The 57671-nt window shown below is 32.3% G+C and carries 60 protein-coding genes (2 of these 60 only partly in view); 30 read left to right on the forward strand and 30 right to left on the reverse strand.

The window, feature by feature from the left end; genetic code table 11:
• On the reverse strand, positions 1-332 hold the 5' portion of the coding sequence (locus ABEB18_RS07345; protein WP_348798567.1) for a NanQ anomerase/TabA/YiaL family protein. 235 nt of this gene lie to the left of the window's left edge; 332 of the gene's 567 nt are visible here — the first part of the coding sequence; it begins with the start codon at positions 330-332; its stop codon lies beyond the left edge, outside the window.
• A 3-nt stretch (positions 333-335) separates the two neighbouring features.
• On the opposite strand from ABEB18_RS07345, the gene ABEB18_RS07350 reads away from it, so the two are divergent.
• From ABEB18_RS07350 to ABEB18_RS07360, 3 genes are all read left to right on the forward strand, one after another.
• Complete coding sequence (locus ABEB18_RS07350; protein WP_348798568.1) at positions 336-917, forward strand: non-canonical purine NTP diphosphatase; 582 nt, start codon at positions 336-338, stop codon at positions 915-917.
• Positions 918-1019: 102 nt separating this feature from the next.
• Positions 1020-1976, forward strand: a complete 957-nt coding sequence (locus ABEB18_RS07355) for a transporter (protein WP_348798569.1) — start codon at positions 1020-1022, stop codon at positions 1974-1976.
• Between the two features lie 16 nt (positions 1977-1992).
• Positions 1993-3111, forward strand: coding sequence for a GTP cyclohydrolase (locus tag ABEB18_RS07360; protein WP_348798570.1), 1119 nt, complete (start codon positions 1993-1995; stop codon positions 3109-3111).
• Between the two features lie 88 nt (positions 3112-3199).
• On the opposite strand, the gene ABEB18_RS07365 is transcribed toward ABEB18_RS07360, so the two are convergent.
• Both ABEB18_RS07365 and ABEB18_RS07370 read right to left on the reverse strand, forming a co-directional pair.
• Positions 3200-3580: a PUR family DNA/RNA-binding protein gene (locus ABEB18_RS07365; RefSeq protein WP_348798571.1), complete on the reverse strand. Its 381-nt coding sequence runs from the start codon at positions 3578-3580 to the stop codon at positions 3200-3202.
• A 67-nt stretch (positions 3581-3647) separates the two neighbouring features.
• A complete protein-coding gene (locus ABEB18_RS07370; protein WP_348798572.1) occupies positions 3648-5408 on the reverse strand; it encodes an ABC transporter ATP-binding protein in 1761 nt (586 codons plus the stop codon).
• 203 nt (positions 5409-5611) lie between these two features.
• Between ABEB18_RS07370 and ABEB18_RS07375 the strand changes: the two genes are divergently transcribed.
• The 3 genes from ABEB18_RS07375 (at position 5612) to yajC (ending at position 8195) form a co-directional block, all read left to right on the forward strand.
• Positions 5612-6718: a Glu/Leu/Phe/Val family dehydrogenase gene (locus tag ABEB18_RS07375; protein WP_348798573.1), complete on the forward strand. Its 1107-nt coding sequence runs from the start codon at positions 5612-5614 to the stop codon at positions 6716-6718.
• 218 nt (positions 6719-6936) lie between these two features.
• Entirely contained in the window at positions 6937-7848 is a 912-nt protein-coding gene (gene nusB, locus ABEB18_RS07380; RefSeq protein ID WP_348798726.1) for a transcription antitermination factor NusB, read from the forward strand.
• A gap of 71 nt (positions 7849-7919) precedes the next feature.
• Positions 7920-8195 (forward strand): preprotein translocase subunit YajC, encoded by a 276-nt coding sequence (yajC, locus tag ABEB18_RS07385; RefSeq protein ID WP_348798574.1) that lies wholly within the window; start codon positions 7920-7922, stop codon positions 8193-8195.
• Between the two features lie 73 nt (positions 8196-8268).
• On the opposite strand, the gene ABEB18_RS07390 is transcribed toward yajC, so the two are convergent.
• The 7 genes from ABEB18_RS07390 to ABEB18_RS07420 all read right to left on the reverse strand — a co-directional run bounded on the left by ABEB18_RS07390 (position 8269) and on the right by ABEB18_RS07420 (position 13644).
• Positions 8269-8550, reverse strand: a complete 282-nt coding sequence (locus ABEB18_RS07390) for a hypothetical protein (RefSeq protein WP_348798575.1) — start codon at positions 8548-8550, stop codon at positions 8269-8271.
• The gene (locus ABEB18_RS07395) at positions 8519-8803 is read right to left on the reverse strand and encodes a hypothetical protein (RefSeq protein ID WP_348798576.1); all 285 of its coding nucleotides are present in this window, start codon (positions 8801-8803) and stop codon (positions 8519-8521) included. Before ABEB18_RS07395 ends, ABEB18_RS07390 begins: the two co-directional genes overlap by 32 nt.
• A 236-nt stretch (positions 8804-9039) precedes the next feature.
• Positions 9040-9606 carry a YdeI/OmpD-associated family protein gene (locus ABEB18_RS07400; RefSeq protein WP_348798577.1) on the reverse strand — a complete coding sequence of 189 codons (567 nt, stop codon included), beginning with the start codon at positions 9604-9606 and terminating at the stop codon, positions 9040-9042.
• A 10-nt stretch (positions 9607-9616) separates the two neighbouring features.
• A complete protein-coding gene (gene pepT, locus ABEB18_RS07405; RefSeq protein WP_348798579.1) occupies positions 9617-10891 on the reverse strand; it encodes a peptidase T in 1275 nt (424 codons plus the stop codon).
• 165 nt (positions 10892-11056) lie between these two features.
• Complete coding sequence (locus tag ABEB18_RS07410) at positions 11057-11803, reverse strand: hypothetical protein (protein ID WP_348798580.1); 747 nt, start codon at positions 11801-11803, stop codon at positions 11057-11059.
• A 220-nt stretch (positions 11804-12023) separates the two neighbouring features.
• Positions 12024-12716, reverse strand: a complete 693-nt coding sequence (locus ABEB18_RS07415; protein WP_348798581.1) for a sterol desaturase family protein — start codon at positions 12714-12716, stop codon at positions 12024-12026.
• A gap of 241 nt (positions 12717-12957) precedes the next feature.
• A complete protein-coding gene (locus ABEB18_RS07420) occupies positions 12958-13644 on the reverse strand; it encodes an SIR2 family NAD-dependent protein deacylase (protein WP_348798582.1) in 687 nt (228 codons plus the stop codon).
• A 136-nt stretch (positions 13645-13780) separates the two neighbouring features.
• On the opposite strand from ABEB18_RS07420, the gene ABEB18_RS07425 reads away from it, so the two are divergent.
• The gene (locus ABEB18_RS07425) at positions 13781-14443 is read left to right on the forward strand and encodes a TrmH family RNA methyltransferase (protein WP_348798583.1); all 663 of its coding nucleotides are present in this window, start codon (positions 13781-13783) and stop codon (positions 14441-14443) included.
• Positions 14444-14592: 149 nt separating this feature from the next.
• On the opposite strand, the gene ABEB18_RS07430 is transcribed toward ABEB18_RS07425, so the two are convergent.
• Together ABEB18_RS07430 and ABEB18_RS07435 are read right to left on the reverse strand one after the other, a co-directional pair.
• Entirely contained in the window at positions 14593-15360 is a 768-nt protein-coding gene (locus tag ABEB18_RS07430) for a carboxypeptidase-like regulatory domain-containing protein (protein ID WP_348798584.1), read from the reverse strand.
• A 201-nt stretch (positions 15361-15561) separates the two neighbouring features.
• The gene (locus tag ABEB18_RS07435; protein ID WP_348798585.1) at positions 15562-17427 is read right to left on the reverse strand and encodes a DEAD/DEAH box helicase; all 1866 of its coding nucleotides are present in this window, start codon (positions 17425-17427) and stop codon (positions 15562-15564) included.
• Between the two features lie 389 nt (positions 17428-17816).
• Between ABEB18_RS07435 and ABEB18_RS07440 the strand changes: the two genes are divergently transcribed.
• The 6 genes from ABEB18_RS07440 (at position 17817) to ABEB18_RS07465 (ending at position 25948) form a co-directional block, all read left to right on the forward strand.
• Complete coding sequence (locus ABEB18_RS07440) at positions 17817-18101, forward strand: DUF4834 family protein (protein WP_348798727.1); 285 nt, start codon at positions 17817-17819, stop codon at positions 18099-18101.
• A 172-nt stretch (positions 18102-18273) separates the two neighbouring features.
• Complete coding sequence (locus ABEB18_RS07445) at positions 18274-20712, forward strand: YfhO family protein (protein WP_348798586.1); 2439 nt, start codon at positions 18274-18276, stop codon at positions 20710-20712.
• A gap of 45 nt (positions 20713-20757) precedes the next feature.
• Complete coding sequence (locus ABEB18_RS07450) at positions 20758-22056, forward strand: glycosyltransferase family 4 protein (protein ID WP_348798587.1); 1299 nt, start codon at positions 20758-20760, stop codon at positions 22054-22056.
• A 50-nt stretch (positions 22057-22106) separates the two neighbouring features.
• Positions 22107-23576, forward strand: a complete 1470-nt coding sequence (locus ABEB18_RS07455; RefSeq protein WP_348798588.1) for an oligosaccharide flippase family protein — start codon at positions 22107-22109, stop codon at positions 23574-23576.
• 131 nt (positions 23577-23707) lie between these two features.
• A complete protein-coding gene (locus ABEB18_RS07460) occupies positions 23708-25390 on the forward strand; it encodes a mechanosensitive ion channel family protein (protein ID WP_348798590.1) in 1683 nt (560 codons plus the stop codon).
• Positions 25391-25651: 261 nt separating this feature from the next.
• Positions 25652-25948 carry a hypothetical protein gene (locus ABEB18_RS07465; protein ID WP_348798591.1) on the forward strand — a complete coding sequence of 99 codons (297 nt, stop codon included), beginning with the start codon at positions 25652-25654 and terminating at the stop codon, positions 25946-25948.
• Positions 25949-26127: 179 nt separating this feature from the next.
• Here the strand turns inward: ABEB18_RS07465 and uvrA are convergent, their stop codons facing one another.
• Positions 26128-28923: an excinuclease ABC subunit UvrA gene (uvrA, locus tag ABEB18_RS07470; protein WP_348798729.1), complete on the reverse strand. Its 2796-nt coding sequence runs from the start codon at positions 28921-28923 to the stop codon at positions 26128-26130.
• Positions 28924-29392: 469 nt separating this feature from the next.
• Here uvrA and ABEB18_RS07475 point away from each other — a divergent pair, with 469 nt between their 5' ends.
• Together ABEB18_RS07475 and ABEB18_RS07480 are read left to right on the forward strand one after the other, a co-directional pair.
• Entirely contained in the window at positions 29393-29977 is a 585-nt protein-coding gene (locus ABEB18_RS07475; RefSeq protein WP_348798592.1) for an RNA polymerase sigma factor, read from the forward strand.
• A 51-nt stretch (positions 29978-30028) separates the two neighbouring features.
• On the forward strand, positions 30029-30172 hold the full coding sequence (locus tag ABEB18_RS07480) for a hypothetical protein (protein ID WP_348798593.1): 144 nt from the start codon (positions 30029-30031) through the stop codon (positions 30170-30172).
• 93 nt (positions 30173-30265) lie between these two features.
• Here the strand turns inward: ABEB18_RS07480 and ABEB18_RS07485 are convergent, their stop codons facing one another.
• Positions 30266-30913 (reverse strand): endonuclease III domain-containing protein, encoded by a 648-nt coding sequence (locus ABEB18_RS07485; protein ID WP_348798594.1) that lies wholly within the window; start codon positions 30911-30913, stop codon positions 30266-30268.
• A gap of 177 nt (positions 30914-31090) precedes the next feature.
• Between ABEB18_RS07485 and ABEB18_RS07490 the strand changes: the two genes are divergently transcribed.
• From ABEB18_RS07490 to bcp, 4 genes are all read left to right on the forward strand, one after another.
• The gene (locus ABEB18_RS07490) at positions 31091-31498 is read left to right on the forward strand and encodes a Crp/Fnr family transcriptional regulator (protein ID WP_348798595.1); all 408 of its coding nucleotides are present in this window, start codon (positions 31091-31093) and stop codon (positions 31496-31498) included.
• Between the two features lie 152 nt (positions 31499-31650).
• Positions 31651-32193 (forward strand): MBL fold metallo-hydrolase, encoded by a 543-nt coding sequence (locus ABEB18_RS07495; protein ID WP_348798596.1) that lies wholly within the window; start codon positions 31651-31653, stop codon positions 32191-32193.
• A 122-nt stretch (positions 32194-32315) separates the two neighbouring features.
• Entirely contained in the window at positions 32316-32588 is a 273-nt protein-coding gene (locus ABEB18_RS07500) for an MBL fold metallo-hydrolase (protein WP_348798597.1), read from the forward strand.
• Between the two features lie 139 nt (positions 32589-32727).
• Positions 32728-33180, forward strand: a complete 453-nt coding sequence (gene bcp / locus ABEB18_RS07505; RefSeq protein ID WP_348798599.1) for a thioredoxin-dependent thiol peroxidase — start codon at positions 32728-32730, stop codon at positions 33178-33180.
• Between the two features lie 81 nt (positions 33181-33261).
• Here the strand turns inward: bcp and ABEB18_RS07510 are convergent, their stop codons facing one another.
• Positions 33262-34725 carry a TonB-dependent receptor gene (locus ABEB18_RS07510; protein WP_348798600.1) on the reverse strand — a complete coding sequence of 488 codons (1464 nt, stop codon included), beginning with the start codon at positions 34723-34725 and terminating at the stop codon, positions 33262-33264.
• 97 nt (positions 34726-34822) lie between these two features.
• On the opposite strand from ABEB18_RS07510, the gene ABEB18_RS07515 reads away from it, so the two are divergent.
• Entirely contained in the window at positions 34823-35587 is a 765-nt protein-coding gene (locus tag ABEB18_RS07515) for an MBL fold metallo-hydrolase (protein ID WP_348798601.1), read from the forward strand.
• A 64-nt stretch (positions 35588-35651) separates the two neighbouring features.
• Positions 35652-36152, forward strand: a complete 501-nt coding sequence (locus ABEB18_RS07520; RefSeq protein WP_348798603.1) for a hypothetical protein — start codon at positions 35652-35654, stop codon at positions 36150-36152.
• A 90-nt stretch (positions 36153-36242) separates the two neighbouring features.
• On the opposite strand, the gene ABEB18_RS07525 is transcribed toward ABEB18_RS07520, so the two are convergent.
• The 4 genes from ABEB18_RS07525 to ABEB18_RS07540 all read right to left on the reverse strand — a co-directional run bounded on the left by ABEB18_RS07525 (position 36243) and on the right by ABEB18_RS07540 (position 40514).
• The gene (locus ABEB18_RS07525) at positions 36243-36890 is read right to left on the reverse strand and encodes an alpha/beta hydrolase (RefSeq protein ID WP_348798604.1); all 648 of its coding nucleotides are present in this window, start codon (positions 36888-36890) and stop codon (positions 36243-36245) included.
• Positions 36891-36961: 71 nt separating this feature from the next.
• Positions 36962-37291, reverse strand: coding sequence for a hypothetical protein (locus ABEB18_RS07530; protein ID WP_348798605.1), 330 nt, complete (start codon positions 37289-37291; stop codon positions 36962-36964).
• 13 nt (positions 37292-37304) lie between these two features.
• Entirely contained in the window at positions 37305-38555 is a 1251-nt protein-coding gene (locus ABEB18_RS07535; protein WP_348798606.1) for a dihydroorotase, read from the reverse strand.
• Between the two features lie 30 nt (positions 38556-38585).
• Positions 38586-40514, reverse strand: coding sequence for a BatA domain-containing protein (locus ABEB18_RS07540; protein WP_348798607.1), 1929 nt, complete (start codon positions 40512-40514; stop codon positions 38586-38588).
• Positions 40515-40692: 178 nt separating this feature from the next.
• On the opposite strand from ABEB18_RS07540, the gene ABEB18_RS07545 reads away from it, so the two are divergent.
• Positions 40693-41817 (forward strand): lactonase family protein, encoded by a 1125-nt coding sequence (locus ABEB18_RS07545; protein ID WP_348798608.1) that lies wholly within the window; start codon positions 40693-40695, stop codon positions 41815-41817.
• A 144-nt stretch (positions 41818-41961) separates the two neighbouring features.
• Here ABEB18_RS07545 and ABEB18_RS07550 read toward each other — a convergent pair whose 3' ends face one another.
• The 4 genes from ABEB18_RS07550 to ABEB18_RS07565 form a co-directional block, all read right to left on the reverse strand.
• The gene (locus ABEB18_RS07550; protein ID WP_348798610.1) at positions 41962-43311 is read right to left on the reverse strand and encodes a DEAD/DEAH box helicase; all 1350 of its coding nucleotides are present in this window, start codon (positions 43309-43311) and stop codon (positions 41962-41964) included.
• Between the two features lie 113 nt (positions 43312-43424).
• A complete protein-coding gene (locus tag ABEB18_RS07555; RefSeq protein ID WP_348798611.1) occupies positions 43425-43649 on the reverse strand; it encodes a uroporphyrinogen decarboxylase in 225 nt (74 codons plus the stop codon).
• Between the two features lie 97 nt (positions 43650-43746).
• A complete protein-coding gene (locus tag ABEB18_RS07560) occupies positions 43747-44511 on the reverse strand; it encodes a TIGR02757 family protein (RefSeq protein WP_348798612.1) in 765 nt (254 codons plus the stop codon).
• 5 nt (positions 44512-44516) lie between these two features.
• The gene (locus tag ABEB18_RS07565) at positions 44517-45200 is read right to left on the reverse strand and encodes an ABC transporter ATP-binding protein (RefSeq protein WP_348798614.1); all 684 of its coding nucleotides are present in this window, start codon (positions 45198-45200) and stop codon (positions 44517-44519) included.
• 107 nt (positions 45201-45307) lie between these two features.
• Between ABEB18_RS07565 and ABEB18_RS07570 the strand changes: the two genes are divergently transcribed.
• Positions 45308-45613 carry a hypothetical protein gene (locus ABEB18_RS07570; RefSeq protein WP_348798615.1) on the forward strand — a complete coding sequence of 102 codons (306 nt, stop codon included), beginning with the start codon at positions 45308-45310 and terminating at the stop codon, positions 45611-45613.
• A gap of 9 nt (positions 45614-45622) precedes the next feature.
• On the opposite strand, the gene ABEB18_RS07575 is transcribed toward ABEB18_RS07570, so the two are convergent.
• The 6 genes from ABEB18_RS07575 to ABEB18_RS07600 all read right to left on the reverse strand — a co-directional run bounded on the left by ABEB18_RS07575 (position 45623) and on the right by ABEB18_RS07600 (position 50593).
• A complete protein-coding gene (locus ABEB18_RS07575; protein ID WP_348798616.1) occupies positions 45623-45925 on the reverse strand; it encodes a DUF6787 family protein in 303 nt (100 codons plus the stop codon).
• A 104-nt stretch (positions 45926-46029) separates the two neighbouring features.
• Positions 46030-46461, reverse strand: a complete 432-nt coding sequence (locus ABEB18_RS07580; protein ID WP_438861440.1) for a DUF6146 family protein — start codon at positions 46459-46461, stop codon at positions 46030-46032.
• A 143-nt stretch (positions 46462-46604) separates the two neighbouring features.
• Complete coding sequence (locus ABEB18_RS07585) at positions 46605-47165, reverse strand: DUF937 domain-containing protein (RefSeq protein ID WP_348798618.1); 561 nt, start codon at positions 47163-47165, stop codon at positions 46605-46607.
• Between the two features lie 102 nt (positions 47166-47267).
• Positions 47268-48218, reverse strand: coding sequence for a D-2-hydroxyacid dehydrogenase (locus tag ABEB18_RS07590; protein WP_348798619.1), 951 nt, complete (start codon positions 48216-48218; stop codon positions 47268-47270).
• A gap of 100 nt (positions 48219-48318) precedes the next feature.
• Complete coding sequence (gene serC / locus ABEB18_RS07595; RefSeq protein ID WP_348798620.1) at positions 48319-49389, reverse strand: 3-phosphoserine/phosphohydroxythreonine transaminase; 1071 nt, start codon at positions 49387-49389, stop codon at positions 48319-48321.
• Positions 49390-49534: 145 nt separating this feature from the next.
• A complete protein-coding gene (locus ABEB18_RS07600) occupies positions 49535-50593 on the reverse strand; it encodes an acyl-CoA reductase (RefSeq protein ID WP_348798621.1) in 1059 nt (352 codons plus the stop codon).
• Positions 50594-50738: 145 nt separating this feature from the next.
• Here ABEB18_RS07600 and ABEB18_RS07605 point away from each other — a divergent pair, with 145 nt between their 5' ends.
• From ABEB18_RS07605 to ABEB18_RS07615, 3 genes are all read left to right on the forward strand, one after another.
• Positions 50739-51089, forward strand: coding sequence for a 4Fe-4S dicluster domain-containing protein (locus tag ABEB18_RS07605; RefSeq protein ID WP_348798622.1), 351 nt, complete (start codon positions 50739-50741; stop codon positions 51087-51089).
• Positions 51090-51343: 254 nt separating this feature from the next.
• Positions 51344-52507, forward strand: a complete 1164-nt coding sequence (locus tag ABEB18_RS07610; RefSeq protein ID WP_348798623.1) for a hypothetical protein — start codon at positions 51344-51346, stop codon at positions 52505-52507.
• 90 nt (positions 52508-52597) lie between these two features.
• Entirely contained in the window at positions 52598-52912 is a 315-nt protein-coding gene (locus tag ABEB18_RS07615) for a DMT family transporter (protein ID WP_348798730.1), read from the forward strand.
• Here ABEB18_RS07615 and ABEB18_RS07620 read toward each other — a convergent pair.
• A complete protein-coding gene (locus tag ABEB18_RS07620) occupies positions 52909-53658 on the reverse strand; it encodes a class I SAM-dependent DNA methyltransferase (protein WP_348798624.1) in 750 nt (249 codons plus the stop codon). The genes ABEB18_RS07615 and ABEB18_RS07620 overlap by 4 nt on opposite strands.
• Positions 53659-54005: 347 nt before the next feature.
• Between ABEB18_RS07620 and ychF the strand changes: the two genes are divergently transcribed.
• From ychF to ABEB18_RS07640, 4 genes are all read left to right on the forward strand, one after another.
• The gene (gene ychF / locus ABEB18_RS07625) at positions 54006-55100 is read left to right on the forward strand and encodes a redox-regulated ATPase YchF (protein WP_348798625.1); all 1095 of its coding nucleotides are present in this window, start codon (positions 54006-54008) and stop codon (positions 55098-55100) included.
• A gap of 309 nt (positions 55101-55409) precedes the next feature.
• On the forward strand, positions 55410-56576 hold the full coding sequence (pncB, locus tag ABEB18_RS07630) for a nicotinate phosphoribosyltransferase (RefSeq protein ID WP_348798626.1): 1167 nt from the start codon (positions 55410-55412) through the stop codon (positions 56574-56576).
• Positions 56577-56599: 23 nt separating this feature from the next.
• A complete protein-coding gene (locus ABEB18_RS07635) occupies positions 56600-57121 on the forward strand; it encodes an NADPH-dependent FMN reductase (protein ID WP_348798628.1) in 522 nt (173 codons plus the stop codon).
• 181 nt (positions 57122-57302) lie between these two features.
• A protein-coding gene (locus ABEB18_RS07640; RefSeq protein WP_348798629.1) for a DNA topoisomerase IV subunit B crosses the window boundary here: on the forward strand, positions 57303-57671 show its beginning. The gene runs 1494 nt beyond the window's last position; 369 of the gene's 1863 nt are visible here — the first part of the coding sequence; the start codon lies at positions 57303-57305; the stop codon falls past the right edge of the window.

Raw genomic sequence — 57671 nt, forward strand, 5'->3', positions numbered from 1 at the left:
TCAATGTTTTTGTCATGGCATTCAAATGTTTCAAGGCTTTTTTCTTTGGTTTTCCCTTCTCCTTTGTAAGCAAACATTTTAACTCCAGCTTTTTCATCAACCAAACCATCTAAAGCCTCTTTGTTGGATTGTTTTAAATAATCAAAAGCAGTTTTAAATGATGGATGTAAGGTTTCGTATCGAGCCGAATTTTCTATAAAATCTATAATCATAATTGGTGTTGAATTGAATTGTTTGAATCGTAAAAGTAGTATGAAAATACGGATTTGAAACTTATTTTTATAGTAATCGGTAGTAAAAATGTATTTTTGGCTTCTAAATTTAATGTCCACAAGATGAAGATTGTATTTGCAACCAACAACAATAACAAAATCAAAGAAATTCAGAGTATGTTGCCTGCTAGTATCGAAATTGTTAATTTGGAAAGTATTAATTGCTTTGAAGATATTCCTGAAACTGCTGATACAATAGAAGGAAATGCGATTATGAAAGCTAATTATGTTACTCAAAAATATGGTTACGATTGTTTTGCAGATGATACGGGTTTAGAAGTTGATGCTTTAAATGGTGAACCTGGAGTTTTTTCGGCTCGTTATGCTGGCGAACAAAAATTGGCTGAGGATAATATGGATAAATTGCTTCAGAATTTAAAAGAGGCTCGTAACCGAGAGGCACAATTTAAAACCGTAATTGCTTTAAATTTAAACGGGGAGCAATATCTTTTTACGGGAATCGCACGAGGAGAAATCACATTGCAAAAAGTTGGCGACAAAGGTTTTGGATATGATCCTATTTTTAGACCAGAAGGCTATACAGAGACATTTGCTCAACTTTCATTAGAGACTAAAAACAGTATAAGTCACAGAGGCAAAGCTACACAGGAATTGATTGCTTTTTTAGGTAATAATCCTACATAGTTTTAGGGTTTAAATGCGTGAAGATTTTTTAACAAAATGTTAGTTACAATAAAATATAGTACATTTGAAATACGTTATTGTTTTTCACCCAAATCATTCAATATGTTTACTGTAAAAAAAATATTTTTAGCTCTTTTATTAGTGCTTCCAGGCATACATTATGCACAGCATACGGACGAGATTAACTCCAACAGACCAGGGGAATCCATGTCGGCATTTGCCGTTGGTAAAACGGTTTTTCAACTCGAAACGGGAGTTTTTGGTATTCAAGAAGAACACAATTTATCCAGATACAATGCTAATGGTTTTGGTATTGATCTAGAATTGCGTTATGGTGCATTTTTAGAAAATTTAGAATTTATTGCAGATGTTCAATATTTGAACGAAACGTTTAATTATCCTGTTTATGTTGATGATAGAGCCGATTTTAAACAAGCTGTCCTAGGAGCAAAATATTTAATTTATGATCCAAACAAAGGCTACAAAAAAGAAGTAGATATTTATAGTTGGAAAGCGAATCATAAATTTAATTGGCATCAATTAATTCCTGCTGTAGCGGTTTTTGGAGGAGCTAATTTTACTGGAAAAAACAACCCTTTTTATTTTTCTCCTAATTCTGAAATTTCGCCAAAAGCAGCATTGATCTTGCAAAACCATTTGGGTGACGGATCTTGGGTTTTTGTAACCAATATTATTTACAATTACATTACTACAGACTACCCAAGTTTGAGTTATATTTTGACTTTGACAAAAGGTATTAATGAAAAATGGTCTGTATTTGTAGAAAATCAAGGGATTGACAGTGATTTTTATAGTGATGCAATTGTTCGTGGTGGCGCTGCTTATTTAATTCATAAAAACTTGCAGGTTGATGCGTCAATAAGTACCAATTTTAAAAATACACCTTCGATTCTTTATGGTGGAGTTGGGGTTTCGTGGCGATACGACGGGCGCTATAAAGAAGTTCATCTTTTAACCAAAGAAGAAGAAACAGCTAAAAAAATGGCTAAAAAAACGAAAACCAAAAAAGCTGCCAAAAAATCAAAATTTAAAAATTAATTTACGTTAGATATAAATGATTACCATTCAAGAAGCCAAGTCTAAAAATGAAATGATCGAATTCGTAAAATTCCCTTTTTCTCTTTACAAAGGAAATTCATACTGGGTTCCACCATTGATTTCAGAGGAATTAGAAACCTTTGATAAAACCAAAAACCCCGCTTTTCAAAGTGCTGAAGCTACTTTTTATATAGCCAAAAAAGATAATAAAACGGTGGGTAGAATTGCTGTAATTATCAATTGGGATGAGGTAAACATTCAGCAAAAAAAGAAAGTTCGTTTTGGCTGGTTTGATGTTGTTGATGATGTAGAAGTTACCAAAGCTCTTCTTGAAAAAGTGTATGAAATAGGCAGAAATAATAATCTCGAATATGTTGAGGGGCCAATGGGTTTTTCAAACCTTGACAAAGTAGGTGTTATGACCGAAGGTTTTGATGAATTGGGGACAATGGTTACTTGGTATAATTATCCTTATTATGCTGAACATTTTGAAAAATTGGGATATGTACAAGAAAAGGAATATGTAGAAAATAAATTCCCTTTTTCGAATGCAAAACCTGAATTTTTTGAGAAGGCAAATGAGTTGATTAAAAAAAGATATAATCTAAAACCAATTAACTTTAAGTCAACTAAGGAAGTGATGCCTTATGTAGATCGAATGTTTGATTTATTTAATGAAACCTATTCTAAGTTATCTTCGTTTGTTGCAATTTCTGATATTCAAAAGGAATATTTTAAGAAAAAATACATCAGTTTTATCAATCCAGAATATATAAAATATGTTGAGGATAAAGACGGAAGGCTTGTAGCATTTGCTATTGTAATGCCAAGTTTTTCTAAAGCGTTGCAAAAAGCAAATGGAAAATTATTTCCTTTTGGATTTTTACATTTGCTAAAAGCTAAGCGTTCCAGTAAAGAAGTGTTGTTTTATCTCATAGGTGTTCATCCAGATTACCAAAACAAAGGAGTTACGGCTATTATTTTTAATGAATATTATAAGGTTTTTGTTGAAAATGGAGTAGAGCAGTGTTATAGAACCCCTGAATTAGCGGATAATGTACCAGTTCAGTTGCTTTGGAGAGATTTTAATTCTGTAATTTATTGTAGAAGAAAAACGTTTAAAAAAGAATTGTAAAATTTTACAGTTTTTGATGAGCATTTGTAGAATAAAAAAAGTCCGAGAATCTAATGATTATCGGACTTTATATTTGTATTGGTTTTGATTAAATATCGTCAAAATCAATGTCAGTAAAACTAGAAGTGCTTTTTACAGTATCCTCTTCGTTCTTGTCTATAGTGTATTCTTTTTTGAAATCTCTTTGGTGTCTCTCAGAAATTACTTCTTCGCCTTTGTGGTTTAAAACGTAAGAAGTCATGTCTTCTAAAATTTCTGAAAAGGCAGTAAAATCTTCTTTGTACAAGTAGATTTTGTGCTTTTTAAAATGAAAAGATCCGTCTTCTTCGGTAAATTTTTTACTTTCAGTAATGGTAATATAATAATCATCAGCTTTTGTAGCTCTGACATCAAAGAAATAGGTTCTTCTACCGGCTCTTAAGACTTTTGAAAATATTTCTTCCTTTTCTAACATATCATTTTCTCTCATAATCTTATCGTCATTATTTTATTTAATAGCAATCAAAAATCATAAAAATATATTTATTATCCAACATTTACAGTAATTCTTTTTCTGAAAGTTGCTTTAAATAAAGGGATGCATAATGACCTTTGATGTTTAGTAATTGATTATGAGTGCCTTGTTCGATAATTTTTCCATCTTCTAAAATGATAATTTTATCTGCATTTTTGGCAGAGGATACCCTGTGACTTACAATTATGGTAGTTTTATTCTTGCATATCTCAAAAAGATTGTTAAGGATGGCTTCTTCAGTCTCGGTATCAACTGCAGATAAACAATCGTCGAAAAGCAGAATTGCAGGGTTTTTTATAATGGCTCTTGCTATGGATACACGTTGTTTTTGTCCACCCGAAAGGGTAATGCCTCTTTCGCCCAAAATGGTGTCGTAGCCATTCTTAAATCCGATGATATTGTTGTGTACTACAGCACTTTTTGCTGCTGCTTCTACCTCTTGATCGCTGGCGTTTTCTTTTCCAAACTTGATGTTGTTTTTGATAGAATCCGAAAATAAAAAAGCGTCTTGCGGTACAACCCCAATGTGGTTTCGTAAATCGAATAAATTAAGCTGGCTAATCTCGGTGTTGTCTATTAGGATTTGTCCGCTGGATACTTCATAAAGTCTGGATAATAACGCTAAAATTGTCGATTTTCCAGATCCTGTTTTTCCTAAAATGGCTAACGTTTCTCCTTTATTTACAGTAAAACTAATGTTTTGAAGCGCTTTTATATTCGTATCAGCATAAGTAAAATTTACGTTTTCAAATTGAATGCTACCGTCTATTTGTGATCTGTTTTTGTTTTTGTTTTGAATTTCAGGTATAATTTTTAAAAACTCATTTAGTCGTTTTTGTGAAGCTTCGGCTTCTTGAACCATAGATGAAACCCAGCCCAATGAAGCTACTGGCCATGTGAGCATATTGACATAAAGTATAAATTCGGCAATGGTTCCAATACTTGTTATGGTTCCGTCTATGTACATTAAACCACCAAAATAAATAACCACTAAGTTGCTCACGCCTATTAAAGCAATCATTAGTGGGCCAAATAAAGCTTGAACTTTGGCCAGACTTAAACTCTTGTTCTTGCTTTCATTGGCCAAATCCGAAATGTTAGCTTGGTGCTGGTCTTCTAGTGAATATGCTTTTATGACTCTAATTCCCGAAAAAACTTCTTGGGTGTAACTAGAAACTTTTGATAAGTATTGTTGGAAAGTAGTCGATCTTTTGTTGATTTCTGAACTCAATTTAAAAATACAATACGATAAAATGGGTAAAGGTAGAATGGTGTACAGAGTTAATTTAGGAGAGACATTGTACATATATCCTATTACGATAGCAAAACGAATAAAAGTGTTGATCGAATACATAACGGCAGGGCCAACATACATTCGGACTTTAGAAACGTCTTCGCTAATACGATTCATCAAATCGCCTGTCCTGTTTTGCTTATAAAAGTTTTGCGATAGTTTTTCATACTGATGGAAAACTTCATTTTTCAAATCGAATTCTATATGGCGGGACATCACAATTAATGTTTGACGCATTAAAAATGTCAAAAAACCAGCTACAATTGTTGTGGCTATAATTAGTAGAATATTGTTAATCAGTTGTTGACTGATAATGCTAGGGTCGGCTGAGTTGCTTTTGGCAAATGCTTCTATTTCTGTAAAGGACTTACTGATGAGCTTTGGTGTGAATAGCGAAAAAATTTGTGCGATTATGGTGATAATAATGCCAAGTGAAAAACTGAATTTGTACTTGATGAAATATTTATTTAAATAGCGTAATTCTTTCATTTTTATCAGAGATTCGGTATTGTATTATTTGTTTTTCGCTTTTAATGATTAAATTTTAACAATTGTATTGAAATAAAAACACGGTGAATTTATTATTATATATTTATTTTTAGATAAATTAAATAAGATATATTTATTTTTTACGTACGTTTGAGGTGTATTTTTGATAAATTCGTATTTTTTAACTAATTAAAAATAGTACTATGGATGCTACTGTTGCAACAGCAAAAGAACTTCAAAAAATGGATCCTGTTTTCGGGCAATTGTCTTTCAATGATCATGAGCAAATTGTTTTTTGCAATGACAAAGATACAGGATTAAAAGCAATTATTGGTATTCATAATTCGGTTATGGGGCCAGCTTTAGGGGGAACTCGTATGTTTAATTATGCTAACGAATGGGAAGCGCTTAATGATGTTTTGCGTCTTTCTAGAGGAATGACTTATAAGGCAGCGATTACTGGATTGAATATTGGTGGAGGAAAAGCGGTTATTATTGGTGATGCCAAAACCCAAAAAACGCCTGAGCTGATGCGTAAGTTTGGTGAGTTTGTACATTCATTAAGTGGAAGATATATTACTGCTGAGGATGTTGGAATGGAGACATCTGATATGGATTTGGTACGTGATGTTACTCCTTATGTTACGGGGATTTCTGAAGAAAGAGGAGGTTCTGGAAATCCATCTCCTATTACTGCTTTTGGTGTTTATATGGGGATGAAAGCTGCCACCAAACAACAATTTGGGTCAGATAACTTAGAAGGTAAGAAGATACTAGTGCAAGGAATTGGACACGTAGGAGAAACTTTGGTTGAATATTTGACTAAAGATGGGGCTGAAGTATTTATTACTGATATTAATGAGGAACGATTGTATCAGGTAGCTACTAAATATAATGCTCAAATTTTTGCAGGCGATGATTTATACAGTGCAGAAGTTGATATTTATGCACCTTGTGCCATGGGAGCAACAATTAATGATGCTACTGTAAACAAAATTAAAGCCAAAGTAATTGCTGGAGCAGCAAACAATCAATTGGCTAATGAAAATGTGCATGGATTGATTTTGCAAGAAAGAGGTATTTTGTATGCACCAGATTTCTTAATCAATGCAGGAGGAATCATTAATGTTTACGCAGAGTTGGAGCATTATGGTAAAGCCGAAATCATGAGTAAAACGGAAAATATCTACAATACAACTTTGGAAATTTTTGATTATGCTATCACAAATGGTATTACAACTCACCAAGCTGCATTAACAATTGCTCAAAATCGTATTGATTTGAGAAAAATTGAGAACGCAAAAAAATAGTTTTTTACACGATATTTTAACTTTTTGACACAACTGCATCGATTTATAGTTCAGAATCGGTGCGGTTGTTTTTTTTTTTTATCGATTTTAAAGTGAAAATGTCGGTATAAATAAACGGCTATAAATTTTTATATAATGGTTGAAAGTCTTAATTTTGCAGACTTAATTTTAAAAGTTCTTACAAGGTGGTAAATAGAAGACACATCCGCGTTAAAGTCATGCAATCCATTTATGCAATGCATCAAAATGGTTCTGATAATTTAGAAAAAGAGGAAAAATTCCTTATGCATAGTATTGACGCCATTCAAGATTTATACCTTATTATGATTTCTTCGTTGATCGAAATTTGTAAAAAAGAAACTGTTTTTTTGCAATTATCGAGTAAAAAACATTTGGCAACCAAGGAAGAGCGTAATCCTAATGAAAAATTCATCAAGAACAGTATTTTTCAAATTCTAGCCGAAAATAATTCACTAAGTATTGCTTTAGAAAATCGTTCGATCGACAATTGGACAAAAAATGATGATTATATTATTTTGTTGCTTAATGCTATCAAAGCTAGCGATGTGTATGCAAAATATATGAGCAACAGAGTGAATACTTTTGAAGAAGACAAAGCTTTTATAGTAGATATTTTTTCAGAAGTTATTGTTCCTAATGAAAAATTATACGATTATCTGGAAGATGATAAATTAACTTGGATCGATGATATTCCTTTGGTAAATACTCAAATAGTTAAACAGTTGAAGGGAATTAAGCAGGGAGATAATGATAATTTCAGAGTGCCAAAATTGTATAAAGACAACGAAGATAGAGATTTTGCTAAAGATTTGTTTAGAAGAACTGTTCTGAACGAAAGAGAGTTAGCTAAAGAATATATTGATAAAACGCCAAATTGGGATAGTGAGCGAATTGCCGAAATAGATACGATTGTTCTTAAAATGGCTATTTGTGAGTTCTTAAAGTTCCCTTCAATTCCTGTAAAAGTTACTTTGAATGAGTATTTAGAATTAGCCAAAGAATATTCAACTCCAAAAAGTAGTATATTCATCAACGGAATTTTGGATAATTTGGTAAAAGAACTCGAAGGAAATAAAAGAATCGTAAAAATTGGCCGTGGACTGATGTAAGATTTTTATAAAACAAAACTTCATTTCTATTAAATATAAACAATTAACAACACAATTAAATTTTTAAAATTATGGAACAATTACAACAGTTTTTGCCGTTTTTATTAATGTTTGTGGTTCTTTATTTCTTTATGATTAGACCACAACAAAAAAGAGCTAAAAATGAAAGAGAGTTTGAAAACGGATTAAAAGTAGGAGATAAAATCATTACCAAAAGCGGAATTCACGGAAAAATTGCGGAGCTTGCTGATACTACTGTGGTTGTAGAAACTATGGCAGGAAAATTGAAAATGGAACGTTCTGCTATTTCTTTAGAATTGACTGCGACTTTAAACAAGAAAGCCTAATAATAATAAGGCTTAAATAAAAAATCCCAAATTCCGATTTAAAATTGGAATTTGGGATTTTTGTTTTCAAAAACTATTTTTTCTTTTTGTTCTTGTTTTTTTTAGCTTTTTTAGCTTTTTTAGCCTTTTTGACTTTTTTTGCAGCTGCTTTGGCTTTAAGTTTTGCTTTTTTAGCTTTGTCTTTTTTAGCTTTTTTCTTTTCTTTTTTCTTAGCCTTTTTTTTCTTCTTTTTCTTTTTATCTTTTTTTGTTTCTATAGTAGTTTCTATATTTTCCACAGACTTGGCTGGTTCAACTATAGGCGTTTCTGTTTTTTCCTCTTCTTTAGGGGGGGTGAGTAGTAGTAATTGTGGCAACTGGTGCTTTTGTTCTACTAGTTCTAGCTGTAGCAGACTTAGCAGGTACTGGTTTTGTTGTGGTGCTACTTGTTGTTGAAGATTTTGAAGTTGTGGCTCTAGATCTTGTTGCGGCTGGTTTTGTTGCAGCAGATCTTGACGTAGTCGTTTTAGTAACTGTTTTTTTAACCTCAGGTTGGGTTGCTTCAGAGGTTTCTCTTTTTGCCGTTTCTGTAGTTTCGGCTAAGTTGTTTTCTTCTTTGTTTTCAGACATAATAGTGTTTTTGATCGGTTATGGTTGAATTATCATCTGCAATCATGTTAAATGTTAAGTAAATATTTTGCAGATGTTAACAAATGTAATGAATAATTAAATATTGTAATGTTAAGTTTTTACTGAGCTGTTTGTGAATGGGATTTTCTACTCTAATGTTGGTTTTTATGTAAATAAAAAAATCTCAAAACTGAACATCAGTTTTGAGATTTTTATTAGATAAAGTATACTCTGTTTTATCTGTATTTATCATTCAGACCAATATGGTTTAGAATCATTGGTTTTATTTTTTCGATACGGGAAATTTTGGTTTCTTCTCTTTTAGCTGTTTCAATATATTCAATGAATTCCTTTTGTTTGTAAGGGCTGAATTTTGAAAAAGCTTCTTTTAAATTACTATCAGAGTCTAATTCTTTTTGCAGGAGTTCAGGAATTACAATTTCACTTTTGGTTTTTTCAGGCTTAAGTATTTTACCTTGTTTTTCATTTTCCATCGCTTCATGAATATAGGATAGGATTTCCTTTTCATTAATTTCGTCTTTGGAGGTAAACCGCCATTGTCTCAATGCTTTTGTTGTTCCTTCATTAGCATTGATTAAATGTTTTTTCTCGTCTTTTAAAAACGCTCCATTGAAAAACCAAATTGTAAAGAAATTTTTGAATCCTCCAACGCCAATTATATTCCTGTTGTTATTGTCCACATATATACAACCACCCCATTTATTGGTTTCTACCAATTCTGTTTTGGAAATGATTGCTTTCAAAAGTTCTACTTCGGTTTCCCATTTTTCGTTTTTCATCATTAAAAAAGAATTAGCGTTTTTTTGATTTGACTTCCATTTGTTGATAAGCTCCACCAGCAGTTAATTCGGCTATTTTTACAATCACATCGACTGCTTTCTGCATACTTTCTACAGGAACATATTCGTATTTTCCGTGAAAATTATGGCCACCAGCAAAGATGTTCGGACAGGGTAAACCTTTGTAGGATAATTGAGAACCATCTGTTCCGCCTCTTATGGGTTTAATGATAGGTTTGATTCCAACTTCTTTCATTGCTTGTTCGGCAATATCAACAATATGTTTAACAGGAAGAACTTTTTCTTTCATATTGTAATATTGATCATTTACTTCGGCAATTACAATGTCTGAACCAAATTGTTTGGCAAAACGTTTGTTGATTTTTTTAGCTATTTTATGAATTAAATTTTTTCTTCTTTCAAATTTTAATTTGTTGTGATCACGAATAATTAATTCTAAAACGGATTCTTCAATGCTTCCAGATAAATGATGAACGTGGAAAAAACCTTGATAGCCTTTTGTTTTTTCTGGAGTTTCGTCTTTAGGGAGTTCGTTGATAAAATCATTGGCGATAAGCATAGAGTTGATCATTTTTCCTTTGGCATAACCAGGATGAACACTTTTGCCTTTAAAGGTAATTTTGGCTCCTGCAGCATTAAAATTTTCATATTCTAATTCGCCAACTTGGCTTCCATCCATGGTATAAGCCCATTCGGCTCCAAATTTTTCGACATCAAAATGATGTGCGCCACGACCAATTTCTTCATCGGGAGTAAAACCGATTCTGATTTTTCCGTGTTTGATCTCGGGATTGTTGACTAGGAATTCCATTGCAGTTACAATTTCAGTAATTCCAGCTTTGTCATCGGCACCAAGAAGTGTTGTTCCGTCAGTAGTGATTAATGTTTGCCCTTTGTATTGCAATAAATCTTTGAAATAAGATGGAGACAGAATGATGTTTTGTTCTTTATTTAAAACAATGTCTTTGCCATCATAATTCGGAATTATTTGGGGTTTTATATTGGCTCCGCTAAAATCTGGTGAGGTGTCAAAATGTGAAATAAAACCAATCGTTGGTACTTCTTGATCCACATTGCTAGGAAGTGTAGCCATAATGTAGGCTCTATCGTCAATTGTTACATCTTGTAGTCCAATTTGTTTTAATTCTTCAACAAGTTTATTTGCGAGATCCCATTGTTTGGACGTGCTTGGGGTTGTGTTTGAATGAGGATCCGATTCGGTATCTATTGTGATATAACTTACAAAGCGGTCTATTAGGTGTTGCATGGTATTTAATTTTTGGCAAAGATAATAATTTTAGAAAAAGCAGTTTTATTGTAGAAATTTTGGAACTTTTTGAGAACAAAAAAATCCGTTTTGCAACGGATTTTTAGATTTAATTTGGTTAGAATTAAATGTGGTTTGTGATTTTTGTTTTTGGAGTTTTGGTTTTTATTTTGATACTTTTTCAGCTTCAATTTTGGCTTGAGCTGCGGCTGCTTCTGCTGCGGCTGCTTCTGCTTTTGCAATTTGCTCTTCAAGTTTAGTTGATTTTTCCAGAGCTAATTTAGCAGATTCTGCTAATTGTTTATCAGCATCTTCTTTTTCTTTTTTTAGTTTTGCAATTTCTTTGGCTAATTTATCTTCGGCATCTTTGGCACTTTCGGCTTCTTTTTTGTAATTAGCTATTTTTTCTTTAGATTCTTTTTCGGCTTCTTCGGATGCTTTTTTATCGGCTTCGGCTTGAATTTTGGCAGCTATAGCCGCATCTTTTGCAGCCTTATTTGCAGCATCTTTAGCAGCTTCTGCCGCTTTTTTGTCTGCTTCTGCTTGTGCTTTTTCGGCATTTGCTTTTTCTTTGGCAGCTTTTTCTTCAGCTTCTTTGGCTTCTTTGGCTGCTTTTATTTCGGCTTCTTTAGCTTCTTTTGCTGCTTTTTCAGCTGCTTTTTGAGATTCTTCGGCTGCTTTTTTGTCTGCTTCTATTTTTATTTTGGCTGCTTTTTTATCAGCTTCTTGTTTGGCTAAATACGCTTTCTCTTGTTCTTTTAATTCCTGTATTTGTTTTTTAAAATCTATTGGAGCTGTTGTAGAGGCACCAGTTGTAGTAGTCGAAATGGTTTCTGAACTAGCCGTTTCTTGTGCAAAAAAAGCTTGAGAAATAACAAAAAATACAATCGCAAATGTTAGTTTTAAATTCATAATTCAAAGGTATTTGGTTTTGTTTTGGATAATTTAGGATAAACAAATATAGCTTTTTTTTTAACTTTTTGATTTTTTAACTTCGAAATGTTTTAATTTTTTGTTAAAATTTTAGTTTATTTTCTTGCATTAATTTTTTTTAATATATAAATCTTACAGTTTAGCATTTTTTTTTTTGATTCGACTGGATTCGATTATTTAGAAAAATTGAACGAATAAATTAAAGTTTAGTCTTAAAAAGAGAATCCCAAATTGTAAAGTAAAATCCAAAATTGTGATGCTCACTTTTGTGATGTGTAGCATGGAATTGTGTTGTCGAAATCCATTTTGTTATTTTGGAAGTCTTCCAAAATTTTGGGTATAAATCGGTTTGCAAATGGCCTAAAATACCATACGATAAATTTAGGATTAAGTAAATCATTATACTCAAAGCATCAAAACTTATTGCGGTAATTATGATGAGCCAAATAAAACCAAATCCCAAAGTTTCTATCGGATTTAAAACAAATAAACTATAGACATTAGTGTCGATGTGGGTGTGATGTAGTTGATGTATAGGATTGAACCATTTTAATTTGTGCGCCAAATAATGAAAACAAAACATGAAAAAGTCCATTAAGAAAATCAATAATAAAGTGTCTAAAATAATTGTTGAAAAGGAGCTTTCAAATTTGATTGTAATGATTTGATTTTTAAATAAAAGATATCCCAAATACGTAATAAAGGTATTGCAAATCAAGGTTGATATAACCCATTTTTGATCTTTTCTTGCCAATTGTGTGTTTTGGAATTCTACGATTTTACCAATTAAAATGGATAGGAGTATTAATACAGTATTTTCGATAAAAAACAATCCCATTAGTTCTAATTGACTGAATTTGGAAAGTGCTTGGATCCATTTTTCTAAAGGCATACGTAAATAATTATAAAGTAATAAGACCTGTTGAGTGAAATTATTTAAAACGTCAATTTGAGTTTTTTTGAGTTGTGAAATGAAACAAAACTTCTCGATACGTACCGTACTCGAAGTGATATGTATCGAGAATCGTTTTTAGTTCTGAATTTTTGGTTCTTGATACAATTTTATCGAAAAACACTCGCACTGACAAAAATAAAAATCAAAAACCAATTTCATCCAACGGGTTAATAGAGTTTTATTGAATTAATTTTTCTTGTAAAATCAAAACCCCTTCTGAGGCGATATTTGGAATTATTTCTAATGGGTTTCTTAGATTCGGAATTGTTATCGGTTTAGGGTCAATATAATAAATAGGAGTTGATTTTGGTGTGTAATCTATTAAGCCAGCTGCAGGATATACTTGTAACGAGGTCCCGATTACTACAAAATAATCGGCTTGTTCTGTTATTAGAATAGCTTCTTCTAGAGCGGGTACTTGTTCGCCAAACCAAACGATGTGGGGTCTGAGTTGATGGCCGTTTGTATCGGTATCGCCAATGTTTAAATCGTCTTGCCAGTCTAAAATGAAATTGTCATTTTTGGAGCTTCGCACTTTGAGTAATTCACCGTGTAAATGAATAATTTTGGTGCTGCCAGCTCTTTCGTGTAAATCATCTACGTTTTGTGTAATAATGTGTACATCGAATTTTTTTTCAAGTTCAGCTAAAGTTTGATGACCAATATTGGGTTGTACTTCTTTTAACTGTTTGCGTCTTTGGTTGTAGAAATCGAGTACCAATGATTGATTTTTATGCCATCCTTCTGGGGTAGCAACATCCATAACATTATGGCCTTCCCATAATCCATCACTATCACGAAATGTTTTGATGCCACTTTCGGCGCTGATTCCTGCTCCTGTAAGGACCACTAATTTCTTTTTCATATAGAATAGAATTGCAAATTTTTAATTTAGGCTTAATTGTTTTTTACTGAAAAAGGTTCTTTGGTTTTTATCTGTAAAAGGTATTATAGGATAAAGCTACTCATTTTACTATTTTTGCCAAAAAAAAAGTTTTGCAATGGTTGATATGGATTATCTTGATTATCTCGAAGGTTTTTTGACAGATAATAGAAAAGAAAATTTTTTGAAGGTTTTACAAAATAGAACTAAACATTTTACAATTGCAGTTGAAGATGTTTTTCAGATGCATAATGCCAGTGCGGTGATGCGTAGTTGTGAGGTGTTTGGAATTCAGGAAATGCATGTGATTGAGGAGCGTTTTGGAAAACGAATTGATAAGGAAATTGCGATGGGAGCTCAGAAATGGGTTGATATTTATAAATACGATAGTGTTTCAAATTGTGTTGATGTTTTGAAAAGTAAAGGTTATCAAATTATTGCTACAACTCCGCATGAAAAGGATTGTATGTTGGGTGATTTTGATATTACCAAGCCAAGTGCTTTGTTTTTTGGAACCGAAAAAGATGGTTTGTCGGAGGCGGTTTTGAATAAAGCAGATGGTTTTTTGAAGATTCCGATGGTTGGATTTACTGAGAGTTTGAATATTTCGGTTTCGGCGGCAATTGTTATTCAGGATATTACTAATAGATTGCGAAATTCGGCTGTAGATTGGAAATTGACTGATGCTGAAATTTTAGAAAAACGATTGGATTGGACAAAGAAATCGATTAAAGATATTAAAAGAATTGAGAAACGTTATTATGATGATTTGAAAGTCTAAGGTTTTTTTGAGTTGTTTGTTGCGTGAGGGATAGAAGCAGGCTACCGAAGTAGCGCGGATAGCCCGACCCCGATAAAAAAAAGGGCTTTGTAAGCAGTTGCTATACAAGCCCTTTTTTTATCGGGGGCACGCCCAAATAATCATTTGAACTATTTTTTCTTGAGAACTTTATATTGTTCGTAACATCCGCTAATGGCATCCATAATTTGGAGATCATTGGCTGATTTTATGAAGGCATCAGAATAATTGCAACGACTTAGTATTTCGCCAATTTCATCTTGTGAGACTCCAAGTAGCAACGAGATTGTTTCTCGATCATACTTGCTTTCTAGAAGATTTCTTACGGTATCGTCTTTTCTTAGATCTCGGAGTTTTTTGAGCTGTTGAGGTCTTTTTCCGAAGAAATTATAAAGCATGTCTGCGGGATTGAATATAGAACCGAGTACTTTGCCGAATGCTCCCGGAGAGTATTGTCCTGCTTCGTAACCCAAGCCTAAGCCAGAAATGCTGTAACGATAATCTTCTTTTACAGGGATTAGTTTAGAGTCGATTTCAAGATAACCTGTTAGCATGTAGGGTTGTATGATTACATCGTCTAGTTGTATTGCTTTTTGGGTAAGCTGAATTGTTGTTTTTTTGTTTTTGATCCAGTCATTGGTTACACGGACACGCAGAGATTCGTAGCCCAAAAGGGTGATGTGAAGTGTGTCACTCTGAACAACGGCAAGTTCAAAATTACCATTGTCGTCGGTTGTTGTTCCGGTTACTTGATTTATATTGATAACGCTTACGCTACTTAACGGAGTTCCTGTGTTGTCGCTGATGATGGTTCCTGTGATTTTTTGGGGAACATCAGTGTTTTGGGCAACTGATTTAAAAGAGGTGACAAGAAATAAAAAAAGTATAAAATATCTCATAGACTGATTTAAAAAGCTAAAAGTAGTAAAACGACAATTAATATTTTAAGGTTCTTTTATAATTATAAGAAAATTAACAATCGGGTTGAGATAATACTTAAAGGAGCTTGGGTTTGGTCTTGATTTTTTAAGAAATTGAGTTTAGTTTAAAAAAAAAAATCTCCCGATGTCGGGAGATTTGTATAAGATACTACTGTAGTATTAGTCTCTTCTAGGTCTTCTTGATCTTGACGAATCGCCAAAACTTTCAGAACGTCTTGGAGCTCTGTCTGATGATCCTTCTCTTCTAGAGGAACCTTCTCTTCTTTCGGATCTGAAACCTCCTTCTCGTGAGCCAGAGTTTCTATCGCTTCTAAAACCGCCTTCGCGTCTTGGTGCAAAATTACCTTCTCTTCTTCCTGCATCACGTCTTCCTCCGCGGTTGTTGTGGTCGCGTCTTCCGCCACCATCATTTTTAGAGATTTCTACATTGATACGACGTCCTTCTAGCTGAACGTTATTCAATATATCCATTACTTTGTCAGTGTGTTCTGGGTCGGTATTGAAGAAAGAGAAACCTTCTTTTACATCTACTTTGAACACGTCATCACGACCTAAATCTAATGTTTCTTTTAAATAGTCTTTTAATGACATCCAATCGAAATTGTCTCTTGAACCAATGTTTACAAAATAACGTGTTGCACCACCATTGCTGTTTTCTCTTGATTCTCTATCGCCACGCTCACGTCTGTCTGAACCTGCAGATTGAGTAGAGATGTCTCTGTTTTTCTTGTAATAAGTAATGAAACGGTTAAACTCTACCGAAACCATTTTCTTAATCAATTCTTCTTTTGATAAACCTTCCAAAACATCATTGATCGCAGGTAAGTAGTTGTCTATTTCGTGATCAACTTCAGTATCTTTAATTTTATTGGCTAAGTGCAAAAGTTGGATTTCGCAGATTTCGATACCAGATGGAATAGATTTTTCTACAAATTTCTGTTTGATGATTCTCTCAATTGAAGAAATCTTACGTAATTCACTTTTTGTTACAATTACGATTGATGTTCCTAGTTTACCAGCACGACCAGTACGTCCAGAACGGTGGTTGTAGGTTTCGATTTCGTCGGGTAATTGATAGTTTACTACGTGAGTTACATTGTCAACATCTATTCCACGAGCCGCTACATCAGTTGCAACGAGCATTTGAATTTGTCTTCCACGGAACGATTTCATTACGCCATCTCGTTGAGCTTGCGATAAATCTCCGTGTAATGCAGCTGCACTGTATCCGTCTTCGATTAATTTTTCGGCAATAGCTTGTGTGTCGCGTTTTGTTCTACAAAATACTACTGAGAAAATATCCGGATTGGCATCGGCCAAACGTTTCAAAGCTTCGTAACGATCACGAGCATTTACTAAATAAAATTCGTGAGAAACTGTTGCTGATCCTGAGTTTTTGGTACCAACAGTAATTTCTAATGGTTCACTCATGAATTGTTTTGCAATTCTAGCAACCTCTTGTGGCATGGTTGCAGAAAATAACCATGTGCTTTTTTCGTCAGGAGTATCTGCTAAAATGGAGCAGATATCGTCATAAAATCCCATATTCAACATTTCGTCGGCCTCATCAAGTACACAGTAATCGATGTTTTTAATGTTAACCAAACCTCTGTTAATCATGTCTTGCATTCTGCCTGGAGTAGCTACTATAATTTGTGCTCCTCTTTTTACTTCTCTAGCCTGCTCTGTTATACTAGCTCCTCCGTAAACTGCTACCACATGAATACCTTTTTCGTATTTAGAGTAGTTTTTAAGTTCGTTGGTAATCTGTAAACAAAGTTCGCGGGTTGGCGATAAAACTAATGCTTGTGTATTTCTATTGTCGGCATCAATTTTTTGGATTAGCGGAAAACCGAAAGCTGCCGTTTTCCCTGTCCCTGTTTGAGCCAACGCAACCATATCTGTATCTTTTTCCAATAATAGGGGAATCGCCTTTTCCTGTACCTCTGACGGATTTTCAAATCCTAGATCTAAAATCGCCTTCAGTAACGATTCATTCAATCCTAATTGTTCAAATTTATTCATATGTTTATTTAAAATAGGGTGCAAAATTACTGTTTATAATTAACATAAACTAATGCATTTTTAATAATTAGGTTTTTATTATGTTTTGAAAATCAATTTGTTACAAATTATTTTTTGTTTTTCTAATTTTGAAATTGAATTTTTACTGTGAAATTGCGTCTTGTTTTTCTTTTTTTTGTTATAAAAAATGAATGAAATAACTGTTTTTTATACGTATAATACTTCAATTGACTTATTTAGATTTTTTAAGAAGTAATTATTGAATTTGTTATTTTGGATTGAATGTATTAATAGAACGCTTATTTTATCATTTCTTTAAGAATGTTATTTTGAAAATGCCTGAAAGTTTCAATATTGATTTATTAATTTTGCTAAAAAATAATTTGATTATGCAAACGGCTTCTTTTTCAGGTTTTATAAAATTGTTGTTCTATATGATAGTTTTCTATTATATTTTTAAATTTTTGGCGCGATTGTTTTTGCCTTTATTGGTAAAAAAGGTTGTTGAAAAGGCGGGTCAAAATTTTCAACAACAGCAACAACAATATTCACAACAAAAAACTTGGCAAAGAACTCGAAATAATGACGAAATTATAACCGAAACTGCCAATAGAAAAAATCCTCGCGAGACTAAAAAAGTAGGGGATTATGTTGATTATGAGGAAATAGATTGATGATTTCTGATTTTTGACTGATGATTTCTGATTTTTGATTTGCAAAAAAATAGTTGCAATCATTATAATCTGAAATCATTAAATTCTTAATATTGCTTATTAAAAGTCCATTCTGAAAATTCAGAACACAAATCTTAAATCTATAATCGTTAATCAAAAATCTAAAATATTAATGAAGCAACTTCAAAAGTTCTTTCCGCATCTACTTGCCATTCTTGGTTTTGTTATCGTTTCAAGTCTGTATTTTTTTCCTGTATTACAAGGAAAACAAATTTACCAATCTGATATTGCTCAATTTACTGGTATGGCCAAAGAGCAAAATGACTTTAGAGCTATTCATAACGAAGAACCTTATTGGACTAACTCAGCTTTTGGAGGAATGCCAACCTATCAGTTGGGTGCAAAATATCCACACGATTATGTTGGAGCAATCGATGATGTATTACGATTTTTGCCGCGTCCGGCTGATTATCTGTTTCTGTATTTTCTAAGTTTTTATGTGTTGATGTTAGTTTTGAAAACCGATCCGCTCAAAGCTTTTTTTGGAGCAGTTGCTTTCGGTTTTTCTACTTATTTAATTATCATTCTCGGTGTTGGACATAATGCCAAAGCACACGCCATTGCTTATATGCCATTGGTGGTTGCTGGTTTTATACTGGTTTTTCAGCAAAAATATATTTGGGGAGGTTTATTGGCGATGTTTGCAATAGCATTGGAAGTCAATGCTAATCACTTTCAAATGACTTACTATTTATTGATATTGTTATTGATTATTTCAGGATATTTTATTTACGAAGGAATTAAAGCAAAGGAATACAAGTCGCTTTTAATTTCTATCGGTACTCTTTTTGGAGCTGGTATTTTGGCAGTAGGAGCCAATGCAGGAAATTTATTAGCAACTGTGGAGTATGCAAATTTTAGTATTCGTGGTAAGAGTGATTTGTCCTTCAATCCTGATGGTTCCAAAAGTACGTCTGATGGTGCAATGACAAGAGATTATATTACAGAATATAGTTATGGTATTGCTGAGAGTTTTAATTTGATTGCACCAAGATTATTTGGCGGTTCCAATAATGAGAAAGTGGGTACTGATAGTAGTATGTTTGAGTTCATGATTTCTCAAGGTGTACCCGAAGCAGATGCTGTTAATTATGTATCTGCGATGCCAACATATTGGGGTGATCAACCCATTGTTTCTGCCCCAGCTTACATTGGTGCAGTTGTTTTCTTTTTGGGAGTTTTAGCATTATTTATCGATGATCGAAAAATTAAATATGCTTTTTTAGGAGGCGCATTTGTATCATTGATTCTTTCTTGGGGGAAAAATTTCCCAGCATTGACCGATTTTAGTATAGATTATGTGCCAATGTATAATAAGTTTAGAGCAGTTTCCTCTATACAAGTTGTACTAGAATTGTGTTTCCCAGTATTGGCTATAATGGGACTTCAGTCTTTTTTTAAATTAGAAAAAGAAAAACAGTTAAAACCATTGTTGCAATCAGCAGGTATTGGACTAGGAATCATTATTCTGTTGTTTTTGATAAAAGGAACTTTTAGTTTCTCAGGGGTAAGTGATAGTTATTTGCTGCAAAGTTATGGGCCTAGTTTTGTAGATGCTTTGGTTGCTGATAGAAAATCTTTGTATAGTGCTGATTTATTGCGTTCAGGTTTTTTTATTTTGATTTCATCAGCTATTTTATGGTTGTTTGCTAAAAATAAAATTGCTCAAAATACAGCTATAATTTTAGTTGGAATGTTCATGATAGCCGATTTGTTTTTTGTGGATAAAAATTATGTTTCAAACAAAGATTTTGTTAATGCGAGGGATGTAGAAATTCCTTTTCATGAAACCCCAACCGATAAGGCTATTTTGCAAGATCCAAGTATTTATAGAGTTTTTGATATACAGGGATTGATGCAAGCCAGAACGTCTTATTTTCATAAAGCTATAGGAGGATATAGCGCTGTTCGTCCAAAACGTATACAGCAATTATTCGATTATCAAATTGCAAAAAACAACATGGAAATTTTGAACATGTTGAATGTAAAATATGTGATTCAAACCGACAAAGAAGGTAATGAATCTCCTATTATCAATACCGATGCCAATGGAAATGCTTGGTTTGTAAATAGAATAGACTGGGTGCAAAATGCAGATGGCGAAATGAAAGCTTTAGATAAATTTAATTCGAAAGAAGTTGCAGTTATTAATCAATTTGAGTTTGGTTCCAGATTCAAGACCAAAAATTCAAATTTTGTAAAAGACAGTTTGGCTAACATTACTTTGGATTCGTATCAACCCAACAATTTGAAATATACTTCTAAAAATGCCAATGATGGTTTAGCTATTTTTTCTGAAATGTATTATGAAAATGGCTGGAAAGCCTATATTGATGGTAAAGAAACTCCAATCATTAGAGCAGATTATGTATTAAGAGCTATAGTTGTTCCTGCTGGAAATCATAAGATTGAGTTTAAATTTGACCCTCAAGTTGTAAAAACGGGTGGTACCATTACTTTGATAAGTAGTATCGGGATGTTGTTCCTGTTGGTAGGTGGTTTGTATGTTGAGAGAAAGAAAATAGATGCTAACCCAAATAAAATGTTGTAAAAAAGCTGTATTGTGTATTTTTATAACAATCAATACTATTGAAAATTGAAATCAGAATCCAAAAAAGTCCTTATTATAACCTATTATTGGCCACCAGCAGGAGGGCCTGGAGTTCAACGTTGGCTTAAGTTTGCTAAATATTTGCCTGATTTTGATATTCAGCCAATTGTTTATGTTCCTGAAAATCCAACTTACCCAATTATAGATGACAATTTAGAAAAAGAAGTTTCTGAAAAAGTAATTGTTGTAAAGAATAAAATTTTTGAACCTTACCAGTTGGCTTCTTTTTTTTCTAAAAATAAAACCAAAACTATTAGTTCTGGGATTATTCCTAACAAAAAGAAACAAACTTTTTTAGATAAGACTTTATTATGGATAAGAGGAAATCTTTTTGTTCCGGACGCTCGTTTTTTTTGGGTGAAACCATCAGTTTCTTATTTAGAAAAATTTATTGTTGAAAATTCTATTGATATAGTCATCACATCGGGTCCACCTCATAGTTTGCATCTGATTGGGATGGAATTGAAGCAAAAATTAAATTTGATTTGGCTGGCTGATTTTCGTGATCCGTGGACAACGATTGGATATCACAAAGAATTAAGATTGTCGATAAAAGCACAACGTAAGCATAAAGCACTAGAGTATAGAGTTTTGAATACTGCGGATCAAGTGATTGTGACGAGTAAAACTACTAAGATAGAATTTCAAGAAATTACTAATAGACCGATTACTGTTATTACTAATGGTTATGATACCGAAGTTACACCTCCTGTTAGTTTAGATTCTAAATTTAGTTTAGCACACATTGGTTCGTTTCTTTCCGAAAGAAATCCGATCATTTTATGGGAGTCTTTGGCCGAATTACTTGACGAGGTTCCTCAATTTAAAACGTATTTTGAATTGAAATTAATCGGGAAGGTAAGTCAAGAAATTTTAGATACTATTTCCAGATATAAATTAGAGGAATATTTGAAAAATTTGGGATACGTTTCGCATTCTGAAGCTGTAGCACATCAACGAAATTCCCAAGTTTTGTTGCTCATCGAAATCAATTCAGATGAAACCAAAAGTATTATTCCTGGGAAATTATTTGAATACATGGTCTCTAATAGGCCAATAGTTGCGATAGGTCCAAAAGATTCAGATTTTGCAGAAATTATTAATGAGACTAATACAGGCGTGTTTTTTGATTATACAGAAAAAGAAAAGTTAAAAAACACAATTACTTTATATTTCAATCAATTTTTAGAAGGAAAATTACAAAGTTATGGTGTAGGTTTGCAAAAATATTCCAGAAAAAACCTCACCAAAGAATTAGCGCAATTGATTCATTCCAAAAGATAAAGTGAAAACTTTATAACTTTGCAAACTTTAAACTTTTTACACAAAATTTAATGGGTATAGTATTAAATCAGTCATTAAAAAACACCATAATTACCTATATCGGATTTGGAATTGGAGCTATAAATACGTTGTATTTGTATCCGATTTTTTTAGGGGCTACATACTATGCTTTAACGAATTATATTCTTTCGGCTGCCAATGTAATAATGCCTCTGTTTGCGATTGGTATGCAAAATACATTGGTGAAATTTTATGCTCAATATCAGACCGAAAAAGAGCGAAATCAGTTTTTATCTTTTACAGTTCTTTTTCCTTTTCTTCTAATTATCCCGATGTGTTTACTGGGCTATATTTTTTTTGATGAGATTTTGTTTTTTTTATCAAAGAAAAACGGAATTGTTAAAGAATATATTTGGCTGATTCCTTTTACAGGAATATGTATGGCCTATTTCGAAATTTTTTACGCTTGGTTGCGCGTACACATGCATTCTGTTTTTGGAAATTTTATAAAGGAAGTAGGATTACGTTTGGCTTCTTTGTTTTTGTTAATTGGGGTTTACTACAATTGGCTATCAGTCGAAGGCTTTGTTTATGTTACTGCTGTCGTTTATTTTTTGGCACTTTTGGTGACAATGTTTTATGCTTTTAGTGTCAAGAAACCTCATTTTCAGTTTGCTATTCCAGAAAACACAAAGGACATTCTAGTTTATTCTTTTTATATTATTCTTTCAGGAAGTGTGGCCAATTTATTATTGGATGGTGATAAAATGATCCTTAACCAATACGTAAATATTGAGAACATTGCCTATTATTCGGTAGCGACATATATTGCTTTGGTGATTTCGGTGCCTAGTCGAGCCATGCATCAAATAGTATATCCCATTACGGCCAAATTGATGCATGAAAATAAGCATGATGAATTAAACGATTTATATAAAAAAACTTCGATAAATCTTCAAATTGTGGGTGGATTTGTGATGTTGTGTATATTTGTTAATATTAATCAGCTATATGAAATTGTTCCAAAGGAATATAGTGGAGGTATTATGGTCGTTTTTATGATTGGGCTCTCTAAATATTTTGATTTGATTTTAGGGAACAATAATGCCATTATTTTTAATTCTAAATATTATAGAGCCGTATTGTTTTTAGGGGTAGGTCTGGTGGTATTAACCGTTGTCTTAAATATGGTTTTTATTCCTTTGTACGGGATTATAGGTTCGGCATTTGCGACATTATTGTCTATTACCTGTTATAGTTTAGCCAAATTACTTTTTGTTGTAAAACGTATGCATTTGTATCCGTTTACAAAACAAAATTTGTACAGTTTGGGAATCACTTTTGTTGTTTTTATACTGTTTTATTTTTGGAAATTTCCGCTAAATCCTCTTATAGCTATTGGCTTAAAATCTATTTTAGTAACCATAGTTTATATTTATTTGAATTATAAGTTTGTTATTTCGCCTGAAATAAATAAAGCTCTGGATAATTTGATTTTAAAAATTAGAAGAAAAAAATAAAATTATTTAAGTTCCAGCTAGTTTGCATATTTAAATTCTCCTTGTGTTGTTTTTTTTATATTTGTAAGTAATGTTTTTAATAAGAAAGTATTAAAAATTTTATTTTATGAATAATCTAAAAAACATAAATCATGAAAAAAATTAAGTTGCTGTTTCTTTATCTATTTCTTGGGTGTTTTACATTGGTTTTTTCTCAACCCCAAAAAACAAACAAAACTTTAAAAGATAATACTAAAGTTTTGGATACTGTTCATCAAAACAAACTTGAATTCGATGGATTTCCAGTTGCTCCTTTTAATGATACTTTGTTTTTTATTTATAATAAAATAGGATCGTTTAATGCTGAAAATCGAGCCAATGCGATTAGTAGTAGAATAGTATTACTTTATGAAGATTCTTTTTTTGTTAAGGATTCATTGAAGTTGGTTCAGTCTGATTCTGGCTATGATATAGTTTATAAAAAAGATTTTCCCATAATGACCGTCTCTAATTTAGATGCCAAGACCGAAGGGAATGATTGTCATGTTTTAGCTCAAAAGAATCTGAACGATATTCAAAAAGCCGTGATTGCTGAAAAAGAAAAATTCAGTACGGTGAGTTGGCTAAAACGTATAGGTCTAGTTTTAGTATTAATCACTTTTTTTGGGTTAATTGTATATGCCATTAATAAACTTTTTAGATGGTTGCGTTTTTTAATAATTCAAAAAAAAGAACAATATTTCTCTGGTTTTAAAGTCAAAGAAACACTCCTTTTGTCACAAGATAAACAATTGGAATTCATTTTAAAGTGTGTGACTATAATACGACTGATATTTTTAGTTTTTATATTTTACATTTCATTACCTGCTTTTTTTAGTGTTTTCCCAGGAACAAAGAATTATGCCTCTTTGTTATTGAACTGGATTTTTTCGCCAGCAAAGGCTGCTTTGATGGGATTTGTTCATTTTTTGCCTAATCTTTTTTCTATACTAGTAATCATAGTTCTGTTTAGGTTTATTGTCAAAGTATTCAAATTTTTTGTCGATGAGATTCATAAAGGTCAAATCAAAATAGATGGTTTTTACAGTGATTGGGCAATTCCTACTTTTAATATTGTGAAAGTGTTGTTGTATGCCTTTATGGTGGTTATAATATTTCCATATTTACCAGGTTCTAATTCTCCAATTTTTCAAGGAGTTTCCGTATTTGTTGGAATTTTATTCTCTTTAGGTTCTTCTAATGCTATTGCTAATATGATTGCTGGTCTTGTTATTACTTATATGCGACCTTTTAAAATTGGAGATTTTATTAAGATTGGTGATGTTACAGGCACTGTTATCGAAAAGAGTTCATTGGTGACAAGAGTTAGAACTCCAAAACAGGAAGATATTACAATACCTAATGCGACCGTTTTGTCTAGTTCTTCAGTAAATTATTCATCTAATACGAATACGGAATCTAAAGGATTGTTAATTCATACCAAAATTACCATTGGGTATGATACACCGTGGGTTTTGGTACATAAAGCCTTAATTGAAGCAGCTTTAAGAACCGATAAGTTAGAACAATCTCCAACTCCTTTTGTGTTACAAACTAGTCTGGATGATTTTTATGTTGCTTATGAAATCAATGCTTATACCAAGTTTCCAAATGAGCAACCGTTGATTTATTCGAATCTCCATCAAAATATTCAGGATTGTTTTAATGAAGCTGGATTAGAAATAATGTCATCGCATTATAGTGCACTTCGAGATGGAAACAAAACGACCACACCTGAAGATTATTTGGCTAAAGATTATAAAGTGCCTGGCTTTAATTTCTCTGATAAAAAATAATTTCACCTTTTTTTTCGTGTTAAAATGAGTTTAAATCTTTTTTTATTTGTAGGGTAATTAGTGTTTATTTTATATTTTATTGTTTTATATCGAATTTTTTTACCTTTTTTATTAATTTATTTTTATTATGCATTGATAATCAGTTATTTGTGAATTTTTATTTTTGATATCACTAAATTTAGGTATTGCGAACAATCACGATAAGTCTTACATTTGTACCGTTGACGATTGAAAATAAATGAATATTAAATGCCTTAAAGGATGAAAAAACATTTTATTAAACAGGATAAATTAAATCAATTTTCAAAAGTGATTGCCAATAAAATTCAGAATGGATTTGTTGTAATAGAAAAAAACGATAAAATGCCTTTTACTGTTCTATATAAAGAAGGTAAAAAAATTAATCATAGCTTAAATTTTTTAGTTTGTTGTGCTACACTTGGAATGTGGTCTTTACCTTGGCTGTACATGTCACAGGTTACAGCAAAAGATAAAAAAATTCTTGTTGCTATCGATGAAGAAGGGGTTGTTTTTGAAGAAAATTGTTACTTGGGATAACCTTTAAAGGTTAGTGAGTGATGTAAAGTTACTTTTTAATAATACTTTCATTTTTTAAATGAGATTTTATTCAAGAAGATTAGTTTAAAGTAATTGGAATAAAACCATAAACTTTTTCAAATTATTGTATAAAGGGATAATCAAAAAAGCCATGAACTTATGTTTATGGCTTTGTTTTTTTAAAGTTTATCTTCAAGATATTTAGCAGTTATAGAGTTTTTGTTTTTGACAATGTCTTCTGGTGTTCCTGCTGCAAGTAATTGTCCTCCGTTTTCTCCTCCTTCTGGGCCAAGATCTATAACCCAATCGGCGCATTTTATTAAGTCAAGATTGTGTTCTATAACCAGTATAGAATGTCCTTTTTCTATCAAGGCATCAAATGATGCCATTAATTTTTGAATGTCATGAAAATGCAACCCAGTTGTTGGCTCATCAAATACAAATAGGGCTTTTTCTTTTATCGTTCCTTTTACTAAAAATGAAGCCAGTTTAATACGCTGAGCTTCTCCCCCAGAAAGTGTCGAAGAAGATTGACCTAATTGAACGTAACCTAAACCAACATCTTGTAAAGGTTGTAGTTTTTGAGTAATTTTTGTTTGTTTGTTTTTTTCGAAGAAAAGAATAGAATCATCAATAGTCATAGTTAGAATGTCGTTGATGTTTTTGCCGTCAAAATTGACTTCTAATATTTCTTTTTTGAATCGTTTTCCACTACAGGTTTCGCATGGTAATTGAACATCGGCCATAAAAACCATTTCAACATTTATAGTTCCCTCGCCTTTACAAGTTTCACATCTTCCGCCGTCAACATTAAATGAAAAATGCTTGGCCTGATAGCCTCGAACTTTAGAAAGTTTTTCTTTGGCATACAAATCTCGAATATCGTCATATGCCTTGATGTATGTAACAGGATTTGACCTTGAGCTTCGGCCTATTGGATTTTGATCTACATATTCAATGTGCTTGATATGAGAAAAAGAACCAGTGATTTCGCTAAATTGTCCCGCTTTTTCTCCAGCATTATCCAGTTTCTTTTGCATAGCAGGAAAAAGAATTTTCTTGATAAGGGTACTTTTTCCGCTTCCCGAAACTCCTGTAATAACAGTTAAAACATCTAGAGGGAATTTGACATCAATATTTTGTAAATTATTTTCTCTGGCGCCTTTTATTTCGATGAAGTTTTTTGAAAAACGTCGTTTTTCAGGAACTTTAATTTCTAAATTTCCATTAAGATATTTCGCCGTTAGTGAATTTGATTTTAGTATTTCTTCATAAGTGCCTTGAGCAACTAGATTTCCTCCGTAAGTTCCTGCCTCAGGCCCAATATCAATAATCATATCAGCAGCTTTCATGATGTCTTCATCGTGTTCTACTACAATAACAGTATTGCCTAGATCACGTAAAGATAGGAGTACTTTTATTAAACGTTCGGTGTCTTTGGGGTGTAAACCAATACTGGGTTCGTCTAAAATATACATAGATCCGACCAAGCTACTTCCTAATGATGTTGCCAAATTGATTCGTTGTGATTCTCCTCCAGAAAGAGTAGAGGAGTTTCGGTTTAGAGTTAAATAATTTAGACCAACTTCGGTTAAAAACGATAATCGATTGTTAATTTCTAGTAATAGACGCTTGGCTATTTGCTTTTCATACTCATTTAATGAAATGTTTTTGAAAAAATCGACTAAATGTTGAATAGGTAAATCGACCAAATCAGAAACAGTTTTACCATTAATCTTGACATACGAGGCTTCTGGTCTTAAACGCTTTCCTTTGCAAACATGACATTTTGTTTTTCCTCGATAACGAGAAAGCATTACTCTGTTTTGAATTTTATAATTTTTTTCTTCGAGTTCTTTAAAAAAGTCATTTAAACCTTGAAAATATTTATTTCCTGTCCAAATTAATTCTTTTTGTTCTTCAGAGAGTTGAAAGTAAGGTTTGTGGATTGGGAAATCAAATTTATAAGCATGATTCACTAATTCGTCCCGAAACCAACTCATGCTTTCGCCTCTCCAAGGAAAAATGGCATTTTCGAATATAGAAAGTGAAGTGTTTGGAATGACTAAGTCAGTATCAATTCCTATAATGTTTCCATAACCTTCACAAGCTGGACAAGCTCCATAAGGATTGTTGAAACTGAATAGATGAACATTTGGTTCCAAAAATGAAATTCCGTCTAATTCAAAATTATTTGAAAATGAAAATTTTCTTTCGGAGTTTAACTCTTGTAAATAACAAATTCCTTTTCCCTCAAAAAAAGCAGTTTGTACAGAATCGGATAAGCGATTATAAAACTCTTCTTCATCTTTAACGATGATTCTGTCAATGATAAGATAAATGTCTTTATGGTCTAACGAATGTTGTTGTTCTACAGTAAAATTGTCCAGGCGAACCATCTCATCGTTTACCAAAATCCTAGCAAACCCTTGTTGCAATAAAACTTTTAGTTTGTTTTCTAATTCTCTTCCTTCTTCAAGATGAATAGGAGCGAGGAGTAACCATTTGCTTTCAAGTTCAAGATTTTTTACGGTCGAAACAACATCGGTAACAGTATTTTTTTTGACTTCTTGTCCAGAAATTGGCGAATAAGTTCTACCGATTCTAGCAAACAACAGTTTGATATAATCGTAAATTTCGGTTGATGTTCCTACTGTTGATCTTGCATTGGTGGTATTTACTTTTTGTTCGATAGCAATCGCTGGAGCAATTCCTTTAATGTATTCTACTTTTGGTTTATCTAATCGTCCTAAAAATTGTCTGGCATATGATGATAAACTTTCTACATAACGACGTTGGCCTTCGGCATAGAGAGTGTCGAATGCTAAACTGGATTTTCCAGAACCAGATAATCCTGTAATGACTACAAGTTTGTTTCTTGGAATGGCAACATCAACATTTTTTAAATTATGTACTTGGGCACCTTTTATTATAATGTTTTTCTTTGGATCGAGGTTAGAAATATCAACTGGCATACTATAAATGAATTTCCACAAAAGTACTCAATTTTAATGGTAGTATATCTAAAACTATTAATTTCCAAATTTGCTTTTAGACCCTCTTTTTGATGATGTTTTTGAATATTTAAATTTTTATTAAGAAAGTTGTATAGGGTATCTTTAAGTGTATCAGTTGTTTATAATTGTTAAAGTCGTTGGTTAAAGTTGCTAAGAAAAATAAATTAATATTTTAAAGTATTCAAGGGGGTAAGCCTTATGTTTTCTTGGGTTAAGCCCTGTTTAGAGCCAAAAATGCATTTTGATTGTTTTATAGAATTATTATAGAATGTTATATAATTATCATTTCTGGTTTTTTTTTCTTGTTTGTATCAATAAAAATTTGTTAAATTTGGCTCATTAACATTAACATATAACTGTAGCCTATAGTAAAAAAATACTTTTTAGATAATGCCCCAAAAAACTAACAACTCTAAAAGGATTGACTATGGCAAGTTTACAAAAATCAGACGCTTTATTGGTAAAGGACTATATTGCTGGTGACGAAAATGCATTAGCGGTATTAATAAGAAGACATGAATCTAAAATCTATGGATTTATTTATTCTAAAGTTTCAGATAAAGATGTTTCTAATGATATCTTTCAAGATACTTTTATCAAAGTAATCAAAACTCTAAAATTGAATTCCTATAATGAAGAAGGTAAATTTCTTCCTTGGGTAATGCGCATCGCACATAATTTGATAATAGATCATTTTAGAAAATCCAAAAAAATGCCAATGTTCAGAGAGACTGAGGAGTTTTCTATATTCGCAGTGATGTCTGATGATTCTTTAACTATAGAAAATCAAATTATTGCAGGACAAGTAGAGGATAATATTCGCAGATTGGTAGAAGAACTTCCATCAGACCAAAAAGAAGTTTTGGTTATGCGTATGTATCAGGACATGAGTTTTAAAGAAATTTCTGAGGTAACAGGTGTGAGTATTAATACGGCATTGGGTAGAATGAGATATGCCATCATGAATTTGAGAAAAATTATTGAAAAACACCAAATTGTTTTGACAAATTAATACTAAAGTGTAAACTCTTGCGTTGTAATATAAACTCAAAAATTATAAAACATGCAAAAGAATTACTCTAAAGAATTAAAAATTACTAAAAAGATAAAGCCAGATAAAGAGGTTGTTTCTTTTTTGTTGAACTATTCTAAGTCTTTAAAAATTGTTAAAGTAGAGGATAAAGTTTTTGAAATTATTGCTAATTGATTTTTGTAGATTCTTAATTATAAAGAGTTTATAAATTTTTAAAAAGAAAAAATGCACCAATTGATTTAAAATAGGTGCATTTTTTTTGTGAATTTATTTTTGAAACTCTTTCAATACAGATTTTCTACCAATTGTTTTTGTGATAATATCTTTTTCAATATCCCAGCCTCTAGCGGGAGAGTATTCACGTCCGTACCATATAATTTGGAGATGTAAATCATTCCATAGTTCTTCGGGGAAAATTCGTTTGGCATCTTTTTCAGTTTGTACAACATTTTTTCCGTTACTTAGGTTCCATCGGTACATCAATCGATGAATATGTGTATCTACAGGAAAAGCGGGTACTCCAAAGGCTTGTGACATTACCACACTAGCAGTTTTGTGCCCAACAGCTGGTAACGCTTCTAGAGCTTCAAAACTTTGAGGGACAATTCCGTTGTGTTTCTCTATTAAAATTTCAGATAAACCATGAATTCCTTTTGATTTCATTGGTGATAAACCACAAGGTCGAATTATTTCTTTGATCTCATCGACAGACATCTTTACCATATCATAAGGATTGTCTGCTTTGGCAAAAAGCAATGGAGTGATTTGATTGACTCTTACATCTGTGCATTGAGCTGAAAGCAAAACAGCAATCAGTAAAGTATAGGGGTCTTTATGATCTAACGGAATAGGAATGCTTGGGTATAAATCGTTTAATGTATCTATAACGAAGGTAATGCGTTCTTGTTTTGTCATTTTTTGTAGCTTTGAAATGTAAAGTAAAACAATTTCAGGAGGAATAGCAAAAGGCGTTTTTATAGAATAACTATTTCTAAACTAAAAAAAATAAATAAATAATTTGGATAGTATCATCAACTTATTAAGTAGTTTTCTAAAAATTGACAATCAAGAAATTGATTTTTTTTATCCAAATTGGAGAAAGAAAACATTAAAGCAAATACAATCTTAATAAAAGAAAATCAAAAATCAAATAAAATTTATTTTATCGAATCAGGACTTTTAAGGACGTATTTTTTACTTGATGGCAAGGAAATTACTACTTATTTTGCTTGTGATACTCAATTGATTTCTGTTTACGCCAGTTTTTTAACCCAAAAACCATTTTTCGAATGCTTAGAAACAATTGAGGATTGTGTTTTGTATTCTATAACTTATGAAAGTGTTACTGACTTGTATAGTGTAAATCCAAATTTTGAAAGTTTAGGAAAAATTTTAGCCGAGCAAAATTATCTATGTTTAATAGAAAGGACTTACTATTTGCAAGCAATGCAAGCAAAAGAGAAGTATCGATATTCATCGAAAAATATGATAAAAAAATAGTTTTAAAGGCACCCCAAAAACATATAGCAAGTTATTTAGGGATTTCACCTGAAACTTTGAGCAGAGTACGAAAAGAAGTTTAATTTCTTGACAAATGTCAATGTAAATGATTTTCTGTGTTTTCATCTTTGTAAAAAAACAAAATGAAGATTATGAAAATTTCAGTTGCCTCTTTATTAGTGATTATAACTTTAATGCTAATTTCTAATTCTTGTAGAAGTGTTTTACAAGTTGAAAAATATCCAAAAACAGATTGTTATTCCGAAAAAGAATATGTTGTAAAACCAGTTACATTTTCTATTATCCTAACAGGTACTGCTTCAACTCAAGAAGCTTTTTTGTTTAAAGGAGGTAGTTTGTTTAAAAGTAGAGAATTATCACATATTGCTGTGTTAGTAAAGCACAACAATAAAAGTTTCTTGTTTGATACAGGTTTGGGAGGTAATATTGATACACAATTCAAAGAAATGTCTTTTCTGCATAGGCAAATGTTTAGATATTCAAAACAACAAAGTGTAAAGCAACAATTAATTGCGAATAGTTTTAAAAGCGATAGTATTAAAACGATAATATTATCTCATTTGCACTGGGATCATTCTAGCGGGATCAAAATTTTTCAAATGCGACCATTTATACAACCGAAGACGAATATGTTTATGCTAAATCAGAAAAAGCACATTCTCCAGCTTTTTTAAAATCCCAATTTGATGGAAATACTATAGATTGGAAATTCTTAGAATTTAAAAAAAATAAATACAAAACTTTTGAAGAGAGTTGCGATTTTTTTGGAGATGGGAGTGTGGTTTTCGTTAAACTTTTGGGACATACTAATGGTTCAATAGGTATGTTTATAAATGGTCAAAAAAGATATTTTTTTACAGGAGATGTTACTTGGAGTATTGATGGTTTCAAAAGACCATCTCCAAAACATTTTATTCCAAGTAAGCTAGTAGATCTTGACGAAGATGAGTTGAATAAAACAATAGTAAAAGTTCATAATTTGATGCTTGCTGATCCAGCTCTTATCGTAATTCCCGCTCATGATTTTGACAGTCAGAAAGGGTTGAAACATTTTCCTGAATTTCAATAAATTTCGTACAATAATTTTAATTATAGTTTGAATGTAGAAACATAAATGTCTAAAAAATCTTCGTTGGGGAGAATGATCAAATATCATTTATTACAAAACTTAGTATCTTAGCAACTTAGTAATTCAGCAATTAAAAAAAATGACTACATTAAAAATAGGTGATAAAGCACCAGATTTTTCAGGGATAGATCAAGAAGGAGTGTCACATCAATTAAATGATTATAAAGGTAAAAAGTTGGTGGTTTTCTTTTATCCAAAGGCATCTACACCTGGTTGTACAACCGAAGCATGTGATTTGAGAGATAATTTTGAACGATTTCAGGCTAATAATTATGAATTGCTTGGAGTTAGTGCTGATAGTGCAAAAGCACAGGCTAAGTTTAAAGATAGAAATGAGTTGCCTTTCCCTTTATTGGCTGACGAAGACAAGCTAGTTATTAATGCTTTTGGAGTTTGGGGACCCAAAAAGTTCATGGGAAGAGAATATGATGGAATACATAGAACAACTTTTGTAATTGATGAGAGCGGAATAATTTCGGATATAATTCTGTCTGTCAAAACCAAAGAACATGCCAATCAAATTTTGAAATAAAGGTTTGTTCTTTTATGGGGAAATTTTAAAAAAAAAATCCAAGAATTACGGTAAAGTCATTCTTGGATTTTTATAGGCTTCTTATTTTTTTTGCTCTAAAAGCGAGTCAGGTTGATAACCAAAAAGATGTTTCTCTTTGATGATTTCGGCAATTCCAGGAGGAAGCATCGATTCCCATCCAGGTTTTCCAGCGCTAATCATTTTTAATACTTCACGTGAGAAAATTTGTAGAATGTCTGGATTGTAATTTTCTATATCAAGTACTTTGCCATTAAATTTAAAAAATTTATATAATTCTTTCATTCTTGGATGAACCATTAAGGTTTCAGAAGTAATTACTTCACCTTCTTCATCAAGCATCGGATACAAGAATACTTTCATGTCACGATAGAATAATTTTCCAAAAGCTTCTAATATTCCACCACTCAAATGGCGGTAGTATTTTTCGTCAAAAATATCAACCAAGTTGTTAACTCCCATAGCAAGTCCCATTCTGGCTTTGGTATAATTAGAAAAATATTCAACAACTTTGTAATATTCTTGGAAGTTGGATATCATTACGGTTTGTCCTAATGAGCAAAGTAATTCTGCACGATCCATAAAGTCTCTTTCGTCTATTTCTCCATCCGAACGAAGATTCGATAAGGTAATTTCAAAGACCACCAACGTATTTTCTTTTTCGACTTTATTTTCATCCAAGAACATTTTTAACGATTTTTCATACATGTCTATATTTACCTTGGTAACAGGGCGAAAACTACCTCTAAAGGCGAGTATATTTTTTTTGTATAAAATGGCAGCTGGTAAAATATTTTTTCCTTTTGGGTTAAACATTACCGCATCGGTCATTCCGTTTTTGACCAATTGTAAACTCATTAATCGGTTGTCAACATCAGCAAAACGGGGACCCGAGAAATTAATGGTGTCTATTTCTAACTGGTCTTTGTCGAGGTGGTCGTAAAGATAACGGAGTAGTTTTTTTGGATCATTGTATTTGTAGAAAGCGCCATAAATTAAATTCACTCCTAAAGTTCCTAAAGTTTCTTGTTGTAGTCGTGAATCAGTTTCTTTAAAACGAATATGAATGATGATTTCGTTAAAGTCTTCATTAGGATCTAGTTGGTATCGAATTCCAACCCAACCGTGTCCCTTAAATTGTTTGGCAAAATCAATGGTTGCTACTGTATTGGCGTAGCTAAAAAATAATTTATTTGGATGTTTAGTTCTGCTTAATCGCTCTTTTATCAATTCGACTTCATGGGTTAGCATTTTTTTTAGGCGACTTTCGGTAACATAACGGCCGTCTTCTTCAACTCCATAAACAGCATCACTAAAATCTTTGTCATAAGCAGACATTGCTTTTGCAATTGTTCCTGATGAGCCACCAGATCTAAAAAAGTGTCTTACTGTTTCTTGTCCAGCTCCAATTTCGGCAAATGTTCCGTATATGTTTTCATTCAAATTTATACGAAGTGCTTTATCTTTTAGAGAAGGAATTTGCTCGATAACTTTATCTCCTTTTAGCTTTATCTTTTTGGCTTCCATTTTTTTTATTTAAATTCGGCGATTATGATACAAAGTTAACTAATTAGGCTTCTAAAGGAAAGAGAATTAATTCTATTTTTGTAAAAAAAACACACAATTGAAGGTATATTTTTTAGGCACAGGTACATCACAAGGGATTCCAATTATTGGTGTTGATCATGAAGTTTGTAAAAGCACTGATTTTAAGGATAAAAGACTTAGAGTTTCGATTTGGATTTCATGGGATGAGCATTCCTATGTGATTGATTGTGGCCCCGATTTTAGACAGCAAATGCTGACTTCTAATTGTCGTAAATTAGATGGAATTTTGTTTACTCACGAACATGCCGATCATACAGCAGGTTTAGATGATATTCGTCCTTTTAATTTTAAGCAAGGCGCAATGCCTATTTATGCCCACCAAAGAGTGTTAACCAATATCGAACAGCGTTTTGATTATATATTTAAAACCGTAGATCGTTATCCTGGAGCTCCTTCGGTCAAAACGAACGAAATTGAAAATAACAAACCTTTTGCCATTGGAAACAAAATGGCAATTCCAGTAAGTGTTTGGCATGGCGATTTACAGGTTTTTGGATTTAGAATAGACGATTTTGCTTATTTAACTGATGTGAAAACGATAGATCAGGAGGAAATTGAAAAACTACAGAATCTTAAGGTTTTGGTGGTGAATGCTTTGCGGGAACAGCCTCATGATACACATTTTAATTTGCAAGAAGCTTTAGATTTTATAGCTTTGCTGAAGCCCGAAAAGGCTTACCTTACTCATATTAGTCATATGCTTGGTTTTCATGAAGAGGTTCAAAAAAAATTACCTGAAAATGTTTTCCTAGCTTACGATAATTTAGAAATTACAATTTAATGATACAAAATGAGCATAGTTTACCGCTATGTGATTTTATTTTCCTAATAAATATTATATCCAAATGAAAAGATCTTTTCTCCTTTATGCTTTAATATTGTCGTTGATTTTTAATATATATACCTATATGTATTTGAGTAAAGAGGTGACTTTTGAACAAGATAGGTATAAAAAGACAACTTTAAAATTGAAAGATAGTTTGCAAGTAATGACCAATAAATGGTCGGATGCTAATTATTTTTCATTGGAAAAAAATGAAAATGCTCAAAACTATTTTGAGTCTGCAACTTCTGATAAAATCAGAAATTATACGACTTTAATTCCTTATGTTACTGAAAAATTATTGGATTTGAATGCAAACCCAAAGGGGGATCCTTATACAGGACAAGAACAATTAGGAGCTAATAAGTTTATGATTAATAAGGTTAAAATTCTGAACCATCGTTGGATTATTGCCGATTACAGTGATGGTGAATATTGGGGCGAAGTTTTGTTGAAATACTTTATAAATGATGATCAAAGTGTAACTTTTGAAGTAATCCAGTCTGTTATTTATCAAAAATAATAGAAAAATGGGAGGTCTGTATTTAGTAATCCGTAAAATAAAGGTTTTAGTAAGAAACTAAACTGATTACTAAATACAGGTTGCTAAATCCTAATTTTCAATCAGCCAATTTTTGAAATCGTAAAAATTTTGAGGAGCAACTCCGTGACCAACAGGATATTCTTTGTAGGTGATATTTATACCTAATTTTTCTAAAATGCCAGGTGTTTTTCTTGCCCAATCTATTGGGATTACTTGGTCTACTGTCCCGTGTGAAGCAAATATTTTGACTGTACTTAAATTGTTTTTCAAATAATCTTCGGTTACAATTTCTAAATTTAGATAACCACTCATGGCAACAACTTTGTTTATCTTTTCAGGATACGAAAGTGCTACTGCATAACTCAAAATTGCCCCTTGACTAAACCCAATTAAACTCACATTTGTTGTATCGATAGGGTAAGTATTAGCTAATTCATCAATAAAATCAGCAATCGTATCTCTTGAAGTTCTGGCTTGATCATTGTCAGAAAATTTATTTTGATCGGCATCAAAATTTATGGCATACCAAGCATAACTTCCGTATTGAAGATCATAAGGAGCGCGAGCTGAAATAATAAAATATTCCTCTGGTAATTCTGATGCAAACGAAAATAAATCGGCTTCGTTACTACCGTAACCATGAAGCAAAAGCAATAATGGGTTTTTGTCTAAAATTACTTTTGGTTCTCTGATTTTATATTCTAATGATAAATTCATTTTTTAGTATTTAGTTTTTTAGTATTCAATATCGAAGACGCAATCCAAAAGGGGTAATCTTCAATCAAAAATTAGGAAATACTTTTAAACCATTTCTGGAATAAACTTCCTAACAATGGAATAGGTTTTGTTTGACCGTTTATGGCACTAAACATCCCATAAGTCCATAAAACAGAAAGAAAAATCCACATAGACATAGAAATAGCAATACTATCAAAATTACTAATGATTAATCCTAAAGAAATAAAAGTAATGGATAAACCCAGTGCTTGACGAATGTGGAAGGAGGCAAAAGTGTTTTTGTCTTCACCGCTGTTCATTGACATAGCAATAAAAACACCAATAATTAAAATGTAGCTAGTAATGGCTGCCGTTTTTCCTTTTTCGATAGAGTTATTCATGATGGTATTTGGTTTATAGAACTAATTTTCCCTGATTGTAAATTCCGTATACTTTACCAGCTAAATTTGTTTCTAGGAATGCAGAATTTTTGGATTTTGAAAGTATGTTTTCTTTACCGAAAACAGTAGAACCTTCGGTTGTGAATAGCGTTATATTGGCTATTTCTCCTTCGTTGATTGGATTTGTTGGTATTCCAAAAAATGATTTTGAATTTGTGAATTTTTCAATAATAGTTGTTAATGGAAGAACGGTCATCAAAGCGCCAAAAGCACTTTCTAATCCAGTTGTACCATTTTTAGCCAAATCAAATTCCATTTTTTTATGTTCGATATCGATTGGATTATGGTCTGATGTAATCATATCGATTGTGCCGTCTAAAACACCGTTCAGTAAGGCTTGTCTATCGGTTTCGGTTCTCAGTGGCGGTGTTACTTTTAGACGAGTGTCAAATGTTTCTAGTTTTTCATCTGTAAAAACCAAATGATGAACCGCAACGCTACAGGTAATATTGAGTCCTTTTGCTTTTGCATCTTTAATCAGTTGAACGGATTTTGCCGATGAGATTGTCGGGATATGCATTTTACCACCAGTATATTCTAATAAAAATAAGTTACGAGCAATTTGCAATTCTTCGGCTAGACTTGGGATTCCTTTTAGTCCCAATCGAGTAGAAACAATTCCTTCATTTGCAACACCATTACCTTTTATTTTTTCGTCTTGTGAAAATGCAATAAGCAATCCATCAAAATCTTGAACATATTGTAAAGCGATTTTAAGCAAATTGGCATTGTCTATCCCTTTGTTGTAATCACCAAAAGCAACTGCACCAGCATTTTTCATATCAAATAATTCGGCCATATCTTTTCCTTCGCTTTCTTTGGTTAAGGCACCAATTGGGAAAAGTTCGGTTGCAAAACCATTGGCTTTGCTTTTTACAAAATTTACTTGCGATTGATTGTCAATTACAGGGAAAGAATTTGGTTGTAAGGCAACAGCTGTAAATCCGTTCTTGGCAGCGACATTTAATCCATTTGCAATGGTTTCTCTATCTTCAAAACCAGGCTCTCCAAACGAAACGCTACTGTCAAACCATCCTTGCGAAATATGAAGATTATCAAGTTTTATTTCTTGAACATTATCAGTGTTAGAAAGTTCAGTACCAATTTGCTTTATGAAACCATCTACGATTAAAAGATCTACAGTTTTGTTGTTAAACGAACTTTTTGAATCTATAATTTTGGCGTTTCGGATGATTATTTTCATGTTTTTTTGTGATTTTTAGAAATTGGATTGTTATTTCATAAATTTGATAATTGCCATTTCTAGTGCTAGAAAGAATAGCGCAAAGATAATAAACCATTTCCAAATTTGATTATCACTTCGGTTGCTTTGTAGTGTGTTAAAAATAGTCGAAATGGATTCGCTGGTTTGGTAATTGGTTAAAATACTTTCGTTGACTTGATCCAAGTCGCTTTCGGTTCTTGAATAATTAAAACTGATGTTTTCTATTGGCTTTTGAGCGTCATAAATACTGTAATTTCCAGCTTTTTCAGGATAATCATTAAAAAACAATTGTACTTTATTGTTCAATAATTGTTGTACTGGTATAAATTGTTCTTCTTGGTTTTTTACCGTCAAGATCTCGTCTTTTGATAAATTAATAGTAACCAAATAGGAAGTGTTTTCTCCAATCGTATTTGTGTTTATTCCATTATTTTGTTTGCTCAAAGCCATTTTGTAAAATACAGGAACTATCAATGGTGATTGTTGAAAGTTTGAATTGGTTAGATTTATTGGAGCCGAAAACACATAAATAGAGGAAACATTGTTTTTTATTGCGGTCAAAAATGAAGTTTGATTATCATAGGTTAAAATGGCTGGGCTGTTACCTGCAACTGTAAAACTGTTTTTTACTTTTGGGTACTGAAAATTATTGGTTTTATTTTCAAAAACTCCTGAAAATAAGGGATGACTATAATTGATTTTAGTAATTTGTTTTTCATTCGATTCTAGCGATTTGAATTGGGTCGAATCGAATTGGGCTAGTAATGTATTTAAATCTGTCATTGAAGCGCTTTCTGAAGGGATAATAATTAGGTTGCCGCCTTTTTTTACAAACGATTTTAAAGTAGTTTGTAACGCTTGTGGAATTTCGTCTAATTCATTCAAAACAATAGCGTCTTGTTTGTCGATCGTATTGTAGTCTAAAGCATTAAGTGTTACGGAACCAAAACTGAATTCGTCATCTGTGTAAATTCTGCTTAAAAAACTATTTTTCTCAGGAGTTCCAATACTGATAACATTGTTTTTTTTGATTTTTGCAATGCTAAAAAATAATTTATTATCATAAGCCAAATCCTGATCTTCTATAACTACATAACCCTGAAAAGGTTCTTTTGGAATATTGAAATTGATGATTTGTTTTTTGGTTTTAAAATCAATGATGGTTTTAGCGACCAATTTATTTTGGTTGTACAAAGCCATTGAGACAGGTTTTAAATCTTCGCTATAATTGGTGGTGCAGATACTTATTTCATAAAATTGATCCAATGTTTGATTCATAAAAACACTGTCTATCGCAACATTGTTTTTTTGTTCTGCTTTTGGAATAATAAAATAGGGAGGGTTTTCGGTTTCAATTTTTTTTAATTGATTAGGAGTTAGCCCTACAGCATCGGTAATAATTATAATATCTTTTTTGTATGGTGATTTATGAGCCTTGATTTTTGATAGTATATGGTCTAATTGAAATGATGAAGCACTATATTTTAAGTTTTGCAATTCGGAACGAATGGTTTTGATATCGGTATTCCAATAAGTATCGGTATTAGTCAAGAATGAAAAACTGCTATTCTCAGGAGTCTCTTCCAAAAGTTCTTGAATAGCGCGTTTTAATAATTCTCCTTTTTTTCCTTTGGCTTGCATGCTGAAGGAGTTGTCTAGAACGATGTACATTTCATTGTTAGCATTTTTTTTGTCTTTTGACTCAAAAAAAGGTTGTGAAAATGCTAAAATGATAAAGGTTAGCAATAGCATTCGACAAGACAAAAGCAGCCATTTTTTTATTTTGGAACTCTTTCTAGTTTGGATGGAAAGTGCTTTTAAAAAACGAACATTTGTAAAATATTCTTTTTTAAAACGTCTTAATTGAAACAAATGCACCAAAATTGGAACAATCAAGAGGAATAAAAAATAAAGAATTTCGGGTTGTTTAAAGTGCATTCTTTGTTTTTGTTTGCTTCTAGTGAGCTAAAGTAATTGAATTTGTTAGATTCTAACTTGTCAAAAATACAAATTTGTTTACAGTTTGTAATATTGTTGATATTATTTTTCAAAAATGATGCGAAATAAGGGAATTCTGAAAGAATATCTTTATTTTAGCTCCTCGAAATTTTTTAATATGAAAAAACTATATTTATTTCTCATTTTATGGTCTTGTGTAACATCTTTGCAAGCCCAAAAAAACATTCACAATCTTATCGTTGGGACTTATACAAATTCTTGCAGTAGTAGAGGGATTTATGTGTATGAATTTAATTCAGATAAAGCACAAATACGTTTAAAAAAGAGTTCAGATAGTATAAGTAGTCCAAGTTACGTGTCGCTTTCTGAGAATGGTAAATTTATGTATGCTGTTAACGAAAGTGGTAATACAAGTACCGTAAGTGCTCTTCGATTTGATCCTGAAAACGGAAAACCAAGTTTGATAAATCAAGTAGATTCTAAAGGTGCAGATCCTTGTTATTTGATTAATGATGACAAAAATGTGATTACAGCCAATTATTCAGGAGGTAATATAGCTGTTTTTGGGAAAAATGATGATGGTAGTTTGACAGATGCTAAACAAGTTATTCAGCATCACGGAAAAGGAATAAATCCCGACCGTCAGGAAAAAGCTCACGTGCATATGGTTTATTTTTCACCAAATAAAAAATATGTATTGAGTAGTGATTTGGGTACTGATATGATAAAGATTTACAATTACAATCCTTCAGCAACTACCGATGTTTTAACCTTAAAGGACAGTGTTTCGGTAACACCTGGGAGTGGTCCAAGACATTTGAAATTTGATAAAAAAGGGAAATTTGTATATGTTTTGCAAGAATTAAACGGAGCTATAACTTCTTTTAGTTACGATGACGGAAAATTGACTAAGGTTTTCGAGACAACTATTTTAGATAAAGATTTTAAAGGAACTTTTAGTGCTGCGGATATTCAGATTTCTCCAAATGGAAAATTTTTATATGCTTCTAATAGAGGAGAGGCTAATAATATTACGGTTTTCAAAATTAAAAAGAAAGGAAAATTACAATTAAAAGGTCAAACGGGTACACAAGGAAAAGGTCCAAGAAGTTTCGTGATAGACCCTACAGGAAAATTTCTTTTGGTAGGGCATCAATACACAAACAATATTGTAATTTTTAAGATTAATAAAAGAAAGGGAACATTAACAGATACGAATAAAAGCTTTGATTTGTGTTCACCAGTTTGTTTGATTTTTGGTAAAGATTCGTCAAAAAGATAAGCTATATGTTACGTAAGTTTTTTGTAGGTTAGCAAAGTTTCAATATGGTAAAAGAAATCTATTTTTTATTTGTAACCAAAACCAAAACAGCTCGTGATTTCAATCACGAGCTGTTTTGGTTTTATAATGATTTACCCCGATAAACTATTTTTTCTTTTTTTTCTTGGCTGCTTGTTTTTTTAGCATATTTCTGTTTACAGAGCCGTGTGTTTTTTTCTTGGTTACACCAGGTCCTCCAAGATTTACCTTTTGATTTTTTTTGCTTTTTTCATGGAAAGCACCATTACTTTCAGTTTTGGGTCTTTTTATCAAAAGTTTGATTGGTTGTCTGTCTTTTTCAGGGCCAATTAGTTTGTCTGAAATTTCGACTTCTTCTGGGAATGTTTCGTATTGTAATTCCATATCCATAAGGATTTCGGTTGCAATCTTTGCTTCTTCATCTCTTGGCGAAATAAAACTTATAGCAGTTCCTGTTGCGTCTGCACGTCCTGTTCTACCAATTCTGTGCATGTATAATTCTGGTAATTCAGGCATTTCAAGGTTAATGACGTGCGTGATATTCGAAATATCCAAACCTCTAGCCATGATATCGGTCGTAATCAATCCGCGAAGAGCACCTTCTTGGAACTCGGCCATAGTATTCAATCGGTAATTTTGTGATTTATTTGAATGTATAACACCAAACTGATTTGGAAAATCTTCTTCAATTTTATCAAAAACCATATCCGAAATCTTTTTGTTGTTCACAAAAACCAATACCCTGCTCATGTCCTCATTGGTTTCTAATAAATGCTTTAAAAGATTTATTTTGGTGTTAAAATTAGGGACTTGATACGTAATTTGTGTAATGTTTTCCAGTGGAGTTCCAGATGGCGAAAGGGTTACTTCTTCAGGATAATCAAAATAATCATTCAAAACAGCATCGACTTCGTCGGTCATAGTGGCCGAGAAAAGAATGTTTTGTCTTTTTTTAGGCATCATAGCCAAAATAGCGGTCAATTGTGTACGGAAACCTAAATTTAGCATCTCGTCAAATTCATCAATAACGAGCTTTTGCATTTCTTCAAAACGAATAACATTGTCCAAAGTCAAATCCATAACTCTTCCAGGTGTTCCTACAAGAATGTCGCAACCTTGATAAACTGTCGTTTTCTGAGTATTAATGTTTACTCCTCCAAAAATACCTATGGTACGAACCGACATGTATTTGGTTAGTTTTTCGACTTCCTCAACCACTTGAACCACGAGTTCTCGAGTTGGAACCAAAATGACAATTTTTGGTGTGTGTCCTGGAGTGAATTTGTATAATTTTAGTAAGGGTAATAAATAAGCAAATGTTTTTCCAGTACCAGTTTGTGCAATCCCCATCATATCGCGTCCCGACATTATCACCGAAAAAGTCTTTTCCTGAATAGGAGTGGGAGAAGTAAAACCTAAATCAGTAATGGCTTTTTGTACAGATTTTGGAAGATTGAATTGTTCGAAAGTACTCATTTGTCTTAAAATTTTGTGCAAAGGTACGTTATTAATCAGCATTTTGAAAATTGCATTTTTGATGGCTATAAATTAGCATTTTAGATGCAAAATAGGTGAACTGAGACAGTTTGCTAAGAATCTTGTTTTTTGACTAAATAAAAAATATTGACACCTAGTATAAAAGCGTTTGTTATGATAATAGGCCAAGATGTCGCTAACATAAAACCATAAACCACAAACAACAAGCATCCTATTGAATTTATAATTCGTAAAGCTTTAATGTTTTTCATTAAAAAAGAAATCATCAATGCTAATGATGCTAAATAGCCAACCCATTCTGTTAAAGGAATATTCATATCTATCTGGTTTTAAAAGATATAAATATAAGTTTTCTTGATTGTTTTTTTTGGTTTTTTCGAAAATTTTACTCGAATAAATGTTGTCTTTTTGATTTTAAAATCCTTCAAAAACACCTAAACCAAAAAGAGCAAAGTCGTAGCTAACGGGATCGTTTGGGTTAAGTTTCCTAAGTTTTAAATCCAACTCGGCTAATGCTTTTCCGTCGTTTTGTTTTCGAGTGAGTAACCCAAGTTTTCTGGCCACATTTCCAGAATGTACATCAAGAGGACAGGAAAGGATAGAAGGAGAAATTTTTTTCCAAATTCCTAAATCTACCCCTTTGTTGTCTTGTCTGCACATCCATCTAAGGTACATGTTAATTCTTTTTGCAGCAGATCCGTTCATGGGGTCGGATATGTGTTTTTGAGTTCGGTTTAAATGAGGTATTTCAAAAAATATTTTCTTGAATTCAGAGATGCTCTTTTGCATCGAATCGGGTTCTTGATGTTTAGCAAAAATCGATTCTAGTCCACCGTGATTTATATAAATGTGTTGTAAACTTTTTATGAAGCCCACAAAATCTTGCCCATTGAAAGTTCTATGAACAAATGATTCTAATTGTTCTAGATTGGTTTCAGAATGCGACATTACAAAATCATACGGAGCATTTCCCATCAAATTCATCATCTTATGAGAATTATTGATAATCATTTTGCGATTTCCCCAAGCAATAGTAGCACTCAAAAAACCTGCAATTTCTATATCCTCTTTTTGAGAAAATAAATGAGGAATTTGAACGGGATCACTTTCAATAAAATCAAGAGTGTTGTATTGTATTACTTTTTCGTCAAGAAAAGATTTGAGTTCTGATTGATTCATTTGAGTTAAGGATTGCTAATTTGACCATCAACCATAATCAATTTTCGATCGGCCATATTAGCTAATTCTTCGTTATGAGTTACGATTACAAAGGTTTGACCAAATTCGTCACGGAGTTGAAAAAATAACTGATGCAAATTTTCTGCTGAGTGCGTATCTAAATTACCTGATGGTTCATCGGCAAAAATTACATCTGGTTTGTTGATTAAGGCTCTTGCTACTGCTACACGTTGTTGTTCTCCTCCCGATAGTTCTTTGGGTTTATGATTGATTCTATGCGATAATCCTAAATATTCTAATAGTTTTTTGGCTTCTTTTTCGGTTTCTTGTTTGGATTTATTGGCAATATACGCCGGAATACAAACATTTTCTAATGCAGTGAATTCTGGTAATAGTTGATGAAATTGAAATATGAAGCCTAAATTTAAGTTTCTGAATTTTGACAAGGCTTTGTCGTTCATTTTTAAAATATCTTCATTATTAATGATTAATGAAGTTTTATTTTCGGAACTTGAATTGTTGTTTGTGTTAGGTTTATCAAGCGTTCCTAATATTTGCAAAAGTGTTGTTTTGCCAGCTCCCGAAGCACCAACAATAGATACAATTTCGCCTTTCTTGATGTGTAAATCTACTCCTTTTAAAACTTCAAGTTGATCGTAATATTTATGTATATTTTTTGCGTGTATCATTTTGTGCCAATTATAAAAATGCGATTGGTTTTATTCTTTTTATAAAACTAAGAGTTTTTACAAAGAAACAAAGTATTTGTATATTTATCGTAACTTAATTTTGGTTTATGGAAAATAATAAAGGGATTGTTACAAATGAAAATATTAAAATAAAGAAGCTGGTTTTGGGTATTGTATTTGATGTTATTGGGACGCTCACTTTCACGATACCTTATGTGGGCGAATTTGCCGATGTGGTTTGGGCGCCATTAGCTGGTTTTTTGATGGCAAAAATGTACCAAGGAAGAGTAGGGAGGATTGCAAGTATTTTGACAGTTGTAGAAGAGATAATTCCGTTTACTGATGTTATTCCTTCCTTTACAATAACTTGGATATATACCTACTGGATTCAAGGAAGCAATAAAAAGAAATAGTAAAGTTTGTTATTCTTTAAAAAGAAACCCCAATCCCATTCCTTTTAGCATCTTTTTCTCAAATGCCCAAAAGAATTTAAATTGCCCAAATAAAAAACCTATTGCGACTAATAATACCTGATAAATTGGGAAAATTACAATTAATCGTATGGGAGTGTACCAATGACCTAAATCTTCTTTGGCAATACCAATCCATTCGCAAAAAGGTTTAGATAACCATGCCGAAGATGACCCTGTAATAGCAAAAACCACAAATATAATGGCTAATTGCCAATTTGTAGTGACTCCCCAGCGTTCTTTTAATCGTTTCATTAATGATTTTCCTTTTTACAAATATAGTAGGTTTTGGCTTTTAAATCATTAGAGAATTTTGAAATCGAAGTCATTTTTTTCGAGATGTATTTGGGTAGATTTGATTATCGAGGAGGAACACGTCCAAACAATTGTTGATTGTATTTATTTTGAAAAAAGATCATATAATTATAGATGAGATAGTTCACTTCATATCCATAATTAATGTTTGAATCATAATTTATGGTCATTTCATACAGATTTGATGGGTATCTTTGAGGTTGTAGAACCCGATTGTTCCATTCTGTAATGTAAAAAATGTTTTTGTTCTCTAAATAAGCTTGTGAATAATAACCTCTTGGATACGCAGTAGAATTTAGCCAAAAATTAAAACCAGGTTCAATTATAATAACTTCATATTCTAATTCTTCGTTTTCAATTTTTAAGGTATCATTACTTACTACAATTGTTTTTTCAGAATCAGGTACACTTGTTTTAGGCGTACTACAGGCGATAATTGTAATCACGAGTATTAATGAGTAAACTGAATTCTTCATCATAATAAATTTTTGTTGTGAAAATAAATGAAGTAGGCAGAAATTAAAAACAGATATAAAACGGCTTTGAGTGTTTTGTTATAAGCAAAAGACATTTGCAAAGGAGCAAATGTCTTTTTTGTGTTTTATTGTTTTTTTTAGGGTTATTTCCCAAATAATTTTCCTAAAATTCCACCCAAACCACTACTGCTTTTTGACATAGCAAGTGCGTCACTAATATCTACTTTACCATCGGCATTTTGGTCTAAACCAAATTGAGTGCCGTATTTAGAAATAGCCTCCATAATCCCCGATGTTTGTGCTCCGCCTCCAGATATGGCTCCAATTAAATCTGAGATTTGAAAACTATCATTTGGGTCATTAGTTTTGTTTACCAAACCGCCAAGAATTTGCGGAATCAAATTTCCCGCAATACCTGAAGCAGCATTGCTATCCAAACCAAATTTTTCTCCTAAACTCCCACTAAGTTGTTGAGTGATTTGTTGTACCGCTGGATTAGAAGTGCTTTGTGCATTATTTCCTTGAAATAAGCCAGCGAGTTGTTCTATACCACCATTATCCGAAGCTAATTTTTGTAAGCTTGAAAAAATTGAGTTTCCAGCTTCTTCCATTACTGCTTCGTTTTGTTCATTGGGAACTGCGTTGTTGTTTACAACAGCTTCTTGTCCAAATTGTTGTACCAATTGTGTTAATTGCTCGAACATATTTTTTTTGATTTAAGTTTCTATCAAATGTAATCAAAAAAAAAGTTAGAAATTATCAATAAAAGTTAATAATTTCTAACTATTAGATTTTAAATCAGTAGCTTATTTTACCAGCTCTATGATTTGCTTTGCTAGTTCAGTTCCTATTCTGTCTTGGGCTTCTACTGTAGAAGCTCCAATATGTGGTGTTAATGAAATTTTTGGATGCATCAAAATTGTAATTTCAGGATTGGGTTCGTTTTCATAAACATCTAATCCAGCAAATGCTACTTTTCCGCTATCAAGTGCTTCTAATAATGCAACTTCATCAATTGCTCCACCTCGGGCACAGTTTACAATTCCGACTCCGTCTTTCATCAAATCAAAATCTTTTTTACCAATTATATAATTGTCTTGTTGCGGAACATGTAATGTTATAAAATCGGCTACTTTGAATAATGATTCTAATGATTGTGAAACAAGTGAAACAGTGATGGTTTGGTCGTTAAAAAAATGAATTTTTAAGTCTTTATGGGGGATGTCAATATCGCTATAAACAACTTTCATGCCTAGACCAATAGCTATTTTAGCAGTAGCTTTGCCAATTCGCCCCATTCCAATTATTCCTAAGGTTTTGCCTCTTAACTCGATTCCGTTTGCGTATGCTTTTTTAAGCTCGTTAAAATTAGTGTCACCCTCCAAAGGCATGTTTCTATTCGAGTCGTATAAGAATCGTACACCAGAAAATAAATGCCCAAAAACCAATTCGGCAACAGATTCTGAAGAAGCAGCTGGAGTGTTTATTACCTGAATTTTTTTGCTTTTAGCATATGCTACATCAATATTATCCATTCCAACACCACCTCGACCTATAATTTTGAGGTTTGGACAAGCGTCTATGATATCTTTACGGACTTTAGTTGCACTGCGAACTAACAGAATAGCAATGTCGTTTTTGTTAATATAATTAGCAACTTGTTCTTGTGCTACTTTGGTAGTAATAACTTCAAATCCAGAATTCTCTAAAGCGATAATACCACTTTTAGAAATTCCGTCGTTTGCTAATATTTTCATTAATTTTTTTATTTAATAGTTTAAAAAGTTTAAAGTTTAAGGTTTAAAGTTTAAGGTTTAAAGTTTTTTGGATTGCTTTAAACCTTAAACAAAGAAAACTTTAAATTTCATTTTCCAATGCTTTCATCACATCAACCAAAACTTGAACGCTTTCTAGTGGTAGAGCGTTATAGATAGAAGCTCTATATCCGCCAACAGAACGGTGTCCTGCTAAACCGTTGATTCCAGCAGCTTTCCACATTTCGTCAAATTTTGCAGCATGTGATTCATCATTTAATAAAAAAGTTACATTCATATTCGAACGGTCTTCGACTGCAGCTGTCCCTTTGAATAATGGGTTTCTGTCAATTTCGGCATACAGTAACGCTGCTTTTGCATCGTTGATTTTTTCAATAGCTTCAATTCCGCCAATTTTTTTCAACCATTGCAAAGTCAATAAAGACGCATAAACAGAGAAAACGGGTGGTGTATTGTACATACTATCAGCTTTTATATGTTTAGCATAATCTAACATACTTGGGATTACTCGATCTGTTTTGCCTAAGATTTCTTCTTTGATAACGACTAATGTAGCGCCTGCAGGTCCCATATTTTTTTGAGCACCAGCATAAATAATATCAAATTTTGAAAAATCTAATTTTCTAGAAAAAATATCGGAACTCATATCGCAAACAATTGGGATATTGGTTTCTGGAAATTCTTTTATTTGCGTACCAAAAATGGTGTTATTACTGGTGCAGTGAAAATAATCAGCATCGGCAGGAATGGTATATCCTTTTGGAATATGATTGTAATTTTCTTCTTTTGATGAAGCTACAACAACAGTTTCGCCAAAGAATTTGGCTTCTTTTATGGCACCAGAAGACCAAGTTCCAGTGTCTAAATAAGCTGCTTTCCCATTTTCTTTCATCAAATTGTAAGGAACCATCAAAAATTCTAGACTAGCTCCACCTCCTAGAAAGATGGCTTGGTATCCTTTGTCTTTTAAATCTAAAAGTTCCAAAACTAACGCTCTGGCTTCTTCCATTACAGCAACAAAATCTTTACTACGATGCGAAATTTCTAATAGTGACAAACCAGTATCGTTAAAATTTAGAATTGCTTGTGCTGATTTCTCAAAAACTTCTTGTGGTAAAATACAAGGGCCTGCGCTGTAGTTGTGTTTTTTCATGGTGTAGTTATTGTTTGTTTTGTATTAGTTTTGAATTGTTATTGAGACAGAAAATGACATTATTTTCTATAGTTTGAATGTGCAAATTTCGTGAATACGGGATAAAAAATCATTAAATAATTCACAATAATCTTTTATCTTCAAATTATAGTGACGTTAAAAATGAAATTGTATCTATGTTATCAGCATAATCCCAAAGATTTGGTTTTTGTGTAGATCCAAATGAAATACTGTCTTCTGTTAGTTGGTTGCTTACAATGCATTGAATTTGATCGGATTCACTCTTAAGACGCTTTTGTAAATCGCCTAAGTTTTCATAATATTCATAAAACACACTCGATATAGGAGAACTGTAGCTGGAATCTTCTTTGATAGTCAAGAATCCGTTATCTAGAATTTTGAAATTACTCATCAAAAATACAGCTTTGTTGTAATCATAATTGTTAGCGTATTTTTCGTAATGGATGATGTCTTGGAATTCAAACATTGCTTCAAAGAATGCATCGAAGGAATATTCTTTTGGGACAAAGAGTTTAGAAACATTACGGCATCCTAATCCAAAATATCTAAAAATATCTTCTCCTAACTGAATTAACTGTTCTTTGGTTTCATTGCCATTTAATATTGCTGCAGAATTTCTGTTTTTTCTAATAATAGATGGCTTGTCTTTAAAGTAATATTCAAAATAACGAGCCGTATTATTACTGCCTGTTGCAATTACGGCATCAAAACCTTCTAGTTTTTCTTCTATAAAAGTGATTTTAGATTTAAATTCAGGTTCTATTGCCATGAGATAATTAGCCAAAAAGGGCAATAAATGTTGGTCGTTTGATGAGGTTTTAACAATTACATTATGTCCTGATATTAATACTGATACAAAATCATGAAATCCTACTAGTGGAATATTACCTGCTAAAATCAATGCTATGTTTTTTGATTCTATTTGACTCAAATCATATTTAGAAAGCCATTTGTTTAGATTTTCTTCTGTTAATGCTTCAGACCAAGATCGTAAAGCATAACGTATTTGTTCTGGCGTGTACCAACCGTTATGAGACTGAGAAAGTTGTATCAAATCAATACATTTTTCAAAAAATAAATCATTTCTCAAAACTGAGTCGTCCTTTGTGTAATTTTCTTCTTTAAATTGATTTAAGAATTTTCCCAGTTTAACAAATGCACTTTTTTTTGTATCTAATGTCATAATGTTTGTTTATGAAAAGTTTTGATTGTAATTTTGCACAAAAATAAGCTTTTTATAAGCTCTAGGCAAAAGTTGTATTGAGTATTCGTATTTCGTTAATTTCGACTTTGCCTATAAGCTTTTAATTTTTAAAACTAAACGGAAAATGGCAATTATTATAACCGACGAATGCATTAATTGTGGGGCTTGTGAACCAGAATGCCCAAACACAGCTATATATGAAGGAGCCGATGATTGGAGATATAAAGATGGTACAAGTCTAAAAGGGAAAATTGTTTTACCTGATGGTACAGAAGTGGATTCAGATGAAGCACAAACGCCAATTTCAGATGAGATTTATTATATCGTACCTGGTAAATGTACTGAATGTAAAGGGTTTCATGATGAGCCACAATGTGCTGCCGTTTGTCCAGTAGATTGCTGTGTACCTGATGATAATCACGTAGAGGATGAAGAAACTTTATTGAATCGTCAAGCATTTTTACATAACGAATAATACTAAAAATTAGTAAATGGATATAGCCCAAACTTGTAAAAGTTTGGGTTTTTTTGTTGTCAAAAATTCCTATTGAAATTTTTTAGCGTATGAAAAGCAATAATTAAGACATATAATAGTGTATTAGGATTGCATTTGTTTAGGTAACTTTTGTGCAATAAATTGTTTCTTAAATTTTGGATCATTTTCTTTTTAAAAGAAATTATTCTATTTTTATAAAAAATAGTTGCGTAAAACAGCTGTATGCTAACAAGATGAGAGAGAAATTAGTGTTGATTTTATTTTTTTCGTGTTTTATTCTTTTTTCACAAACCAATGAAAAAAGAGTAATATTACTGGATATAGATTCTAATTTACCTATTGAGGAGGCAGTAGTTCAGGTTTTAAAAACAAAACAAGTTTTAGTTACCAATAGCGAAGGAACAGTCGAATTTGAAATCAAAGGAGGTTCTAATTTAAAAGTAACACATTCATCCTATTTACCATTAACTATAAAATGGGCTTCATTAAACCAGGAAGACAATATATTTTATTTAAAAAGTAAAATAACTTCTCTAGATGATATTATAATTACGAGCAAAGCTCCTCAGGAAATCATTAAAGATTTAGTTGAGAATTCTACAAAAACACTCAACGTTCCCGCTAGATTGAAAGTATATGCTAGAGAGTTTTTTAAATTGAATGGTGATTATACTTATTTTAACGATGGCCTTATCAATTTTCAATTATACAAAGAACAGAAAAAAGTAAAATCGGTTTTGTTATTAGAGCAAAATAGGTCTTTTGGTTTGGTTGGAGAAGATGTGTCTTCGGATTTATTAGGTTATAATTTGAATTTGATGATGGAGAAGTATTATGTTTTTTCAGTTTTGAGGCCTTTGTTGGATGAAAAGATGCGAAAAAAATTTAATTATATTGTAAAATCGAATCCTTTAAACCCCGAATATAATAGTATTGTGGTTACTCCAATCCCTAATACAGAATCTGAAGAACTACTCGATGATTATAGAATAGTGTACGATGTAAAACGAAAACTCATAATCGAAATCTACGCAGTGGTTTCGCCTGAATTATTGGCATCTGCAAAAGAAAACACAGGAAAAGGAGCAAAAAATTTATTAAAATCCATTTTTAAAACCACCTACAGAGCTGATTTAGGAAATTATTATCTAGTAAGTTCCAATGAAGAAATAAATTACACCATTGATGTTGGAAATGAAATTAAAAATATCGAAGTAATCAATAATCTGGTAACAACTAATTTTAATATTCAGAACTTTACGTACAAAGAGAGCGAGGTTTTTAAACACAAAACCCTTTTTAATGCCAAGAATTCTATACTCACAGAATATTGGCAAGTTTCGGGTTTAACTCCAACAGCAAAAGAATTGGAAATAATAAATGAAATTAAGAATTAAGTTTCGAGATTTTACTATTGTAGCCGCTGTTTTTTTCTTTTGATCTATTCTATTTCATAAAAATTAAAATAAATAATGATGAGTTGGTAGATTTTAATTATTGCTGGATTATTTGAAGTTGCTTTTGTTTTTTGCTTAGGAAAAGCTAAAGAAGCCGTTGGAAACGAGATGTATTTTTGGTACATAGGATTCGTTATTACCCTTTGTATTAGTATGGGGCTTTTAATAAAAGCAACCCAAAATTTACCAATGGGAACCGCTTATGCAGTATGGACCGGAACAGGAGTTGTAGGGACTGTATTGCTTGGGATTTTGTTTTTTAAAGAGCTAGTTACTTTTGTGCGAACATTCTTTTTGTTGACTTTGATTATTTCGATTGTTGGATTGAAATTTGTCTCCCATTAAAACATGTTGCGTTTTTTTGCTACAAATACATAGGTGTCATATGCATACGTTTTTCGGTCTATTATTTTAAGGATTTCAAAATGGTTTAAGTATAAAAACAGTTGTATTTCATTAACGGTAAAAACCCTTACGGTAGAGATGTCTTCTACCAAAATATCTTTTTTACTTTCGTTTTTTTGATAATATTTGGCATTCCAATCTAAAACGAAATTTTCGAAAGGACTTGTTTCCCATTGGCTTTCCCGAATGTAATCTATTCCGTCAAAATGAGCTTTGTGAATAATGGTTTTGTTTTCTTTGATAAAAGGGATAAAACGATTAGCATCAATGATATCAAAAATGAGTATTCCGTTTGAGTTTAGGTTTTTATGAATGGACTCAAAAGTATCTGCTATATCTTCATTATTGATTAAATAACTTGTGGAGCGACCAGTGATGAGAATGGCATCAACGGGTTTTTCTAGATCAAAATTGCGCATATCTCCATGTATAAAAGTGCAATTTTTGTTTTTTTGCTGAGCTATTTCAATCATACTTAGACTAGAGTCTAGGCCAATGTAGTTTTTGTTGTTGTTATAAAAACGTTTGGCAAGATTACCAGTTCCACTTCCTATTTCAAGTATAGAATAGCAATTTTCTTCCTGAATTAATTTATTGAAAAATTCATATTCTTTGTCGTAGTCTATAAAATTTTGATACATCGCATCAAAAATAGCAGCCATTTTTCCAGAAAATAAATTTGCCATATTGTTGATTATTAGTTAATAATAAATTTAAAAAAAATAAAGGACTTAGGAGGGCAGGTCTTTGTATTTTAACTTGCTTTTTAGAAGTAATACCTTATTTAGATATCTTGTTTTTTTGAAATCAAGTAAAAGCATAGCAGCTGTTAGTTCTCTTTTTTTGAAACTAAAAAACAGTTTAAATGTATTAATGGTTACCAAATGAGGTAAAAAAAACACTGTAAAAGGCAAAAAGCATTAATCTTAAAAAAAAGTTCAATAAGCATTTTTAAATCTTATATTTGCAGACTTTAAAAACGAAATTATTAAAAACAGATGTCAGTCAAAAGTCGTTTGTAAATAAATATATTATGAAAGCAGGAATTGTAGGGTTACCAAATGTTGGAAAATCAACATTGTTCAATTGTTTATCAAATGCAAAAGCGCAAAGTGCAAATTTCCCTTTTTGTACTATCGAACCGAATATTGGAGTGGTAAACGTTCCAGATCCAAGAATCAATAAATTGGAAGAATTGGTAAAACCAGAACGAGTGCAAATGGCAACTGTAGATATCGTAGATATTGCAGGTTTGGTAAAAGGAGCTAGTAAAGGCGAAGGTTTAGGAAACCAGTTTCTTGGAAATATTAGAGAATGTAACGCTATTATTCACGTATTACGTTGTTTTGATAATGACAATATTGTTCACGTTGATGGAAACGTAAACCCAATTCGCGACAAAGAAACAATTGATATAGAATTGCAATTAAAAGATTTAGAAACAGTTGATAAACGTTTAGAAAAAGTAAACCGTGCAGCCAAAACAGGTAACAAAGAAGCTCAGGTAGAAAAAGCACTTTTAGATCGCATCAAAGATGCGTTGTTACAGGCAAAATCCGCTAGAACTGTAACTCCTCAAAGTAATGACGAAGAAGTTTTGATGGAAGCTTTTCAATTGATTACAACAAAACCAGTTTTATACGTTTGTAATGTTGACGAAAGTTCAGCAGTAAGCGGAAACAAATACGTTGACCAAGTTCGTGAGTTGGTTAAGGACGAAGACGCTGAAGTTATTGTGCTTTCTGTAGGAGCCGAAGCGGATATTACGGAGTTAGAAAGCTACGAAGAACGCCAAATTTTCTTGGCCGACATGGGATTAGATGAGCCGGGTTCGTCTGTTTTAATTCGAGCAGCTTACAAATTATTAAAACAACAAACCTATTTTACTGCTGGTGTCAAAGAGGTTCGTGCTTGGACAATTCCTATTGGTTCTACAGCTCCTCAAGCAGCTGGAGTAATCCATACCGATTTCGAAAAAGGATTTATTCGTGCCGAAGTTATCGCTTACGATGATTATGTGGCTTTCGGATCTGAATCCAAAGTAAAAGAAGCAGGAAAATTACGTGTCGAAGGTAAAGAATATATCGTAAAAGATGGTGATGTAATGCATTTTAGATTTAATGTTTAGTTTTTTACAAAATAAAATAAAGGAAAAAGGAAATAGTGAGAACCGCAAAAGTAATTTTGCGGTTTTTTTATACCATCAAAAATCTGTAATCTTTTTTAGAACCTAATCCAGCTTTCCGTTTCAAGATTTTTCCCGAAGGTAGTTTTTTCTAAGACCCAAAAGGAGCTTCCGTTGGTCGCTCTTTTTAGTCAAGAAAAAAATCAACCTTCAGGAAAAATGCTTTCCACTTCAATCTGGGGTAAAACAGTACATTAGATTACAAATTTTAGTACTTTTATTAAATATTGTAATTTAAAAAGTAGGATACACATGCTATTACAATCGATTTTAGATAATGATTTTTACAAGTTTACCATGCAGCACGCTGTGATAAAACTTTTTCCAAATGCTAGAGTGCGTTACGCATTTATCAATCGAGGCAAGCATCTTTTTCCACCAAATTTTGCTGTTTTATTCCGTGAAGCTGTTGATGCTATGGTTCATTTAAAATTGACAGCAGACGAAAAAAAATTTTTAACCAATAACTGTCCATATTTAGATCCAACTTATCTGGATTTTTTGCAAGGCTACCAATATGACCCGACTGAAGTTACCATCGAGCAGAAGGGAACCGACTTAAAAGTTACCATCGAGGGCTATTGGTACCGAACCATATTGTGGGAAGTTCCGTTGATGGCTTTGATATCCGAACTTTTCTATACTTCACAAAATTTAATCCGTATCGATGATGACGAAGTACGACGCATCACAAAAGAAAAAATTGAAAAATACAACGCTTTGGGAGTTGTAATTTTAGAATTCGGGACTCGTCGTCGTCATTCGTATCAAGTGCATCGTTTGGTCAATGAAACTTTAGATGCTTTCGGAACTTCAAGTTTTTTAGGAACCAGTAATGTGCATTTGGCAATGTTGCAAAACAGGAAACCATCGGGAACACACGCTCACGAATGGTTTATGTATCACGCATCGCAATATGGTTTTAAAGTGGCTAATGCTATAAGTCTCGAAAATTGGACCAAAGTATATGAAGGCGACCTCGGAATAGCACTGACAGATACTTATACGACTGATATTTTTTTTGAACAGTTTAATAAAAAGTATTCAAAACTTTTTGATGGAGTTCGTCACGATAGTGGTGATCCAATAGAATTTGCCAAAAAAACCATTGCGCATTACGAACAAATGGGAATTGATCCGAAGTCGAAAATCATTATTTTCTCCGATTCTTTAAATTTTGAAGAGGTCAAAGCAATTGCTGATTTCTGCAAAGGTAAAATAAAAATGTCTTTCGGAATCGGAACTAATTTTAGTAATGATGTTGGTTTACCACCAATGAATATGGTAATCAAACTAACCGATGCTAAACCAGATTTGAGCCATTGGGAAGGTGTAGTGAAATTGTCAGACGAAAAAAATAAACATACCGGAACGCCAAAAATGATTGCTTTAGCACAACAAGTTTTAGGAATTGAGTAGTAATTTTAAATAATAAAAATAATATGAAAATAATCGCTTTTGCAGGAAGTCCAAGTAAAAACTCTATCAATAAAAAATTAGCTACTTACGCTGCTGGTTTATTCGAAAATGCCCAAGTTGAGGTTTTGGATTTAAATGATTACGAAATGCCTTTGTTTAGTGTAGATAAAGAGGCTGTTGTTGGGCAACACGCTTTAGCTAAAGCCTTTCTAGAAAAAATAGCAACTGCCGATTTTTTGGTGGTTTCGTTGGCCGAAAATAATGGAAATTACAGTGCTGCTTTCAAAAACACTTTAGATTGGTGTTCGAGAGTTAATCCAAAATTATTTCAAGAAAAACCAATGCTTTTGATGGCTACTTCTCCAGGAGCCAGAGGTGGGATAAGTGTGCTTGAGATTGCCAAAAATAACTTTCCTCGTTTTGCTGCCGATATCAAAGCGGTTTATTCTTTACCAAGTTTCAATGATAATTTTGATATTGTAAATGGTGAAATTTCTAATGCAGAATTAGATAATCAGTTAAAAGAAATTGTTGGCGGTTTCTAAATTTTAAATCTCAATTCTCTAACGTTCAATCCTCAAAAAACACTGTCAATAGTATTCTTAATAACTTTGATATTAGACATTTTTAAATCTTATCAAATTGCATTATATTAGCACACTCGAGGTTTTTTTGTGATTTACAAAAAGCCGAAATGAGTACAGTTGAAATCTATAAATTCCCAAGATGGCCGAACAAAATCAATACACCGAAGATAATATCCGTTCTCTCGATTGGAAAGAGCATATCCGTATGCGACCAGGTATGTACATTGGTAAATTAGGGGATGGTTCTTCGCCAGATGATGGTATTTATATTTTGGTTAAAGAGGTTCTCGATAACTGTATCGATGAGTTTGCGATGGGGGCTGGAAAAACGATTGAGGTAACTATCAAAGATAAAACGGTTTCGGTTCGTGATTACGGACGTGGAATTCCATTAGGAAAAGTAGTCGATGTAGTCTCCAAGATGAATACAGGAGGTAAGTATGATACTAAGGCTTTCCAAAAATCAGTTGGATTGAATGGAGTCGGAACCAAAGCCGTAAATGCATTG

Source organism: Flavobacterium adhaerens, from assembly GCF_040045115.1.
Taxonomy (GTDB): domain Bacteria; phylum Bacteroidota; class Bacteroidia; order Flavobacteriales; family Flavobacteriaceae; genus Flavobacterium; species Flavobacterium adhaerens.

Excerpts from the sequence above, each read along its gene's own strand:
- serC (WP_348798620.1), bottom strand. The coding sequence starts at position 49,389 with ATGAAAAAACACAACTACAGCGCAGGCCCTTGTATTTTACCACAAGAA.
- ABEB18_RS07355 (WP_348798569.1), top strand. The coding sequence starts at position 1,020 with ATGTTTACTGTAAAAAAAATATTTTTAGCTCTTTTATTAGTGCTTCCA.
- ABEB18_RS07465 (WP_348798591.1), top strand. The coding sequence starts at position 25,652 with ATGAAAAAACATTTTATTAAACAGGATAAATTAAATCAATTTTCAAAA.
- ABEB18_RS07410 (WP_348798580.1), bottom strand. The coding sequence starts at position 11,803 with ATGAATTTAAAACTAACATTTGCGATTGTATTTTTTGTTATTTCTCAA.
- ABEB18_RS07580 (WP_438861440.1), bottom strand. The coding sequence starts at position 46,461 with ATGAAGAATTCAGTTTACTCATTAATACTCGTGATTACAATTATCGCC.
- yajC (WP_348798574.1), top strand. The coding sequence starts at position 7,920 with ATGGAACAATTACAACAGTTTTTGCCGTTTTTATTAATGTTTGTGGTT.
- ABEB18_RS07545 (WP_348798608.1), top strand. The coding sequence starts at position 40,693 with ATGAAAAAACTATATTTATTTCTCATTTTATGGTCTTGTGTAACATCT.
- ABEB18_RS07525 (WP_348798604.1), bottom strand. The coding sequence starts at position 36,890 with ATGAATTTATCATTAGAATATAAAATCAGAGAACCAAAAGTAATTTTA.
- ABEB18_RS07475 (WP_348798592.1), top strand. The coding sequence starts at position 29,393 with ATGGCAAGTTTACAAAAATCAGACGCTTTATTGGTAAAGGACTATATT.
- ABEB18_RS07370 (WP_348798572.1), bottom strand. The coding sequence starts at position 5,408 with ATGAAAGAATTACGCTATTTAAATAAATATTTCATCAAGTACAAATTC.
- ABEB18_RS07600 (WP_348798621.1), bottom strand. The coding sequence starts at position 50,593 with ATGACATTAGATACAAAAAAAAGTGCATTTGTTAAACTGGGAAAATTC.
- ABEB18_RS07395 (WP_348798576.1), bottom strand. The coding sequence starts at position 8,803 with ATGTCTGAAAACAAAGAAGAAAACAACTTAGCCGAAACTACAGAAACG.
- ABEB18_RS07590 (WP_348798619.1), bottom strand. The coding sequence starts at position 48,218 with ATGAAAATATTAGCAAACGACGGAATTTCTAAAAGTGGTATTATCGCT.
- bcp (WP_348798599.1), top strand. The coding sequence starts at position 32,728 with ATGACTACATTAAAAATAGGTGATAAAGCACCAGATTTTTCAGGGATA.
- ABEB18_RS07605 (WP_348798622.1), top strand. The coding sequence starts at position 50,739 with ATGGCAATTATTATAACCGACGAATGCATTAATTGTGGGGCTTGTGAA.
- ABEB18_RS07430 (WP_348798584.1), bottom strand. The coding sequence starts at position 15,360 with ATGAGATATTTTATACTTTTTTTATTTCTTGTCACCTCTTTTAAATCA.
- ABEB18_RS07635 (WP_348798628.1), top strand. The coding sequence starts at position 56,600 with ATGAAAATAATCGCTTTTGCAGGAAGTCCAAGTAAAAACTCTATCAAT.
- ABEB18_RS07620 (WP_348798624.1), bottom strand. The coding sequence starts at position 53,658 with ATGGCAAATTTATTTTCTGGAAAAATGGCTGCTATTTTTGATGCGATG.
- ABEB18_RS07460 (WP_348798590.1), top strand. The coding sequence starts at position 23,708 with ATGAAAAAAATTAAGTTGCTGTTTCTTTATCTATTTCTTGGGTGTTTT.
- ABEB18_RS07565 (WP_348798614.1), bottom strand. The coding sequence starts at position 45,200 with ATGATACACGCAAAAAATATACATAAATATTACGATCAACTTGAAGTT.
- ABEB18_RS07375 (WP_348798573.1), top strand. The coding sequence starts at position 5,612 with ATGGATGCTACTGTTGCAACAGCAAAAGAACTTCAAAAAATGGATCCT.
- ABEB18_RS07400 (WP_348798577.1), bottom strand. The coding sequence starts at position 9,606 with ATGATGAAAAACGAAAAATGGGAAACCGAAGTAGAACTTTTGAAAGCA.
- uvrA (WP_348798729.1), bottom strand. The coding sequence starts at position 28,923 with ATGCCAGTTGATATTTCTAACCTCGATCCAAAGAAAAACATTATAATA.
- ABEB18_RS07550 (WP_348798610.1), bottom strand. The coding sequence starts at position 43,311 with ATGAGTACTTTCGAACAATTCAATCTTCCAAAATCTGTACAAAAAGCC.
- pepT (WP_348798579.1), bottom strand. The coding sequence starts at position 10,891 with ATGCAACACCTAATAGACCGCTTTGTAAGTTATATCACAATAGATACC.
- ABEB18_RS07445 (WP_348798586.1), top strand. The coding sequence starts at position 18,274 with ATGAAGCAACTTCAAAAGTTCTTTCCGCATCTACTTGCCATTCTTGGT.
- nusB (WP_348798726.1), top strand. The coding sequence starts at position 6,937 with ATGCAATCCATTTATGCAATGCATCAAAATGGTTCTGATAATTTAGAA.
- ABEB18_RS07510 (WP_348798600.1), bottom strand. The coding sequence starts at position 34,725 with ATGGAAGCCAAAAAGATAAAGCTAAAAGGAGATAAAGTTATCGAGCAA.
- ABEB18_RS07610 (WP_348798623.1), top strand. The coding sequence starts at position 51,344 with ATGAGAGAGAAATTAGTGTTGATTTTATTTTTTTCGTGTTTTATTCTT.
- ABEB18_RS07570 (WP_348798615.1), top strand. The coding sequence starts at position 45,308 with ATGGAAAATAATAAAGGGATTGTTACAAATGAAAATATTAAAATAAAG.
- ABEB18_RS07535 (WP_348798606.1), bottom strand. The coding sequence starts at position 38,555 with ATGAAAATAATCATCCGAAACGCCAAAATTATAGATTCAAAAAGTTCG.
- ABEB18_RS07555 (WP_348798611.1), bottom strand. The coding sequence starts at position 43,649 with ATGAATATTCCTTTAACAGAATGGGTTGGCTATTTAGCATCATTAGCA.
- ABEB18_RS07540 (WP_348798607.1), bottom strand. The coding sequence starts at position 40,514 with ATGCACTTTAAACAACCCGAAATTCTTTATTTTTTATTCCTCTTGATT.
- ABEB18_RS07455 (WP_348798588.1), top strand. The coding sequence starts at position 22,107 with ATGGGTATAGTATTAAATCAGTCATTAAAAAACACCATAATTACCTAT.
- ABEB18_RS07365 (WP_348798571.1), bottom strand. The coding sequence starts at position 3,580 with ATGAGAGAAAATGATATGTTAGAAAAGGAAGAAATATTTTCAAAAGTC.
- ABEB18_RS07435 (WP_348798585.1), bottom strand. The coding sequence starts at position 17,427 with ATGAATAAATTTGAACAATTAGGATTGAATGAATCGTTACTGAAGGCG.
- ABEB18_RS07575 (WP_348798616.1), bottom strand. The coding sequence starts at position 45,925 with ATGAAACGATTAAAAGAACGCTGGGGAGTCACTACAAATTGGCAATTA.
- ABEB18_RS07440 (WP_348798727.1), top strand. The coding sequence starts at position 17,817 with ATGCAAACGGCTTCTTTTTCAGGTTTTATAAAATTGTTGTTCTATATG.
- ABEB18_RS07530 (WP_348798605.1), bottom strand. The coding sequence starts at position 37,291 with ATGAATAACTCTATCGAAAAAGGAAAAACGGCAGCCATTACTAGCTAC.
- ABEB18_RS07415 (WP_348798581.1), bottom strand. The coding sequence starts at position 12,716 with ATGCCTTTAGAAAAATGGATCCAAGCACTTTCCAAATTCAGTCAATTA.
- ABEB18_RS07485 (WP_348798594.1), bottom strand. The coding sequence starts at position 30,913 with ATGACAAAACAAGAACGCATTACCTTCGTTATAGATACATTAAACGAT.
- ABEB18_RS07585 (WP_348798618.1), bottom strand. The coding sequence starts at position 47,165 with ATGTTCGAGCAATTAACACAATTGGTACAACAATTTGGACAAGAAGCT.
- ychF (WP_348798625.1), top strand. The coding sequence starts at position 54,006 with ATGAAAGCAGGAATTGTAGGGTTACCAAATGTTGGAAAATCAACATTG.
- pncB (WP_348798626.1), top strand. The coding sequence starts at position 55,410 with ATGCTATTACAATCGATTTTAGATAATGATTTTTACAAGTTTACCATG.
- ABEB18_RS07420 (WP_348798582.1), bottom strand. The coding sequence starts at position 13,644 with ATGAAAAAGAAATTAGTGGTCCTTACAGGAGCAGGAATCAGCGCCGAA.
- ABEB18_RS07350 (WP_348798568.1), top strand. The coding sequence starts at position 336 with ATGAAGATTGTATTTGCAACCAACAACAATAACAAAATCAAAGAAATT.
- ABEB18_RS07425 (WP_348798583.1), top strand. The coding sequence starts at position 13,781 with ATGGTTGATATGGATTATCTTGATTATCTCGAAGGTTTTTTGACAGAT.
- ABEB18_RS07495 (WP_348798596.1), top strand. The coding sequence starts at position 31,651 with ATGAAAATTTCAGTTGCCTCTTTATTAGTGATTATAACTTTAATGCTA.
- ABEB18_RS07520 (WP_348798603.1), top strand. The coding sequence starts at position 35,652 with ATGAAAAGATCTTTTCTCCTTTATGCTTTAATATTGTCGTTGATTTTT.
- ABEB18_RS07560 (WP_348798612.1), bottom strand. The coding sequence starts at position 44,511 with ATGAATCAATCAGAACTCAAATCTTTTCTTGACGAAAAAGTAATACAA.
- ABEB18_RS07480 (WP_348798593.1), top strand. The coding sequence starts at position 30,029 with ATGCAAAAGAATTACTCTAAAGAATTAAAAATTACTAAAAAGATAAAG.
- ABEB18_RS07360 (WP_348798570.1), top strand. The coding sequence starts at position 1,993 with ATGATTACCATTCAAGAAGCCAAGTCTAAAAATGAAATGATCGAATTC.